Raw genomic sequence first — 57,120 nt, 5'->3', positions numbered from 1 at the left:
GACGGACAGCTCGACATACAGGTCGTCCAGATAGACCTGGGAGCCGTCCAGCATCCGGGTCTCGGCCTGGCTGCTCACCTGGTCGGTCAGCCCGTAGCCGACCTTGGTCCCGTAGCCGCCGCGCACCGCCAGCCGCCCCAGCCCGCCGAAGGCGAGCGCCGACGGCGGCCCCAGGAACGGCCCGCCGATGCCCAGTTGGGTGGTGGACTGGACGTTCGCGCCCCGGCCGGACTGGACGGTGGCGCGGTCCATGGTGTCGACCTTGGCGGGCTTGCCGTAGGTGTCCTCGAACCGCTGCCAGCGGCCGTAGTGGCGGGCGGTGACCTTCAGTATCCGCACCTCCCCCGCCGCGTTGGTGTACGGGAAGGACAGCCCGCCGACCAGCGTCCGGGGCCGCTGCCGCAGGGCCGCGCGCAGCTCGGCCACCGGACCCGTACCGGGCGGTGAGCCCGGCCGCCGCGCCCCCGGCCGCAGCGTCTCGCCGCCGTCCAGCAGCGCCCCCGCCTCGGCGGCGATCAGCTCCGCGCCCCGCAGCGTCACCGCGCTCTGGCCGAACGTGGCGGGCTGGGTGAGCAGTTCGTCCAGCAGCGCGGAGTCGGCTCCGTCCAGCAGCGAGGCCAGGTCGTCGATGTACGCGGGGATGGCCCCGCCGTCGGCGAACCGGGTCCGCCCGCGCCGCGCGGCCGGCGGCCGCACGCCCCGCTCCAGCCGGGGCGGCCGGGTGCCGTCCAGCCGGTTGCGGGTGCCGGTGGTGGAAGGGACCACCGGCTGCGGCGCGGGGGCGGGCGGGGCCGGTGGGGCGGGGGGCGGTACGGGGATGGGCGGTGCGGGCGCGGGGACGGCCGGGGCCGGGAGCGGGGTGCCGGTGCCCGGTCCCGTACCCCCTCCCGTACCACCATCCGTACCGGGCCGGGGTGTACGCGGCTCGGCGCCTCGCGAGGCGGGCGGCGGGGCGTCCGGCGGGGTCGGGGCGGGCCCGTCCCCGACCGTGCGCACCGGCCGGACCGGCCCGGGTGGCGCAGGTGCCGGAAAAGGCCTCGGCGGCCGGGCGCTGTCCGCGTCGAGGTCGCCGATGTGGGCGGCGAGCAGGCTCAGATGACGGCCGCGCAGCCCCGCCTGGGGGAACCCGTCCGGCGCCGGCCGGGTGTAGTCGCCCAGCAGGCTGCCGGGAACGTCCGGCCGGTGGGCGGTGTCCGGCCCGGTGCGGGACTCGTCCCGCAACCCCAGCTGGTGGCCGATCTCATGGGCGTAGTCGATCGGCTCGGCGTCCGCCCACCAGGCCGTCCGGGTCATCGGCTGGTCCCTGCCGACCAGGTCCACGGTGAGCGCGTGCGGCTGGGGCCCGTCTCCGACCGGCTCCACGGTGATGTGCAGCAGCTCGCCGCCCGGGAGCCGGTACCGGGGCGCGTTGTAGTGCTCCTCCACCCCCGCCCGCAGCTTCTCCCAGACCTCGGGCGGCAGTTCCTCCGAACCGCCGGAGACCCGCACCGTGAGGTCGGTGATCGTCTCGCCGCCGTAGGAGACCCGCCGGGCCTCGAACCCGGACCGGACCACGTACTGGGTGGTCTGCCCCGGCCGCGCGGGATCGGCCGGGGTGGACACCGGGTCGACCCAGACATGCTCCCGGGTCACCGGCTCCACGGCCTTCCGCGCCGCCTCCCAGCCCGGGTCACCGGTCAGCGGGGCGGAGGAGGGCGGCGGACCGGGCTCCGGAGTGTCCGCCGCCTCCGAGGCGGAGTCCGCAGCGGTATCCGCGCCGTCGGTGCCGTCGCCGGTGCCGTCGCCGGTGCCGGATGCGGCGGGGGTACGTACCCGGGTGCCGTCCTCCCCGCCGGCGGACCCGGCGGTGGGCCCGGCGCCCCCGGTCGCGGACCCGGTGGGCCCGGTCGTGGATCCGGTACCGGCGGGCCCTCCACGGGGGGTGCCGTAGTCCGGCGTGCCCCGGTCCGCACCCGTCTCGGCCGCCCCGGGCTCACCCTCCGGGAGGAAGGCATCGGCGGGGTCGTCCCCGGCACCGGGCCTCAGACCGGTCGGACCGACGGGACCCGCAAGGCCGGTGACGCCGCCGGGCAGGGGGCGGCCACCGCCCGGGGTGAGAGAGGGCGTGGTGGTGCCGGGAGCCGGGGCCTCGTCGCCGGTGGACGGGGTGGCGCCGGAGTCCAGGGTTCCGGCACCGCGTGGACCGCTCGGCCTTCCGCCGTACTCGCCGAGGAGACCGTCCACATCCGGCCGCACCACCGGGGCAGACGGGGACGGCAGCACCCGCGGCGGGGCGAGCGCCCCGGACGGCGTCACACGGGGCGGGTCGAGAGCCCCGGGGGCGGTCAGTGGTCCGGTGCCTCCGGCCTCGAAACCGCCGGAACGGGACGGCGTCTCCGTCCTGCCGGACACCCCCGGGTCATCGTCAGCCCCCTCGGGGCCCGGATGCGACCCGACGGGGCGTGGGACGGTCCCTCCACCGCTCGGCAGGACGGGAGGCGGTCCCCCGGCCGACCTGGTGGGCAGCGGCACCGGGGACGGGTCGCCGAACCGGGCCGTGTCCCCGCCGGAGGTCGTCGTGGACAGCGGAGGCGGCGGTACGAAGGGCGCCGGGCCGGTCGGTGCGGGCGCGTGACGAGTCGGCGCTCCGTCCACGCCGCCCGCACCACGGCCTCCCGGTCCGCCACCGGCCGGGCCGACCCGGTTGACCTCCGGGAACGCCCGCGTATCGGTCAGCCACTTGTTGAGCCAGAGTCCCCCGCCCCCGCCTCCGACGTCGGTCACCACCTGGAACATCGAGCTGGTCCCCGACCCGACGAAGGTCTCCCACTTGAACTCCCAGACCCCATCGAAGAGGCCCTGGACCAGCACCTCCGCCGCACTCTCGCTCACCGCGCCGACCACGAACGCCTCGGGCAGGTCGTTCAGCACATCCAGCGTCTTCACCGTGAACGGATTCCGCTTCACCCACGAGTCGAAGCCGTCCACGTTCTTCTTCAGATAGTTCTTGAAGAAGTTCCCGAACAGGTCGAAGGCTCCTCCGAGCCAGCCGGAGAACAGGCCGGCCAGCGCCCCGAACGCCGCCCCCTTCCCGACCTCCTTCCAGTCGATACCGTCCGGCTTACGCGGCCCCTCGTTCAACGCGATCTGCGCCAACTGCACCGCCAACACCTGCAACGCCTCGGTCAACGCCCCCGTCAGCGCCGGACCCAGCCCCGACATCCGCAGCAGCCGCTGCACGATCAGCAGCACCGCCAGCCGACTGCGCGCCCGCGCCAGGAACATCTGCGTCACCGACGTCCCCCCGGTGAACGCCGCCAGCGCCGCCAGGATCGCCAACTCCGCGATCAACGAGATGATCTCGGCGATGATCTCCCACTTCGCCCCCTGGATCTTGATCGAATGATCGACCTGACCCGCGGAGATCTCGTCCAACTGGTCGACCATCTGGTCGATATGGCTGATCCCGGCGTCATCCACCAACACCGACAGGGCGCTGATGTAGGGGTCGGCGACCTCCTTCGGGAGCGCGGTCGCCGCCTCCGCGATCGACGCGCGGATCTCCTCCTGGAGCGACTTCAGACCACGGCCGTAGCGGTGGTAGAGCTCACGGCTCTCATAGGCGAGGTTCTCCCTGGCCTCCAACGGCATCTCACCGATGAGGATCCAGAGCATCTTCCGGACATCCTCCGGAAAGTTGATCTCCTGCACCCAGAACTCCGCTCACCGTGGCCGCGTTCGACGCGTGGGCATCGTAGGGAGGCGAAGGGGGCCGATCAGCACCGTTCCGCGCAACCTTGCGGCGGTTTGCAACGGTTGGGGATGACGAGTCTTCCGGAACGCTTCCCCGGCGGTTCACCTCCGCGCCGCCACCGCTCCCCCGCCCGGCCGAAAAGGGCGCCCGCGCACACCCCGAAGCCCTTCGCCCAAAATATTCGCTGCATAGGGAAACTGAAACGTTTCATCGCCCTATAACGGACACACTCCGAGGAATTCCCCCCAGAACTGATCACCCGTCACACGCGTTCCCCATACCGCCGCACTCCCCTTCCGTCACGATATCGACGCGCGGCTCCGCTCACGCCTTATCGCGGAATGCCGATGCACTGTCGACACGGGCTCATGGGGTATGCGATAGTCATTTTCGTCAGACCTGCCCAACAGCGGCAGGCATTGTCGCGGGACACGGCTTCGCGAACACATGTACGCCCGAGGAGTCGAACACACCCGCTGGCACCAAGGAGCACGAGTTGCCGGTTTTCAGGCGCTTGATCTCGCCCGAGGGACGTATCTGGGAGTCAGACGACATCGTGGCCCGCGTATTCGGTGCCACCGAACTTCTTGCCCGGCGCGGTATCGGACCCGGTTCGCGGGTGATGATGAGCGGCGCCAATTCCCCGGAATGGGTCGTCGCACTGCTCGCGCTCATTCATCTCGACGCCTCGGTGGTCCTGGCCGATCACCGAGCGACCCCGGCACAGCGCTCGCGAATCCGCGCCCAGGCGCGCGTGATGCTCGACATCGGCGACGGCGGTACGGGCGGGTACGCGGCGGCCCGGCCGGGCTCCCACCCGGTGGACGGGCCCGAGGTCTCGGCCTGGTCCCGGCGCCGGGACGCCGCCATCTCGTGGTCGTCGGGGACGACCGGCAGCCCCAAGGGCATCGTCCGCTCCGGCCGCTCCATCCTGGAGAACCTCGCACTCAGCGCGGAACGCATGGGGTACCGGTCCGACGACGTCTTCCTGCCCGTCCTGCCCTACTCCCACCAGTACGGCCTGTCGCTGGTGCTGTGCTGGTGGCTGGGCGGGGGGACGCTGGTGGTGTACGGGCCGACCACCCGCCTGGACCGCGCGCTCGCGGTGGGCGTGGAGCACAGCCTCTCCATCGTGGACGCGGCCCCGTCCACGTACTACAGCCTGCTCAACCTGCTCGACCGCCGTCCGGCCCTGGTGGACGCGCTGGAGGGGGTGAGGGCCTGGTGCGTGGGCGGCGCGCCGCTGGGGCGCGACCTGGCGACCCGGTTCCGCGCCCGTACGGGCCGGCCTCTGCTGGACGGCTACGGAGCGACCGAGGTGGGGAACATCGCGCTGGCGACCGCCTCCGATCCGGTCGGGTGCGGCACCCCGCTGCCCGGCGTGGCCGTCGAGGTCCACGACGACCAGGGCAGACCGCTTCCGCCCGGCCGGCTCGGTGAACTCGTCGTGCGCAGCGAGGGGCTGATGACCGGTCGGCTGGCCGACGACGGGGAGATCGTCCCGGTGCCGGATCCGGTGCACCGCACCGGTGACATCGGCCTGCTCGACGACGCCGGGCGGGTCTTCCCGATCGGGCGCAAGCGCGCCGTGCACCGGGACGGCCACACCCTCTACCCCGACCACCTCGCCGAACGGGCCGCGTCCGCCGGCGCCCGGACGGTGGTGGTCGCCCTCCCCGACGAGCGTCTGGGCTCCCGTCTGGTCTTCGTGATCGCGGACCCGGAGGGCCGGGCGCCCGCACACTGGAAGCGGGAGCTGCGCCCCGTGTTCGCCCGCTACGAGCAGCCCGACCACATCGTGGTGCTCGCCGACTTTCCCCTCTCGAACACGGGAAAGCCCGACCTGGCCGTTCTGGAGAAGACCGCCATGACCTCGCTGCCCACCCCGCAGAATCCGGCATCCGGCGCGACCGCGCCCGGTTCGACCGCCGGTACACCCTCCCCCGCCACCGAATACCACGTCCCCTTCGCCGACCGGCTGGAGGCACTGCGCGCGGTGCGCCGCCATGTGGCCGGCAACGAGGACGCGGTGCGGGAAATCCTGACCGACATCTCCCCGTACCGCACCGCCGATTCGGAGATTCGCTCGTTCCTCGCCACCCTCGACGGGGCGGAGGAGGAGATGCGGCGGGTCCGGCCCGGCCGTGTACCGCTGGCCGCCGTCTTCATGCCTTCCAACATCCCGCTGTATTCCTATGCGCTCCATCTGCTCGTGGCGTCCCTTTACTGCGAGAGAATCGTCTTTCGGCCGTCCTCCCAGATCGGCGGCCAGATCCGGCGATTACACGAGCTGCTGGCACCGGTGCACGGACTGCCCATCGAGCTGGTGGACCTCAGCCAGCGCAAGTTCGTGACCGGCCCGGTGCGCGAGGCGGACCTCATCGTCTTCACCGGCGACTACGCCAACGCCGAGACGGTCTGCGAAGGGCTGGCGGAGGACCAGCTCCTCCTCTTCTTCGGCCATGGCGTCAACCCGTTCGTGATCGCCCCCGACGCCGATCTCCCCCGCGCCGTGCGGGACCTCGTCAGGATCCGGCTCCACAACTCGGGCCAGGACTGCTTCGGCCCCGACGTGGTGTTCGCACCCCAGCGCCGCACCGAGGAGTTCACCGGCCTGCTGTCCGCCACCCTGGCGTCGCTGCGCTTCGGGCGGAACGACGACCCGGGCGCCGACTACGGTCCGATCTACTACGACTCGGCGCTGGTGAACTGCTCCGACTACCTGGTGCGCCACGCACGCCACATCCGGCACGGCGGGCGCATCGATCTGCCGTCCCGCCGGGTCGAACCGACCGTGCTGCTGTGGGACTTCGAGGACAAGCTGCCGCTGGAGGAGATGTTCGCCCCGGTGTTCAACGTGGTGGCCTACCCCAGTGCGCGGCGGCTGCGCGAGCGGCTGGCCGGGCCCCCGTTCAGCGAACGCGCGCTGGGGGCGATGGTCTACGGCAACGACCCGGAGACGGTGCGGGTGCTGGCCAAGCGCCATCAGACCTGTGTCGAGCACACCCTGCTCGACGCCGAGGACGGCAACCGCCCGTTCGGCGGCTTCGGGCTGACGGCGAACTACATCTCGTACGGCGGTGAGCGGCACGCCGAGCCCCTGCTGATGTCGCAGGCGGTGGCGCGGAATCTTCCGGCGGCCGGCCCCGTCGCGGTGGGTGGGAGGTGACCGGGATGGGCAAGCGGTACGCCGACGCGTGGTCCGCGGTGGTCGACCTGCTGGTGGCGAACGGGGTGGACACCTGCTTCGGGCTGCCCGGCGACGATCTGGAGCTGTTGCGCGCCCTCGACGCGGCCGGGCTGGAGCTCGTACCGTGCCGGGACCAGCGCAACGCGATGTACATGGCGACCGGTTACGCGCTGCAGTCCGGCCGGCTCGCGGTCTGCGCCCTGGGCAAGGGGCCGGCCGTCACCCATGCGGCCACCGGGCTGCTGGAGGCGCGGGAGTCCGGTGCGCCGGTGCTGGTGCTGGCCGCCGGCGCGCCCGAACGCCGCCGGGGCAGCGGCGGTTTCCAGGAGCTGGACCAGGTCGCGGTGGCGGCGCCGCTGGTGCGGTGGGCGCACCGGGTGGGCCATCCCGACCGGTTGGTCCCCGCGACGGTGACGGCGCTGACCCGGGCCATGGGTCCGCCGGCCGGACCGGTGTATCTGGAGGTGCCCGACGACGTCCGTACGGCGGAGATCCTGGTCACGGCGGAGCGGCCGACCCTGCCCGCACCGCTGGCCGTCGAGCCCGTACCGGGGGCACCGGGACCGGCGCTGGCGGCGCTGCGCGCGAGCCGCCGCCCGGTGGTGCTGGTGGGCGGTGGCATGCGGCACCGCAACGACGGCGGGGTGGTCGAGCGCTTCGCCGAACGGCTCGGCGCGGCGCTGTTCACCACCGCCTCCGGCCGTGGCGCGGTGGACGAGCGCCATCCGCTGTTCTGCGGCTTGGCGGGCCTCTACGCCGCCGCCCCGGCCCGTGAACTGTGGTCCTCCTGCGATCTGGTGGTGTCGCTCGCCGGGCGGCTGGAGGAGACGGCCGTCGAGGGCGGAACGCCCTGGCCCCCGGTCACGGTGGTGCAGGTCAACACCGATCCGGGCGGGCTGTCGGCCGAGTTCCCGGGCCCTCGGGTGCTCGGGGACGCCCGGCACGCGGTGCTCGGCTGGTCCCGGGCGCTGGAGGAGGGCGGCGGGGACGCGGCCGAGGGATGGGTGAAGCGGGTCGCCGACGCCCGCGAGGCCATGTCGCGGGAGGTGGAAGGGGAGTTGGCCCGGGCGGCGGCGCTGCCGGAGATCCGGATCGCCGAACTGCTCGCCGCGCTCGACGCCACCGCCGCCGAACCCCGCGTACTGGTCCAGGAGAACGGCCTGCAGGACATGTGGTCCTACTGCTTCCCCTTCCACGCCGGCGGCGGGTCGATCGTGCCCTCGGAGCAGACCCCGCTGGGCTTCGGGGCGGCCGCGGCCATCGGGGTGAAGCGGGCCGCCCCGGACCACGAGGTCACCGCGTTCGTCGGGGACGGGGCGTTCCTGGCGGCCCGCGCGGACATCGCCGTCACCGCCGCCTCCCATGGCGGGGTGCTGTACGTGGTGCTGTGCAACGGCGGCTACGGCTGGCTGGACGCCCAGCGGGCCCGCCTCGGCCTGGACGCCGATCGCCACTCTTTCGCCCGTCCCGGCGCGCCGCCGCCCGCGGTGGACGAGGGACCGGGCCTCCACTGCCGGGTGCTGCGCGACAAGGCCGCGCTGACCGAGGAGGTCCGTGCCGCGCGGCAGTTCTGCTCGGGGGGCGGGACGGCCGTGCTGATGGTGCCGGTCGCCCCCGACGACATCGCCCCGCCCATCCGCGACGCCGAGGTGGTCCCCCAGTGACGGGCACCGGGAGGAGGCGCCGGGTGGTGGTCACCGGGTACGGGGCGGTGACGCCGCTGGGCCACAGTGTGGAGGAGACCTGGGCGGCGATGCTGGCCGGGCGCAGCGGCATCGACACGGTGGACGCCATCGATGTGACCGGGCTTGAGGTGCGGATCGGCGGTCAGGTCCGCGGGTTCACCCCCGGCCGTTACATGCCCCGGACGGTCAGCCGCCGGGCCGACCCGTGCGCGCAGTACGCGCTGGCCGCGGCGCTGGAGGCCTGCGCGCACGCCGGACTGGTGGTGGACGAGCGGCTGGCGCCGAGGGTCGCCGTGGTCATCGGCAGCGGCTACGGCCCGGTCGGGTCGATCTACCGCGCCGCCGACACCCTGCGCGACCGGGGGCCGCGGGCCATCAGCCCGTTCGCCCAGGTCACCACGGCCATGGACAGCGCCGCCGGGGAGATCAGCATGCGGCTGGGCGCCCAGGGGCCCAGCCGGGCGCAGAGCACGGCGTGCGCCAGTGGCGCCGACGCGCTGGGCGCGGCGATGCGCATGATCGCGTACGGGGAGGCCGATGTCGTCCTCGCCGGGGGCGCCGACGCCTGTGTCACCGCCGTGGACCTCGCGGGCAGCGGCAACGCCCGTGCGCTGTCCCGGCGCAACGACGACCCCACCGGGGCGTGCCGGCCGTTCGACGCCCGGCGCGACGGGTTCGTGATGAGCGAGGGAGCCGCCGTACTGGTGCTGGAGGCCGCCGAGACGGCCGAGGGGCGGGGGGCGGCGGCCCTGGCCGAGCTCGTCGGCTACGGGGCGAGTTCCGACGCCCACCACTGGACCGCCCCGCATCCGGAGGGCCGGGGCGCCCGGCTGGCCGTCGAGGCGGCGCTGCGGGACGCCGGGATCACCGGGGCGGAGGTGGACTACGTCAACGCACACGGCACCGGGACGCTGCTCAACGACGCCACCGAGACGGCGGTGCTGCGCACGGTGCTGGGCGACCGGGTGACCCGGATCCCGGTCAGCTCCACCAAGTCGATGACCGGGCACATGATCGGTGCCGCCGGGGCGGTCGAGCTGGTGGCGTCGATCCTGGCCCTCCGTACCGGGGACGTCCCGCCGACGATCAACTGCGAGGAGCCGATCGACCCGGACATCAACTTCGTCCCGCACCGGGCGCAGCGCCATGAGCGGCTGCGGACCGCGCTCAGCAACTCGTTCGGGTTCGGCGGGCACAACGCCGCCCTCGTGGTCCGGGCGGTGTGAGGTGCCGGGCGTGAACCACCTCCCGAAGCAGAGCACCGCCCCCGCACCGCGCGGCAGGCCGCTGGACTGGGTCCAGCAGTGGCACTGGTACGAGCGGACCATCCCGGGACCCCGGCGGGTGAACCCGACACCGCTCGCCGACCACTGCCACATCCCGCCCCCGGCGACCGTCGCCGACGTCCACGCGGCGCTGGCGGCGCTCACCGCCCGCCATGAGGAGCTGCGCACCACCGTCGATCCGCTGCGCCCGGTCCAGTACGTGCACCGGGCGGACTGGGCCCCGCTGCCGATCGACCAGCTCGACGTCCCCGTCGCCGACACCGCCACCCTGGAGGCCGCCACGGCGGCGCTGGCCGCCCTCCCGATCGACCCCGAGCGCGAGCCGCCCTGGCGCGCCCGGGTGCTGCTGGAGGCGGGCACCCCGCGCGCGGTCCTGCTGACCGCCCACCATGTGGTGATCGACGGCTGGGGGCTGGCGGCGCTGCTCAGCCAGCTGCACGACCGGCTGCGCGGCGAGGAGGTGCCGGCGGGGTCCTCCGTACGTCCGCTGGACATGGCCACCGCCCGGCCCTCGGAGCGGGCCCGCGCGGCGGAGCGCGAGTGGCTCACCCGGCTCGCGGCCAACCCGGCCGGGGTGCTGGCCCCGTTCGGCGGCCGTGCGGACGGCGCCGGGCGCCACCGCCTCCAGTACCGCTCGACGGAGGCGTACGGGGACCTGGACCGCGTCGCCCGGCGGCACCGGGTCAGCGCGGAGACCGCGGTGCTCGCGGCGCTGGCGCACGAGGTCGCCACCCGCACCGGTGAACACCGGTTCCTGGCCTCGGTGGTGGTGGCCAACCGGGCCCGGGCCGCCCTGCGCGGCAGCCTCGGCGTCCGCGCCCTGACCGTTCCGGTGCAGATCGAGCTGCGCCCGGGCGCGGCGTTCGGCGAGGTGGCCGCCTCGGTCGCGGCCGCCTGCGCCACGGCCTACCGGCACGGGCGCTACCACCCCGCCGAACTGGTCGCCGCGCAGGCCCGGATGGACCGCCGGCGCGGTGTGGTGGCCGTCCCCACCATCGAGTACAACTGCTACTCCTGGCCGCGGGGGTATCTGCCGCCGGAGCAGTACACCCCTCCGGAGGGGCCCGCCGGCTGGATCCGCAGCGCGCCCGACGAGCCCTGCGACACGCTCTATGCCGATCTCGCCCTGGACGCCGGGGTGTTCACCCTCGATGTCACCGTCGGGGACCAGCTGCTGGACGCCGGGCAGGCCGCGGCGCTGCCCCTCCGGCTGTGCGCTCTGCTGCGGGCGCTCGCCGACGGGGCCGACCGTCCGGTCCCGGTGCGTCCGCTCGCACCGGCCGCTCCCGGCTGGTGGCGCGCCCCGCGCGGATGGGTGCGCCTGTCCGCGGTCGAGGAGGTGCTGCGGGGCCATCCCGGGGTGCTGGAGGCGACGGTGGCGCCCGAGAGGGGGACCACGGGGGCGGGTGGCGGGCGGCGGCTCGTCGCGTACGCCCGTACCGCCCCCGGCACCAGCGCCGAGGACCTGCACCGCCACCTCCTGGACCACCTCGGCGAGGTGCCCGACCTGATGACCCCGGACCGTTACGTCCTGACCCCGGAAGGCGGCGAAGGCCCCAGGGCCACCGACGCGGGAAGCACACGGGCCCCGTCCCGCCCGCCCGCGACGGACTCCGAACGGGCCCTGGCCGCCGCCGTGGCCGCCGTACGAACCCCCGACGGCCCCGGTCCCGGCGCCGTGGACATGGACCGCTGCCTCGCCGACCACGGCGTCACCCTGGTGGCCGTCCCCCGTCTGCTGGCGCTGCTCCACCACCGCGGCCTCACCGGGATCGCCTCGGACGAACTGGCCGGCACGGCCTCGCTCGGCCATCTGGCCGCGGCCCTGGAGCCCTTACCGACCCGCGCCCCTCGTGGAGGAGACACCCCGCCATGACCGTGTCCCAGACCCCCGTACCGTCCGCGGACCGACTGGCCCCCTGGGCCTTCGCCGCCTTCGTCGAGGCCAACACCCATGACACCGCGTACCGCCCGCCGGTGGTGGACGGCCCGGTCGGGCCGACCATCGTCCGCGGCGGCCGTGAGCTGGTGAACTTCGCCAGCATCAGCTTCCTGGACCTGGAGCGCCATGTCCCGGTGCGGCGGCACTTCGCCGAGGGGGCGCTCGCGCACGGGCTGAGCACCAGCGGCTCCCGGATGACCCAGGGGATCTGCCGGCCGCACCAGGAGCTGGAGGAGACGATCGCCCGCCGCACCGGCAAGGAGCGGGCCATCAGCTTCGCCACCGGACTGCTGGCCAACATCGGGTTCGTCAACGCCATGAGCAGTTCCGCGCACTTCGACACCGGGATCGAGGTGCGCAACCACGACACCGTGTTCGTGGTGGACCGCGATGTCCACTGGAGCGTCTGGAAGGGCCTGGAGGGCCTCGGCTACGGCCGCAACGTCCACGCCTTCCGGCACAATGACGTCGCCGACCTGGCGCGGATCCTGGGCCGGGTCCGGGCCGGCAAGACCGTGGTAATCGCCGAGAGCATCTACTCGGCCGACGGCACCATGGGGCCCATCGTGGAGATCCTGGACGAGTGCGACCGCCACGGCGCCATCAGCATGATCGACGACGCCAACGGCTTCATGGTCTACGGGCCGGAGCACCGCCCGTACGCCCGGGAGGCGGCCGCGATCCGGGAACGGGCCGACTTCGTCATGGTGTCCCTGTCCAAGGCCATCGGCCTGGAGGGCGGCGCGATCGCCGGGCCGGCGGCGGCCGTCGACGCCTTCGAACTGCTCTCCGGAACCTCGATGTTCACGGCCGCCATCCAGCCGCCCACCGCCCACGCCGCCACCCGCACGATCGAGGCCCTGGCCGCCGATCCGGCCATCGTGGACGACTACCTGGCGCACGCCGCGCGGCTCCGCCGGCAGATGCACGAGGCCGGTACGGCGACGACGCCCACCGAGTCGTACATGCTCTCGGTGCCGATCGGGAGCGACGCCGCCGCCCTGCAGATGCGGGAGTGGTTCGTGGCGGACGGCTACCTCGTCCCGGTCTTCTCCTACCCGGCCGTCTCCCGCAACCAGGCGATGCTGCGCCTCTTCCCGCACGCCGGCCACACCGAGGAGCAGCTGGACGGCTTCCTGCGCACCCTCACCACCTACCGGCGGCGCCTCGGAGTCTGACCCGGGCCCCACCCACACAAGGAGGAACCCATGCCCCACGCCACCGACATCCTGTCCGCCGTCACCGAGATCGTCGAGGAGGTCACCGGCCTCGACCCCGCCGAGGTCACCGCCGAGAAGTCCTTCACCGAGGACCTGGACATCGACTCCCTGTCGATGGTGGAGATCACCGTGGCGATCGAGGACAGGTTCGGGGTGCGGATCCCCGACGACCGGGTCCCGGAGTTGCGGACGGTCGGCGATCTGGTGGACCACCTCGCCGACCACCGCGGCGCCGGCCGGCCGTGAGCGTCCTCGACCGCTTCCGGCTCGACGGCCGGGTGGCCGTGGTCACCGGCGCCTCCTCCGGGCTGGGCACCGCCTTCGCCCATGCGCTGGCCGAGGCCGGCGCGGACGTGGTGCTCGGCGCGCGGCGCGCCGAGCGGCTGGAGGCGGTGCGCGCGGCCGTCGAACGGCTGGGCCGCCGGGCCGTCGCGGTACGCACCGACGTGTCCCGTCCGGAGGACTGCCGCGCGCTGGTGGGCGCGGCCATGGAGGCCTTCGGGCGGGTGGACATCCTGGTCAACAACGCCGGGATCGGCGGTGAGCGGCCCGCGGCGGAGGAGACTCCCGAGCAGTTCCGCGAGGTCATCGACACCAACCTCCACGGCTGCTACTGGATGGCCCAGGCCGCGGGCGCGGTGATGCTGCCCGGCAGTGCCATCGTCAATGTCTCCAGCGTCCTCGCCCTGGTCACGGGCGGTCTGCCGCAGGCCGCCTACACGGCGTCGAAGGCCGGGCTCCTCGGGCTCACCCGGGACCTCGCCCAGCAGTGGACCCCCGGCAGGGGCATCCGCGTCAACGCGCTGGCGCCGGGCCTCTTCACCTCCGCGATGACCGACGGCTACCCCGAGGGCTACCTCGACACGGTGATGGAGCGGGTGCTCTCGGGGCGCGTCGGGCGGCCCGAAGAGCTGGCCGCCGCCCTGGTGTTCCTGGTCTCCGACGCGGCCTCCTATGTCACCGGCACCACCCTGCCGGTCGACGGGGGCACCCACATCGCCTGACGGCCCTCGCTCCCCCTCCACGAACTCCTCCTCCTCAGCCGACCAGGGTGGTATCCCGCTCTTGTACCGTTCGTGCATGTTCGTCAGCACCCGTCCGGGCGCGGCCCCGGACCTCCGCCCGGGGAGCCGGCCATGACCACGGAGCCGACCGACGCTCCCGCTCCGCCCGGCCCGGGCGGCGAGCGCCAGGTGCGCCGCCTGGTCGTGGGGGAAGGGCTGGCCGCCACCGTCGACGCGCTGTTCCTGGTCTGGCTCACCCTCTTCGTCCTCGACCTGTCCGAGCCCGGACTCGCCACCGGCTTCGTCCTGGTGGCCGTGGCGCTGCCGCGGGCGGCCCTGCTGCTTCCCGCGGGGGTGCTGGTCGACCGCCTCGGCGCCGCCCGGGTCACGGCCGTCGCCTGCTGGCTGCGGGTCGCCGTCCTGCTCGCGCTCGTCGCCGTGGTCACCTTCGGCTCACCGTCGCTGACGACCGTCGCCCTGCTCGCCGCGCTGCTCGGCGTGGCCGACGCCGCGTACTTCCCGGCCGCCCTGGCGCTCATTCCCGCCGTGGTGCCGACCGGGAAGCTCTCCCGGGTCAACGCTCTGGTGCAGGGCGCGGAGTCGGGGGGCGACCTGGTCGGCCCGGCGGTGGCCGCCGGGGTCATCGCCGCGGTCGGCTTCGACGCGACGCTCGGCGGGATCGCGGCGCTCGCCGCGCTGGCCGCCGTAGCGCTGAGCACCCTGCTCCGCGCGGCACGACGCGGCGAGGGCACCGATCCGGGCACCGCCGATCCGGACGGCGCGGACGGTGAGGAGCTCAGCAGCCCGCGTGCCCTCGGCGCGGGCCTGGCGTACGCCTGGAACGAGCCGCTGGTACGGGCGATGCTGGCGGCCGTCGCCCTGATCAACATCGCGGTCGTGGGCCCGGTACTGGTGGGCGGCGCGGTGCTCGCCGAGCAACGCCTGGGTGGCGCGGGCTCCTTCGGCATCGTGCTCTCCGGCTTCGGCGCCGGTTCGCTGGCCGGTTCGCTGCTGGCCGGCTGGTGGCCGCCCACCCGGCGCGGCTGGACCGTGGTCGGCGGGGTGGCGGCGATCGGCGCGGGCATGGCCGGGCTGGCCGCCACCACCCAGGTCGCCGCCGCCACGGCCGTCGTCGGGCTGATCGGCCTGGGGTCGGCGTTCCTCGGGGTGGTCATCGTGGCCACGCTGCAGGAGCGGGTGCCCTCCCGGCTGCTGGGCCGGGTGACCAGCCTGGTGGTGCTGGCCACGGTGGCGTTCGACCCGCTGTCCTACGTGGTCGCCGGCGTGCTGCTGCCGTACGGCACGACAGCGCTGTTCCTGGTCTGCGGCGGCGCGGTACTGGCCTGCGCCGCCCTGGTCGCCGCGAGCCCGGCGATCCGCTCCCTGCGCTGAGCGTGCGGACGCCGGAAGGGGGTACCAGGGGTGGCGTAAGACCGCACGAGCACAACACCCAGGAGGGTTCTCATGGGCAAGCTGGGCGACATGGCGAACAAGGCCAAGGAGATGGCCAAGGGCCATCCGGACCAGGCCGACCAGGGCGTGGAGCGCGCCGAGAGGCTGGTGGACGAGCGCACCGGCGACAAGTACGACGCGCAGACCGACAAGGCCGCCGATGCCGCACGCCGCTCCTACGGCGGCGGACAGCGGGACCAGTAGCGCTCCCCCCGGTCCACACGGCCCCCGCCCCCTCCGGGCGGGGGCCGTTCGCTGTGCCCGGGCCGAGGCGCGGCGGCGCCGGTCGGCCTGGCAGGCCCCGGCGGACACGCGGCTTCGGCACAGTTGGCCGGGAGTTCTGTTAATTCTTCGGCGGCCCGAACGTCTTGCCATCCGATGCGCGTGTGATCGAAGGTGCAGACGAGTCGTCAGCGTTGCAGGTATGTGAAGTGGTCCAGCAGCAAGTTCGCGAACGACCACACATCGGACATCCACGCTTGGCATGCCCATGCAGTGCTGGCTAATCTCCTGCCACCTCCGGGGCGAATCGTCCCGGCCGGCGGGCGCCACCCACGCCCGCCAACCCCCCACTGACGCACTGGAGCAGACGTGTCATCCTCCCTACCGATATCCCGCAAGCGCTTCGCCCTGGCCGGCGGAGCCGCCACCGTGGCGGTGGCCCTGCTGGCGGTCGGCGGCGCGAACTCCGCCGACGCGCTGGCCCCCGCGGGAGCCCCGGACACCTCGCTCGCGGGCACGGCCGCCGCCCTCGGGCTGAACGCCCAGGAGAAGCTGGTCGTCCGCGATGTCGTACGGGACGCCGACGGCACCGTCCACACCCGCTACGACCGCACCTACGGCGGCCTGCCCGTCCTCGGCGGGGACCTCGTCGTCCACCGCGCGAAGGACGGCGCGCTCAGAGGCGTCACCAAGGCCACCGAACGCTCCGTCGCGGTCGGCTCCCTGACGCCGAAGCTCGCCCCGGGCCGCGCCGCGTCGGCCGCCGTCGAGGCGGCGGTGGCCGCCGACGTGGAGAAGCCCACCACCGCGGGCAAGGACCAGGCCCCGCGCAAGGTGATCTGGGCGGCGGGCGGGGCCCCCGTCCTCGCGTACGAGACGGTGGTGGGCGGAGTGCAGGAGGGCGGCACGCCCAGCCGTCTGCACGTCATCACCGACGCCACCACCGGCAAGAAGCTGTACGAGTACCAGGCGATCGACAACGTCGCCGACGACACCAGCCAGTACAGCGGCACCGTGGACCTCGTCGACACCCGCGGCGGCAGCGGCTACCAACTCGTGGACAGCACCCGCGGCGGACACCGCACGGTGGACCTGGGCGGCCGCACCAGTGGCTCGGGCACCCTGTTCACCGACGCCGACGGCGTCTGGGGCGACGGCAAGCCGACCAACCGCCAGACCGCCGCCGTCGACGCCGCGCACGGCTTCGCCAAGACGCACGACTTCTACAAGAGCGTCCTGGGCCGCGACGGCATCCGGAACAACGGCACGGCGCCCACCTCGCACGTCCACTACGGCGTCAAGCACGCCAACGCCTACTACGACGACCCCACCTACTCGATCTACTACGGTGACGGCCGCGACGGGAAGAGCCCGCTGACCCAGCTCGACGTGGCGGGGCACGAGTTCAGCCACGGCGTCACCGCCGCGACCGCGCGCCTCGTCTACAGCGGCGAGTCGGGCGGCCTGAACGAGGCCACCTCGGACATCCTCGGCACCGCGATCGAGTTCCACGCCGGCAACACCGCCGACAAGGGCGACTACTTCCTCGGCGAGAAGATCAACTACTTCGGCGACGGCAAGCCGCTGCGCTACATGGACACCCCCAGCCGGGACGGCGAGTCGGCCGACTACTGGGACAGCGGGACCCGGAACCTCGACGTCCACCACTCCTCCGGCGTGGCCAACCACTTCTTCTACCTGCTCTCCGAGGGCAGCGGGTCGAAGGTCATCAACGGCGTCCGCCACGAGAGCCGCAGCAAGGACGGATCCACCGTCACCGGCATCGGCCGGGACAAGGCGGTGAAGATCTGGTACAAGGCGCTGACCTCGTACTTCACCTCCACCACCACCTACGCCGGCGCCCGCCAGGGGACGCTTCAGGCGGCCGTGAGCCTCTACGGCGCGGGCAGCGCCGAGGTCGCCGCCGTGGGCAAGGCCTGGACGGCCGTCAACGTCAAGTGACGCCCTCCCGGTACGCGCGGGAGGCCCCTCCCCCGGCTGCCGTGACGGCGCGGCGGTGCTCCCCCTGACGCCGCCGCCGCGCGCCTGACCCCCGGGTGGCCGGGGACCGCCGGCCGCCACCCGGCCCGGCCGTCCCCGCCGCCCTCGCACTCACCCCCACCCCCCCGGAACCGGGCCTGATCCGGCCACCGCGGCTCGGCCCGCTTCCCCCACCGCACATGGAGACCCCATGACGACCCCCACCACCACGCGGACCACCCCCGCGCTCGCCATAGCCGCCGGTCTGCTGGCCACCCTGCTCGTACCCGCCGCCCAGGCGGTCCCGGCCGACGCCGGCACCGCGGCCGCCGCCGTCGCGCCGGACATCCCGGTGGCCAACGTCAAGGCGCACCTCAACCAGTTCTCCACCATCGCCGCGAACAACGGCGGCAACCGCGCCCACGGCCGCCCCGGCTACAAGGCGTCCATCGACTACGTCAAGGGCAAGCTGGACGCCGCCGGATTCACCACCAGCGTCCAGCAGTTCACCTCCAACGGGGCCACCGGCTACAACCTGATCGCCGACTGGCCCGGCGGCGACCCGAACCGGGTGGTGTTCGCCGGGGCCCACCTGGACTCCGTCACCTCCGGCGCCGGGATCAACGACAACGGCTCCGGCTCCGCCGGCATCCTGGAGACCGCGCTCGCCGTCTCCCGCGCCCAGTACAAGCCGGCCAAGCACCTGCGCTTCGCCTGGTGGGGCGCCGAGGAGCTGGGCATCGTCGGCTCCAAGCACTATGTCGCCAACCTGCCGCGCACCGAGCGTTCCAAGATCGCCGGCTATCTCAACTTCGACATGATCGGCTCGCCCAACCCCGGCTATTTCGTCTACGACGACGACCCCACCATCGAGAAGACCTTCAAGGACTACTTCGCCGGCCTCGGCGTCCCGACCGAGATCGAGACGGAGGGCGACGGCCGCTCCGACCACGCCTCCTTCAAGAACGCGGGCATCCCCGTCGGCGGCCTCTTCACCGGAGCGAGCACCAGGAAGACGGCGGCCCAGGCGCGCAAGTGGGGCGGCACCTCCGGGCAGGCCTTCGACCGCTGCTACCACTCCTCCTGCGACACCACGGCGAACATCAACGAGACCGCGCTGAACCGCAACAGCGACGCGGCCGCGTACGCCGTGTGGGCGCTGTCCTCCTGACCCGCCGCCAGGCCGCGCCGCCGCTCCCTCGCGAGCCGCGGCGCGGCCGTCGCGGGGGCGCCGTCCCCCTCACCCGCGGCGCGTCTCCTCGGCCAGGCGCGCCAGCAGTGCGGCGACGCCGTCCTGTCGGGCCATCGCCCGGGAGACGGCCTCGGTTCTGCGCCGGTAGCGGTCGTCCCGCAGCAGGGACTCCAGTGCGCGCACCAGGCCGGCGGTGGTGAGGCGGCGCGCGGGGAGGGCCCCGGGGGCGAGGCCCAGGCGCACGACCTGGCGCGCCCAGTAGGGCTGGTCCAGGGCGACCGGGACGGGCAGCGTGGGGACGGCCGCGGCCAGCGAGGCGTGGACGGTGCCGGGACCGGCGTGGTGGACCGCGGCGCGGACCCGGGGGAACAGCCAGTCGTGCGGGCACTCCCCGATGGTGAGGACGCGGTCCGATGCCGCGGACAGCCGCGCCGCGCCGGACTGGACCAGCGCGCGCACCCCGAGCGCGGCGGCGGCCTCGGCGATCATCCGGCCGAGCCGGGCGGCGTCGAGGGTGCGCATGCTGCCGAAGCCGAAGAAGACCGGGGGCGGCCCGCCGTCCAGGAAGTCCCGCAGGACCGGGTCCGGCCGCCAGTCGGGGGGCCGGGACGGAGTCCAGTGCCCGAGTGCGCTGTGCGGCGAGGGCAGCGGGGAGCGGGCCGGGAGGAGCGCGCCGCTGATGCCGTAGTAGGCCCGGTGGCGGCGCGTGAGGTGGGAGAGGAGCGCCCGGGGCCGGTCGGGCAGGCCGAGCGTGCGGCACAGCCGGCGCAGCGCGGGCGCGTGCATCGGGGCGAGGAGGAGCCGGGTGCCGAGGTCGGCGAGGGCGTGGCCGCGCCAGGGGGCGAGCGCCGCGAGCCGGGGCAGCACCATGGCGTGGCCGACGGTGTAGAGCCCGGTGCACGCGGTCCCCAGCCCCTCCGCGACCACCGCGCACAGCGGGTGCAGCAGAGGGTGGGCGAGGATGAGGTCGGTGCCCTCGGCGGCGGCGTCCAGCAGGGTGCCGGAGGCGGTACGGGCGATGTCCCGGCCGTTGCGGACCCGCGCCGTCACCGGCTTGGACCGGCCCATCAGCTCCTCCTGGTCGTCCAGGTGCATGGCGCGTACCGGGAGTCCGAGGGCGGTGAAGCGCGGGGCGTGCCGGGCGGAGGTGACGACGGTGACCTGGTGGCCGGCGGCGCTCAGTCCGGCGGCGACGCCGGTGTAGGGGGCGATGTCGCCCATGGTGCCCCAGGTGGCGAGCAGGACGCGCAGGGCGGGCGCGGGTACGGAGTGCACGGCGGCCTCCCCGGTGTGGTGGCGGTGGGCGGTCAGGGGCGGGTGACGAGGGTGCCGGGGGTGGTGAGCGGCCGCCGGTGCAGGAAGCGGCTGATGAGGTCGGCGAAGTCGGCGTCGCGTTCCATGTGCAGCAGGTGGTCGGCGTCCCGCATGACCGCCAGGGTGGCGTGCTCGATGGTCGCGGCGACCGCCCGGTTGTCCTCGACGGTGGTGACGCTGTCGTGCGCGCCGACCCCGACCAGGGTGCGGACACCGGTGACGCCCCCGGCGGGCAGCGGGTCGTCCAGCAGCAGCTGGCCGCGGTCGGCGACATAGCGTGCCAGCGGGTCCTGCGGTGAGGCGGTGAGCTGGTTGCGCAGCATCCGGGCGGCCGCGCGGATCATCAACAGGTCCGCTCCGGCCCGGGGGTTGGTCAGCAGGTCGACGAGGCGTCCGGCGGCCTCCCGGTGCGGGCCCGGGCCGGGGGCGGCCTCCCGGGCCAGGCCCTCGTGGATGAGGGTGCGCAGCCGCGGTCCGGGGCGGGGGGCGGCGCCGAAGAGCAGCAGGTGGGTGAGGCGTTCGGGGTGGCGCTGGGCGAGGCGGTAGGCGACCGGGTAGCCGGAGGAGACGCCCAGTACGGCGAAGGGGCCCGGGCCGGTCTGGTCGGCGGCGTGCAGGGCGGCGTCGGTGAGGTCGTCCCAGCCGAGGTGGTCCCGACGGGGGCGGTCCCCGGCGCGGCCGGGGGTGCGGGCGGGCGGGAGGTCGGGGATGACCAGGGGGTGCCGGTGGCCGAGTCGGCGCTCCAGACGGGCCCAGGATCGGCGGTCCTGCAGGCCGCCGCCGAGGACCAGCAGCGGTACGGACGCGGGGGCGGCGCGGGGGCGGAGCACCCGGCACGGGAAGTCGCGGTTCCGCCAGGCGACGGGCCGGTCGTCCGTGGTGAACGGCGTGTCCGCGAAGGCGGGCGCGGTCGCGAGGGCCGCCGGGGCGGCCGTCACGCGGCAGCCGCCCGGTGGCTCTCGATGTAGGCGGCCAGTTCGGCGACGGTGGACTGGCCGGACAGCACGGTCTCGGTGAAGACCAGGCCGTGGTCCTCCTCCAGCACCATCGCGAGCACCGCGACCGCCATGGAGTCCACCCCGGCCTCCGTCAGCGTGGCCGTGGGCGTGACCGGGCCCGCGGGCAGCGCGGCCTGCCGGGTCAGGATGTCGATGACGGTGCTGAGCATGGGGGCGGCCATGGCCGGTGTCTCCTTGTCGGAAGAGCTATGACGAGAGGTGAGAGGTGTACGGGGTGAAGGCGGGCGGGCGGGTCACACCAGGGCGGTGAGGTCCTCGGGCCAGACGCCGGTGGTCGCGGCCCAGGACAGGCCGCTGCCGAAGGACACCAGCCCGACGCGCCGGCCGCCCTTGAGCGTGCCGTCCGCGGCGCTCTGGGCGAGCAGCAGCGGGACGGAGGCGGCGGCCGTGTTGCCGACGGTGGCGATGTTGGACGGCATCCGTGCGGCCGGGTAGTCGAGTGCGGCGGCGACGGCGTGGGTGATGGCGGCGTTCGCCTGGTGGGCGAGGAGCAGTTCCACCTCGTCCAGGGTCCAGCCGGCCGCCGCCACCGCCTCCCGTACCGCTCCGGTCATCCGGCGGACCGCCTGCCGCAGGACCTCGCTGCCCCGGATGCCCAAGTACAGGTCGCGGACGCCGTTTTCGGGATGCCGCTGCCGGGTGCCGCCGGCCGGGATGGCGATGATGTCGGCCAGCTCGCCGTCGCTGCCCCAGACCGTCGGCCCGAAGGTGGCCGGCTCCCCCTCCTCGGCGGCCCGCAGCACCACGGCGCCGGCGCCGTCCCCGAACAGCGGGGCGGTGTTGGGGTCGTCGGGGTGGACCATCGCCGACGCGTTCTCCGCGGCGACCACCAGGACGGTGGCCGCGGCCCCGGTGCCGATCAGGCCCCGGGCCACCTCGCAGGCGCAGAGGAAGCCCGAGCAGCCGGCGCTCAGGTCGAAGGCCGGGATGCCGGTCATGCCGAGACGGCTGGCCGCCTCGGGCGCCCCGGCCGGGCAGAGCCGGTCGGGGGTGGTGGTGGCCAGCACGAGTGCGTCCACTCGCCGGAGGCCTGCCGAGTCCAGGGCGCGCCGGCCGGCCTCGGTGGCGAGTTCCACGGTGGCCGTGCCCGGCGCGACCCGGTGCCGCCGGGCGATGCCGATCCGGCGCCGGACGAACGCGGCCGTCTCGGCGGCCATGATGTCCTCGTTCTCCACCACGTCCGGCGGCAGCCAGCCGCCCAGTCCGCACAGGACTGCCTGTCGCACGGGAACTCTTCTCTCTCTTGGGGGCCGGTCGGAGGGGGCGGTCAGCGGACGGCGTCCGCCGTCACCGCCGGGCGGCCGCCGCCGGGCCCGGCCAGATAGGGCAGGCCGTCGAACGGACGGCCGGTGAAGTGGCGCATCACCAGGTCCCCGGCCTCCTCGCGGCGCTGGAGGAACAGCCAGTGGTCCGCCTCGCCGATGGCCGCGAAGCGGCTGCCGTCGATGGTGGCGGCGAACGCGTGCTGCTCGGCCGCGCTGCTGATGGTGTCGTGCTCCCCGCAGAAGACGAGGGTGGGCACCCCGGTGAGACCGCCGACCGGGTCGAGGTTCTCCAGGACCGACCGCTCCATGGTGCGCAGCCCGTACGCGGTGTCGGTCACGGTCCGCAGGGTCATGCGCCGCACCAGCCGGCGGACGATGTCCCGGTTGCGGACCGTCGCCTCGCCCGCCGGGCAGAGGAACATCTCCATCAGGGTGTCGACCAGGGCGCCCGGGTCGCCGGACGCCATCCGCTCGGCACCCCGGTGCCACAGCCCGGTCAGCTTGTCGCTGATGCGGACCGGCACCCCGCCGAGGGCGAGCCGGGCGATCCGCTCCGGCCGGCGCTGGGCGCACCGGTAGGCGACGGCGGAACCGAAGGAGTAGCCGAGGAGGTTGACCCGCTCGGCGCCGAGGTCGTCCAGCACCGCGTCGAGCACCCGGCACATGGTGTCCATGTCCTGCTCGGCGCGGAGCGGGGTGGAGTCGCCCGCGCCGGGCAGGTCCACGGTGACCAGGTCGGCGTACGGCAGGACGTGCCGGTGCAGGATGGACCAGCTCCGCATGGACTGCAGCACCCCGCCCACCACGAGCACCGGCTCGACGGTCCGGGTCTCCCCGGGGACGCGCTGGTAGGAGAAGCGCAGGCCGTCGTGGTGCAGCTCCCGTGTGCTGGTCCCGCCCACGCGGTCCTCCCCCTCCGTCCGGTACACCATCCGCGCCGCCCCTCCCCCGGCCCTCAGTCGCGGGCCGTCGCCGTGGAGGCCGTCCGCCCGCCGCCGGCCCGCCGGAGTCCCTCGTGCACCAGCTCGGCCGTCTGCCGCAGGGTGAGCTGGTCGGAGGCGTGCGAGTCGTCCAGCTCGACGCCGTAGTGGTCGGACAGGCTGACGAACAGCTCGACCTGGGCGATCGAGTCGAGGGCGAGGCTGGAGAAGGTGGCCTCGGGCCGGGCCTGGTGCGCGGGCACCTGGAAGTCGCGCTGGAGGTAGCGGGTGATGAAGTCCAGCGGGTCCTCGCCGGGGGTGTCCACGGGGGCGGTGTCCATGTCCGGGTTCCTCACGTCAGATGGTGGGTGGGATGTCGGGCCAGGTCAGCGCGGCGGCACCCCATACGGCGCCGCCGCCGAAAGCGGTGAGCAAGGTCCGGGCGCCGGCGGGGACGGCCTTGTCGCGCACCGCCTCGTCCATGACCAGGGGGATGGACGCCGAGGAGGTGTTGCCCACGGTGCGGATGTTGCCCAGGCAGGCGGCGGCGGGTACGCCGACCAGTTCGGCGACCTTGTCGAGGATGCGCTGGTTGGCCTGGTGCCCGATGAACGCCTCGACGTCCCCGGCGGGCCAGCCGACGCCCTCCAGGAGGCCCCGGGAGACCTCGGTCATCCGGCGCACCGCGTGCGAGAACATCTGCGGGCCCCGCATGCGCAGGCACCGCTCGCCCCGCTCGTCGGGCCGCTCTGGTACGGGCCGCCGGGACCCGCCGGCCGCGATGACCGCCAGGTCCACCTGGGTGCCGTCGCTGCCGAGCCGGGTGGCCAGCACCGCGCCGGGCTCGTCGGCCTCCCCGGCCCGCAGGACGACCGCCCCGGCGCCGTCGGCGAAGACCACGGCGGTGCCCCGGTCGTCCGGGTCGGTGATGGTGGACAGTGTCTCCGCCCCGATCAGCAGCACCGTGCGGGCCATACCGGCGGTGATCCAGGCCCGGCCGGCCGCGAGGGCGTAGGTGAAGCCCGAGCAGGCCGCCGCCAGGTCGAAGGCCGGGACCGGCCCCAGCCCCAGTCGCGCAGCGACCCAGGGCGCGGTGGCCGGGGAGTGGTGGTCGGGCGTGGTGGTGCAGACCACCACGAGGTCCACCGACTCGGCGGCGGCGCTGCGCAGTGCCGCGGCACCGGCCCGCACCGCCAGGTCCCCGGTGCTCGTCCCCTCCTCCACCCAGCGCCGGGACTCGATCCCGGTACGGCTGCGGATCCACTCGTCACTGGTGTCCAGCCGGGCGAAGGGCTCGTCCGTGTTGCGCACAACCCGCTCCGGCAGGCACGAGCCCACGCCGGTCAGGACCGCGACGGGCGGTAACGCCATGACACCTCCCAGGTGGCCGTCCGCCGTGATCAGGCGGCTGCGCGCCACCGTAGGGGCAATTTTCCGGAGGTGCCCCGGCCCTGACGATCAGTGACCCGGAGGGAGTACGAGTCGAACACGCGTCCCCATTCGGCGGACAGGACACCGGCCGCTTCAGGGTTCCTGACGGCCCCCACCCCGCCGCCGAGCGATGAGCTCCTGCTCGATGCGCCGGAGTGTGGCGTTGACGGTCTCGATGGCAGCGGGGTCGTCGACGATGCCGTGGAGGGTCCGGTCCCAGTTCTCGCGGAGGTACCGCAGATTCCGGTGGGCCTTCTCCGTGGGGTACAGGCACACGCCCCGCGCGTTGCCGCTGTCCACCACGCGGTCCACCAGCCCCCTCTGCTCCAGGCCGCGCAGCACCCGGCTGAAGTTGCTCGAAGGGAGCAGGGTCGCCTCCGCCGCGGCGCGCGCGGAGGTGCCGGGGTGGTGGTGGATGTACCGCATGACGCTGATCTCGATCGGCGTGCACGGCTCGAACGCGGGATCGGTCGGGGGGCGCAGTTGCCGCCCCACGGCGAAGATCAGGTCGGCCAGCTCATGGAGGCCCGAGGCTTCGACATCGCCCTCGCCCATACCGTCACGACGCCTTTCCTATTGCGTGATAGCTATCGCGTGATAGCGTGAACGTCGAGTGTACCGAACGATCCGACGCCACAACCATCACATCTTCCGGGAAGCCCGGGTCCACGAAGTCCGGGAAGCCCCCGGTCCGCGACGTCCGGGAAGTCCCGGCCCCCAGAGGAGGAACCGTTCATGGACATCAACGGAGCCGTCGTGCTCGTGACCGGAGCATCATCGGGCATCGGAGCGGCCACCGCGCGCGCCGCCGCCCGGGCCGGGGCACGGGTGGTGCTCGTCGCGCGCCGTGAGGAGCGCATCATCCGCCTCGCCGAGGAACTCGGCCAGGACGTGGCCCTGGCCGTCCCCTGCGATGTGACGGACCGGCGTCAGGTCGAGGCGGCCGTAGGTGCCGCGGTCGACCGGTTCGGGCGCGTCGACGTCCTGGTCAACAACGCGGGCCAGGGGTTGCAGGCCACCGTCGACGCCATCGACCCCGACGACTTCCGGGCCCTCCTTGAGCTCAATCTCATCGCCCCCCTGGTGCTGACGCAGGCGGTCCTTCCGCGGATGCGCGAACAGGCAGGCGGAGCCATCGTCAACGTGAGCTCCGGCATCACCTGGTCCACACTGCCCGGGTCCGGTGCGTACGCCGCCTCCAAGGCAGCTCTGCAGAAGCTTTCGGCCATCGCCCGCGCCGAGGTCGCCGACGCCGGCATCACCGTGTCACTGATGTTCCCGTCGATCACCGAGACCGAGTTCGTCGGGACGGTCCGCGGCAGCGTCGAGGACGCCCGGCGGATGGAGGCCTCCAGCGGACTGCGGCCCCAGTCCCCCGAGGGCGTCGCCTCCGCGATCCTCGACCTGGTCAGGAGCGGCGACGAGCAGGCCGACCTGGTCCCGGAGGAGTTCGGCGGCACCCTCAGGAGCTGACCGGTCCACCCGGGGGCACGCACACCGCCCACTCACCCAGTGCGCACCGCGCGCCGTCACCGGGCGCCTCGTACGCGCATGGCGTCCTTCTTGGCCCGGTTGCCGCAGGTCGCCATGGAGCACCAGCGGCGGAAGCCGCCGCGGGTGGCGTCGAGGAAGACCGCCACACAGCCGGTCCCGGCGCAGACCTTGACGGTGCCGACTCGGACGCCGCCGAGCGTGTCGACCGCGTCCTGGGCCAGGACCGCCAGAGCGGACCGCGCCGCCGACGCACGAGGGAAGCGCCAGCTGACACCGGCACCGTCAAGCACCCGGAACGCGTCGCCCCGCCCGGCCCATTCGTTGACGCGGTCCCGGTCGGCCGGGGCCATCTCCCGCGCGTCCGCGACGGCCCGAGCCGCACGGTAGATCGACTCCCGCAGCTCGCGCGCCTCGCGCAGCAACTCCTCGTCCACCCGCGGTGGTTGCCCGCCCAGCCCTGCGGCGACGAACCATTCCGCGAGGTCGGACGGCCGGAGCAGGAATTCCCTCGGCTCGGCCGAGTCCCGAAGCGTCAGTGTCTTCGTGAAACGCAGACACAGGGGCTGCGTCTCGGTGTCCGAGCGCCCGCCGCGTTCCCTCGATGCCCTATCTTCTCCGACCGCCACAGGAACCACACTATCCGGTTCGCGCACACCCCTGCTACCGTGCGAACCACTTGAAGCGGTTCAACCTCTTGGGGAACACCATGACGCTTGTCCCAGCAGAGCCGGTGACCGGATTCGGCACCGTGACGGCGGTGCCCGACCTGCCGGCCGGATTCGCCGAACGGTTCCGGAGCAATCGATACGACCTGGGCGACATCTCCCTGCACGCCGTCACGGGCGGTTCGGGGCCCGCGCTGCTGCTGGTGGGCGGCTGGCCCCAGTTCTGGTGGCAGTGGCGCAAGGTGATGCTCCCGCTCTCCGAGCACTTCACCGTGATCGCAGTCGACCCCCGCGGAGTCGGACGCTCCGACAGGCCGGAAACGGGCTACGACAGCGTCACCGCGGCACAGGACCTCGCCAGGCTCATGACCGGCCTGGGCCACGAGGAGTTCCGGCTGGTGGGCCACGACGTCGGCATGATGCTCGCCTACGCCCTGGCCGGCGACCACCCCTCGCGCGTCATCCAGCTGGTGCTGGCCGAGGCCGCCCTCCCCGGTATCTCCGACGACCCGAGCGCCCTGCCGCCAGCCACCCGCGCGGTCCAGGCCACCTGGCACTTCATGTTCAACCGGCTGCCCTCGGTCAACGAGAAGCTCGTCGAGGGGCGCGAGGACCTCTACTTCGGCGACCAGTTCGCCACGAAGGGCGCCACCCCCGACGCCATGCCCTCGGAGGCCGTCGACGTCTACGTCGAGGCACTACGCCGGCCCGGCGCCCTGCATGCCAGCTTCCAGCCCTACCGGGCCCTGGACGCGACGATCGCCCAGAACAAGGTGCGGATGCGCACCCCCCTGACGATGCCCGTACTGGCCGTCGGGGGTGCGGCCTTCCGAGGCGCCGGCGTGGCGAGCGACGTGCGGCGCGTCGCCACCGACGTGGAGGAGCTCGTGATCGAGGGTTGCGGGCACTATGTGCCCGAGGAGGCGCCCGGCGCCCTCGTCTCGGCGCTCCTGACCTTCTTCGCGCCCACCGGTTCCGCACCGGCCTGACACCCGAAACCCGCCACCCCCTCGCTGCCAGTAGGCGAGGGGTGCCGCGCCCGCCCCCCTTCACCCCCGGGCGCGTCCCTTCACTCACTCCGCCGCCTTGACCAGAAGCGCATGCAGCGCCTCCAGTTCGTCTTCCGTCAGCCGCCCCAGCGACGCGCCCAGCACGCCGTCCATGACCGCCGAACCGCGAAGGTAGGCCGTCTCACCCTCACCGGTGAGGCGGTGGCGCACCACGCGCCCAGGCCCTTCCTGCCGGAGGATCAGGCCGCGGTCGGTCATACGCCTGGCCAGCTCCCCCATGGACTGGTCGGTCTGGAAGGTGAGCTGGGCCAGTTCATGCAGCGAGGCGTCGGGACGGCCGCGCAGGTGGCGCAGCACGTCCCACTGGACGAGCGAAAGCCCCGCCTCCGCGCTCAGGCCCCTGTTGCTTTCGCGGTGATGGCGCCATTGGAGGCGCTTCACGGCCAGCCCCACATCCTGCAGCGATGGTGTCATGACCCCACCCTAGCAAGGCTCCTTATATAAGGACCCTTGCCATCCCTCGGACACCGTTCTAAGGTTCCTTACATGGCCGCTCGCCCAGAGCCGCCCACCTCCCCGCCCGCTCCCGTGCCGTGCCGTGCCGTGCCGTGCCGCAGAATCGGAGTCCGACCGTGACCACCTCCCTCACCGTCCACGACGTGCCCCTCACCCTGAACGACCAGGGGACGGGGCGGCCCGTCCTCCTGCTGCACGGCGGTGGCGGGCCCGCCACCGTCCAGCCGTGGGCGGACCGCCTGGCCGCCTCGCACGACGTCCGGGTCCTCACCCCCGTCCACCCCGGCTTCGCCGGCACCCCACGCCCGGCGCCGCTGACCTCGATCCGCGACCTGGCAGCCCTGTACACCGCCCTCCTGGAGCAGCTCGACCTGCGGGAGGTGACGGTCGTCGGCAACTCCCTGGGTGGCTGGACAGCCGCCGAGATGGCCCTGCTCGCCTCCGAGCGCTGCACCGGCCACGTCATCGTCGACGGGGTCGGGATCGAGGTCCCCGGCCACCCGATCGCCGACTTCTTCTCCCTCACCCCCGCCGAGGTGGCCGCGCGATCCTTCGCCGACCCCGCGACCTACTTCGTCGACCCCGCTTCCCTACCGCAGAGCGTGCGGGACACCCTCCCCGGAAACCGCGCCGCGCTCGCCCTCTACGGGGGCCCCTCCATGAGTGACGCCACCCTGCTGGACCGGCTCTCCGACGCCAGGAGCCAGGTCCTGGTGGTGTGGGGAGAAGCCGACCGGATCTGCCATCCCGACTACGGGCGCGCCTACGCCGACGCCATCCCCGGCGCCGCCTTCTCACTCATCCCCGAGGCGGGACACCTGCCCCAGATCGAACGACCCGAGCACCTCACGACCCTCGTCCGGGACTTCCTCGCCCGCCCCCAGGCACGAACGGCGTGACCGCGGGCGTGCGCACACGAGCGGAGAACGGCCCGTACGCTCAGGCCTGGGAATCCGAACGCGCCGGCCGCCCAACTATCAAGGCCCCGGACAAAGATCAAGGGTGCGAATCCACTTGCGCATGGCATACCCGGCCGTGAATGCTTGACGGGGTCCGGCCAACAACCGGGAGGGGAACCACGTGAGAGCGTCACTCGACTCGATCGCAGACTTACCCGAAGCCGCGAGACTGCGGTTGAGCTTCGATCCCGACAAGCTACAGCGCGACGTGGATCGGCTCAGTAAACGTACCTGGGGTGCTCAGCGCTCAGTGGTGGACAGGGGTGAGTTGACCCCCTCCACGGGAATCGACTGGCGTTGCCTCCCACTGCGCAGTCCCGGCGGGGACCCCGATCGAACCGATCCGGGTGGTCCCGGCACCGAGGGTTTCGCGGACACCCCATGGATCAGGCACGCACCATACCTGGCCGAGGTCCTGGCGTCATTGCCCGCCGAACTGCGCAGTGTTCGCCTGATGTCGCTGGCACCAGGCGTCCGGGTGCCGGAACACCGCGACACCCCGACCGGGCTGCCGTATGGATTCCTACGCGTGCACGTGCCGGTTCGCACGAACCCCGGCGCGGTCCTGTCGATCGACAAGGTGGAACACCGCTGGCAGCCGGGCACGTTGTGGTACGGGGACTTCAGCCGACCGCACAGTGTGATCAACACTGGCGACCAGGTGCGGATACACCTCGTCATCGACTGCTCGATCAGTCCGGGACTGCTCTCCCTCTTTCCAGAGGACTTCCAGAGCCGTGTCCCGATGAGCGAGGTGGCGTACAACCGTCCCGAAGTCCCTCTGCGAGCCTTCGAACTCGCGGATTTCCGCTGTGAGGTGCCGGTTCCTCCATGCGTGCTGCGACTCGATGATCAGGTCGGTGAATCGGCAGAACCGGATCTGCCCGCGCAGGTGATCGACCACGAGGGCACTCTCGTACTCAAGGTCAGTGGCGGCCCCAGCATCGCCCTGGTCCACGTCGGAGGCGGAGACTTCCGCTTCCAGGGGTGGATCGAGGAGCGCGGGCTCCACCTGGACCTCTTCGGCGACTCCCCCCGCGCGGTCTTCTACACCCGCCGTGGACGCAGACGCCGCCAGATCACGCGCACCGCTGCGCTTCCGCAGGCCTGACCCGCTGGTCGTCCGGCTCGTCTCCCGGTGCGCCCGCAGGATCCGCCGGCACACCCTCTGATCGCGTGGGAGACCCGTGCTGTTCTGACGGGACGGCCCGCGCCCGCACTCCCACCGCCGCTCCCAAGCGGCCCGGCACGAGGAGGTTCACCATGCGCTACCTGCACTGATCATCCCGCCGGCCGTACCGGAACCCTGAGACAAGGGGAGGCATCATGCGCTACCTCCACTGATCCACCAGCAGACAGCGGGTGCCCCGCCGGAATGCGGTGGGGCACCCGCTGCCCGCGCACGGCCCTCGTACGAGGGCTCATCCCGACCGGCTCCCCAGGCAAGCCGCCCGTCATGCACGGCAGAAAGGCACGTCATGGAACTCTTCCGGCCGCTGGACGACGCCACCATCCGTGATCCGCACCCCATGTACCACCACCTGCGCTCCGCTGATCCGGTCCACTGGTACGAGCCGCTCAACGCCTGGGTCATCAGCGGATACGAGGACTGCCTGCTCGCACTGCACCGTACCGAGATATTCTCCTCCGATCTGCGGGCGGCCGGCATCGACGTCCCGGACAACCTGCTCAGCATCCAGACTCTGGACCCGCCGGAACACGGCAGCGTTCACCGCGTCCTCATGGACGCCTACCGCCGCCAGGACTTCTCGGCGATCCGAGCCAGGCTGGAGGACCGGGCCGATCAGCTGGTGCGCGGGCTGTCAGGGCGGAGCAGATGCGAACTGGTCACGGACTTCACCGCGCCGCTGGCCTTCGCGGCCGTGGCCGACCTCTTCGGCGTTCCGGACGCCGACGAGAAGAACATCGTGGCCTGGTCGGAGGCCATCGTCGCGGCCATGGACTCGGGCCTCACCCCGGCGGCCGCCGCTCCGGGCACCCTGGCCCGTGACCACCTCAGCGCCGTGATCTCCGGCTGGCTCGATCGGAAGCCGCAGAACGGGCTGCTGGGAGATCTCCTCCGCGCGGAATCAGCCTCGGCGATCTCCCGGGACATGGTCCTGAACACCTTGCGTGCCACGCTTCACGCCGGTTACGCCCCCACCAGCAGGTTTGTCGCAGCCTCCGTCCTCGCCCTGTTGCGGTCCCCGGACAGGTGGCAGGAACTCCTCACCGCGGGGGTGAGCGAGACGGCGATCAGGGAACTGCTGCGCCATTCCGGCCCTGTGCAGGCAGTTGCCCGTGTATGCGCCTCCGACTACGAACTCGGCGGCCGGCTGCTCCGCCGTGGGAGCGACGTCATCGTGCTGGTCGCCGCGGCCAATCGGGATCCCCGGCAGTTTTCGAACCCCGACGAGCTGGACCTCAGGCGGACCCCGAACCACAACCTGGGGTTCGGGTGGGGCGCACACGCCTGCGCCGGTGCGTCGCTGGCCCGGCTCACCTGTGCCGTGGCGCTGACCGCGCTGCTTCGGCACGCTCCCGACCTGCAACTGGCCGGCGAGCCCGTCCACTGGCGACACGCCACCTTGCGCGGGCTCCAGGAGCTTCCGGTGAGCGGAATGCCGGTATGAGTCCCGTGGGACAAGGCTCCGCGTCCGACGGAGGCCCCGTTGCTCCGGACGGAAGCCCCGTCGGCCTCTACAGGGCCTTCCCGGCAGGCCGCGAACCGGAGATCATCCACGGGGCGGTGCCTCCCGCCGCGCCCATTCTCGAACTCGGATGCGGTGCGGGAAGGATCACTCACGAGTTGACCGCACTCGGCCATCATGTGGTCGCAGTCGATCAGAGTGCCGAGATGCTGGCCCACGTGCACACCGGAACACGAGTCCACGCGGACATCGAAGCGCTCGCACTGACCGAACGCTTTCCCGCCGTGGTGCTCGCCAGCTATCTGGTGAACACGATCGTCCCCGGCCAGAGGGACGCCTTTCTCAAGACGTGCCACCGCCACGTCGCGGACGGTGGGATTGTCCTCGTCCAGCGCACCTCGCCCGCCTGGGCCACTGGCCTGAAGGTGGGGCACACCGTGCGCTCCGACCGGATGGTTCTGACCGTAACCGAGGCCCGCCTCGAATCCGGAGTGCTGTACGCGGCGCAGGAATGCCGCCACGGCGACACCACGTGGACCCATGCGTGGACCGACGTCGTCTACACCGATCGGGAGTTCGAGGAAGTGGTCGAGGCAGCCGGTTTCGCCCTGACGCGATGGCTCGACGAAGACCGGGAATGGGCTGCGCTCCAGCCGCTGCCCCGCTGACCATCCCGACGCCGGTACAGCGCAGGCAGAACCGGGGCATGGCCGGACATGCCCTCCCAGCGAGCCCCGCCTCTGCCTACGCTGCCTGATCCGCCACCGGCGGCCGGGTCGCCTGCCGGTCCTTGCGAGGGCGCATCGACACCCCGCACCACGCCAGGGTCAGCAGGCCGAGGGAGCCCACGATCACGATCACGACGGGGGGCGGCAGGAACTCCGCGACCGCGCCGGCGGCGGCGAACCCCAGTCCCTGGGTGATCATCAGTCCCGCCAGCATGATGGTCAGCGCCCGTCCGCGCAGTTCCTCGGGGGTCGCGTCAAGGACCCGCTGGTCCAGCCCCATGGCGTAGGTGAAGCCGAGGCCGCACACCGTCAGCAGGGCCACCGATGCCCACAGGCCGGGGCGGAACGCGAACCCGAGCAGCGGGAGGAACATCAGCAGGGCGGTCGGCAGCACCATCCGGACCCGGGTTCGCGCGGTGAGCAAGGTGCCGGCCAGCAACTCGCCGACCACCGAGCCCGCCGGTGCGGCGCACAGCAGCAGCCCCACGGCAGCCGGACCGCCACCAAGCTCGTCCGCGTACGGAGCGGCCAGAGCCTCAGGGGCGACGGCGAAGGCCGGCGGCAGCCAGGTCAGCAACAGCAGCGGACGGAGCCCGGGGACGGCCAGCACCTGCCGTACGCCCGACAGGGACGCACGGGCCACCGAACCCTGGGTACCGCCTTCCGGCTCGCGGGACGCCCGGCGGCGGGTCCCGAACCGGAGGAGCAGGGCCGCCAGACCGAATCCCGCCGCCGCCGCGAGCAGGGCCTGCGAGGAGGTCACCACGAGGAGCAGCAGCCCGCCGACCGCGAACCCGATGATCTGGGTGCTCTGCGAGACGAGCCGCAGCAGGGACCGGCCAAGCGCGTACCCCGAGCCGGACAGCAGGTCCGGCAGGCTCGCCGCACGAGCCCCCTGGAACACCGGGGCGACGGTGCCGAGCACCAGCAGCAGGACGAGCAGGACGGGAATGGGCATCCCGGGAACGGCCATGGTGCCGACCACCGCGCAACTGACCGCCTGGCAGGCCACCATGACGTCACGGGCGGGATACCGGTCGGCCACGGCCGACAGCAGGGTCGCCCCCAGGACATACGGGGCGAAGCCCAGCGCGAACGTCAGCGAGGACAGCAGCGGTGACTGCGTCCGCTGGTACACCATGATCGAGAGCGTGATCTGTGCGACGACGTTGCCCAGAGTCGCGATGACCTGCGCGAGGAAGATCATGCGGAACTCGCGTACCGCCAGGACCGCACGGTACGTCGCGGGCGCGGTGGAGGCGGAAGAGGCGGCGGAGTCGTTCTGCCGCGGCACGCGGGAGCTGCGCTGAGACATGGAACGCAGCATCCAGACCACCCCGGCCGCGGTTCAATGGATTCGGAAATAGCCGAATCCACCGGCCTGTTGCGGCCATGAGGGACAGGGTGCGCGGTCATGGCGGTGCAGTTGCTCATGGAGACGGCGGACCTGCTGAAATGCCGCTTCGCGGTCTCCCCCCTGTGGGAGACCGTCGCCGCCGTACGGACCCTCGCTGATCCCCGTCGCCAGGCCTACCACCTGCCCTGGCTGAGGAAACTCCGTCCCGAGCTCGACGAGGGACAACTCTCCCCGCTCCTGGTCCTCCTCCCCCGTACCGGGTACACACCGGACTTCCTCACCCCGCCCCCGACCGGCCCGCTCTCGGAGGTCGAGGACGAACTGGCCCGGGTCGCGGATACTCCCCTCGCCCAGGTGAGGGAGGAACTCCACCGCTGCCTCCACGGGCCCGAACGGAAGACGCCTCCGCTCTCCGAAGTCGCCGACCGTCTCCTCGCCGACCCCGCCCGCACCCTCGCTCAGCTCGTCACCCTGATCCGTACCTGCTGGAACTGGCTCATCGCCCCGCGATGGACCCAGCTCCGGGACGTGCTCGATGCCGATATCGCCGTCAGGTCCCGTCAGTCGGCCGAGGGCGGTCTCCATCGCATGCTCACCGAGTTGCACCCCGCCGTCACCTGGCACGAACTCGGCGCACTCCACATCGCGGCTCCTCACCGGACTCGGCACCCCCTCAACGGGCAAGGGCTCCTGCTCCTGCCGAGCGCCTTCGTATGGCCGGCGCTCACCGTGGTGGTCGAAGCACCCTGGCAGCCGACCCTGATCTACCCCGCGCGCGGAGTCGGCGGCCTCTGGCGGTCCTCACCCCACCCGTCAGCCCCGCAGAGCCTCCAGCGCCTCATCGGACGTACCCGCGCCAGGGTGCTGACCAGTCTGTACCCGCCTGTCTCGACCAGCACCCTGGCCCGAAACCTCAGCCTGAGCCCCGCCACCGTCTCCGGGCACCTCACCGCGCTCCGCGACGCGGATCTGGTCACTCGCTACCGCGTGGGCCGCACCGTCTACTACGCGCCCACCGCCCTGGGCACGGCACTGACCAGGACCCCGCCCACGGAACCGGCACCGCAGGAGGACGGCAGCTGACGCACCCGTCGAGGGCCCGAGGAGCGGCGGGGAGAGCGCCCGGCGGTCCGCGTCGATGAGCTGATCCCCACTGGCCCCCGGAAACGATCAGGGCCGGTTTCGGATTGCTCCGAAACCGGCCCTGATCTACGACCGTCTCCAGTCGGGACGACAGGATTTGAACCTGCGACCCCTTGACCCCCAGTCAAGTGCGCTACCAAGCTGCGCCACGTCCCGATGCGCGCCGACCGGCTGTCCGCCGTGGTGAGCGCGCACGCCAACACTACCTCACCCGTCGAGGTGGTTCACGCAGGGCGGCGGTCCGGGGCGGGGGCGGCGGACAATGGGCGGGTGGACAGGACCAGCAGGGACCGGGATGCGGAGGGGCGGGCCCGCAGCGCCCGGCCCCGGGACGGGCTCGGGCGGCCGCTGCCGTACGGCGCCCGTGGGGTGGAGCGGCAGCCCGAGGGGGTGGAGCGCACCCCGGAGGAGACGGTGCGGGAGGCGCAGCGGCTGCTGGACGCGGGGGCGCCGTTCCACGCGCACGAGGTGTTCGAGGACGCCTGGAAGGGGTGTGCGGAGCGGCGGCCCGGGGAGCGGGAGTTGTGGCGCGGGCTGGCCCAGCTGGCGGTGGGGCTGACGCACGGGGCCCGGGGCAACCTGGCGGGCGGCGCCCGGCTGCTGCGGCGCGGCGCCGACCGGATCGTCCCGTACCCCTCGCCGTACGGGATCGATGTGCCCGGGCTGGTGGAGTGGGCGGGCGCGCTGGCGGAGCGGCTGGACGGCGGCCCGGCGGGCGGGGTGGTGGACCCGGGGGCGGAGGCGCCCTCGCTGACCGGATAGCGCCGCCGCACCACGGGCGGCCGGCTCAGGCGCCGCCGAGCCCCAGGGCCGGGAGGAGCACCGCCTCCACGAAGGCGGGCAGCGCGTCCCGGTCGGCGAAGCGGTCCTCGAAGAGCCGCTCGACTCGCAGGACGCCCAGGAACGCGGGGGCGACAAAGGCGGCGGCCGGGTTGCCGGCGGCGATCTCGCCCCGTTCGACGCCTCGGCCCAGCATGGCGTCCAGGGCGGCGACCTCCGGGTTGATCACCGTTTCCCGGAGGGCCTGGCGCAGGTCGGGGTGGTGCAGGTAGGCGTGGCCGACCGCTTCCATCAGGGCGGTGTCCCGGCCCCGCCCGTCGCTCGCGGCGCGCGCCGCGGCGCGCAGGTCACCGGCGAGGGAGCCGGTGTCGACGCCGGTGAACAGGGGGCAGCGGTTGGTGTCCAGCGCGGCGGTGACCAGCTGGGACTTGGTCTTCCACTGGCGGTAGAGGGTGGCCTTGCCGCACTTGGTCCGCGCGGCGACGCCCTCCATGGTGACGGCGTCGTACCCGCGCTCGCGCAGCAGGTCGAGGACCGCGTCGAAGAGCTCCCGCTCCCGCTGGGGGGTGATCTTGCTGCGGCGGGCGGCGGGAGCGACGGGGGACGGGGTGGTGTCGGTGGCCGTCTGCGTGGACATCGGTCGTCTCCCGTGGGTGCCGCGCCGGGGTGCGTGAGGGGCCCGTCCGGTCCGGACCCGCTCGGACGAGGGTAGGCCGCGCTCAATCGAGACGCAACCGTTCCGATACGCTTGCGTCTCGATAAGAACGGATCTACGCTTCCGTGGTCCACCCGACCGGTGGACCTCACCCGGCCCGCCGAGGCCGGGCGACCGCACGTCGAAGGGCCGCAGATGGCTGCCGGGTCACCCCTCGGAGGGATCGGAGGGATCGAAGGGATACGCCGGACGGAGGCGGCTCCCGCGCCCCGTGCCCGTACCGCCACCACTCCCGCCCGCCCCGGACCGGCGAAGACCGGCCGGCCCCCGCTGGTGCGCGAGCTGCTGCTGGTCACCGCGCTGTTCGCGGTCTACAAGCTGGGGCGGCTGCTGGCGAACGGGCACCCCGGACCGGCCTTCCGCAACGCCGAGGGCGTCTGGCACCTGGAGCGCGCCCTCCACCTGCCCGGCGAGGGCCTGGTCCAGGGGGTGCTGCTGCGCGACGAGACCGCGGTGCACCTGGCCAACACGTACTACGCGGCCGTCCACTTCCCCGCTACCCTGGCCTTCCTGGTCTGGCTCTACTGGCGGCGGCCGGACCACTACCTCTGGGCTCGTCGGGCGCTGGCCCTGCTGACCGCGGGCGCGCTGGCGCTCCATCTGCTGCTGCCGCTGGCCCCGCCCCGGCTGCTGGCCTCCACCGGACTGGTGGACACCGCGCTGCGCTACGGCCCCTCGGTGTACGGCGCCGCGCCCAGGACCGACTCGCTGGCCAACCAGTTCGCGGCGATGCCCTCGCTCCATGTGGGCTGGGCGCTGATGGTGGCGGTCGGTGTCATCGCGGCCACCCGCGGCCGGCTGCGGTGGCTGTGGCTACTGCACCCGCTGCTCACCCTGCTGGTGGTGGTCGGCACGGCCAACCACTACTGGCTGGACGCGCTGGCCGCCGCGGTGCTCCTCGGCGGCGCGCTGCTGGTGCTCCGCGCGGCCGGGGCCCGGGCGGTCCCGGCACCGAGGGCGGTGCCGGCATGAGGGCGCTGGTGTTCGCGGTGGTGCTGTCGCTGGCCTCGGCCGCGGGGTACGCGCTGGGCGCGGTGGTCCAGTCCCGGCTCGCCGCCGTACGGGCCGCCGGGGATCCGGCCGGGCACGGGCTGCTCCGGCAGCCGCTGTGGTGGTGGGCGGTGGGCCTCAACGGCCTGGGCGCGCTGCTGCATGTGGCGGCGCTGCACTACGGCCCGCTCACCCTGGTCCAGCCGCTCGGCGCGCTGACCCTGGTCGCGGCCCTGCCGCTCGGGGCCGCCTACGAGCGGCGGCGGGTGGGCCGGGCGGAGTGGCGGGGCGCGCTCTGGACGCTGGGCGGGCTGCTGGCCCTGGTGTCCGTGGTGGGCCCGGCCGCGCCCGGTGAGGCGCTGTCGACGGCCGAGGCGCTGCTCGTCGGGGCGGCGACCGCGCTGCTCATCGCGGCGCTGCTGCGGGGCCGTCCGGCCGGGCGGGGACGGCTGCGGTACGCCGGTGCCGCCGGGGTCGCCTCCGGGGTGGCCTCCGCGCTGACGCCCACCGTGACGGTCGCGCTGACCCGCGCCCTGCCCGGCGGACCGGTGCCCTGGTGGCAGACGGCGGCGGTGGCCGGCCTGGTGGCGGTCTTCGCGACCGGGGGCATGCTGCTGTCCCAGATGGCGTTCCGGGACGGACTCGCCGCCCCGCTGGCCGTGGTCAACCTCGCCAATCCGGCCGCCGCGGCGGTCATCGGCATCGCGCTGCTGGGCGAGACCTTCCGGGCGGGCCCGGTCGGCTGGCTGGTGGCGGTGGCCGCCGCGGTCGCGGCCGGGCGCGGGGTGCTGCTGCTGGCCGCGGGCCGCGGCGGTACGGGTACGGGGACGGAGACGGCGGCCGAGTCGGAGGCGGGCGCGGCCGGCCCGGCCCCGGGGCACCCCGACGCGGACGGCGAACCGGCCGCCGTCTGAGGGGAGCGGCGGCCGGCGGTCGCATGAGCCGTCAGGCGCGCTGCCAGAGGGCCGGGCTGGCCGAGGGGCCCCGGCCGGACTGGGCCTGGTGCGGCTGGAGGCAGCGGTAGGAGGCGCCGTCGTAGGTGACCTGGTCACCGGTGTCGTACACCTTGCCCGCCGCCCAGGTGCCCGCCTTGCCGGTCTCACCGGCGTCCGGGGCGCTGGTCTTCAGGGTGAGCCCGAACTCCTTGAGGATCGGGTTGACCGGCTGGTGGTACGTGGTGCCGCCGGAGACGCAGTCCCCGGAGCCGCCCGAGGTGACCCCCTGGGCCTGCGCCCCGGAGATGTAGGAGCCGCCCGAGTCGCCGGGCTCCGCGCACACCGTGGTGCGGGTCAGCCCGCGCACGGTGCCCTCCAGGTAGGAGACGCTGGTGTCGTGCTGCTCGACGGTGCCGCAGTGCCAGCCGGTGGTGGAGCCCGAGCGGCAGACCGAGGCCCCCACCAGGGCCTCGGTGGAGCCGCTGACCTCGACGTTCGCCCCGCCCTGGCCCTTGACGTACGGGGTGGCGGTCCAGTCGGCGTTCGCCTCGACCCAGGCCATGTCCTTGCCCGGGAAGGTGGAGGCCTGGAAGCTGCCCTGGGCGGCCTTGTTGAACCCGGTCGTGGCGTCGCCCGCGCTGCCGCAGTGCCCGGCGGTGACAAAGCCCTGGCGGCTGCCGGCGACCACGGAGAAGCCGATCGAGCAGCGCCCGCCGCCGATGTGGAAGGCGTCCCCGCCGCGCAGGTCGTACAGGGCGCGCGGGCGCTCCTTGACGGCCACGGTCCGCACCAGGCTCCGGTCCACCCCGGCGGCGTCGAGCAGCACCTCGGCGGCGGCCGGCCGGGTGGCCTCCACGGTGACGGTGTTGGTGCGCGGGTCCACGTACCAGACGGGCGCCTCGGCGGTCCTCATCCGCGCCGACTGCCGGTCCAGCCGGGCCTTGGCGGACTCCAGCGCGGCCAGCCCGTGGCGCACCACCCTGGTCTCGGCGCCGGCCGCCTTGATGGTGGTGGAGTCGGTGGCGTCGGTGGTGGCGACGGTCAGCGTGGCCGCGGTCTGCCCGCTCACCCACGCTCCGGCATAGCGGCTGCCCAGCGCGTTGCGCAACCGGCCCGCGCGGGCGCCGGCCTCGGCCTCGTTGCGCAGTCGGGCGCGGGCCTGCTCGTCGGTCAGCCCCAGATCGCGCCGCAGGGCGTCCAGCACTCCGGGGGCGGCCCCGTCGCTGTCGGCGAGGCCGCTCACGGCAGGGGCCGAGGCCGGGACGGTCACGGCGGGCGGGTCGGCCGGTGCGGCGCCGGCCGGCTGGGCCAGCGCGAACGCGCCGACCGCCGACAGGGCGGCACACGCGGCCACGGCGTGTCTGTGGAGCATCGGGTGATCACCTCGGTTCGGATGGGGACTGCGAACCTGAGGTGTTTCCGCCGGTACGTCCCGCGATGTGCGTTCACCGGTTCTTCGGCTCTACGGAGGCGCGGGCACCGGCCATGCGGCGTAACAACGCCCCGCGCCGCGACACCCGATCCGGCGATGGACATGCCTGGACATGCCTTGGACATGCCTTCGAAGGCGGAGCACCCAACACCCCCGGGCGGGGTCGGGCGTTACCCCGGCGGACGGTCGCCATCATCACCCGTCCGCCGGGTACACGGGGCACACCAGCCCGATCGTCGCGAAGGAGGCCCGTCCGTGGGTGACATCCTGCTTGCCCTCTCGATCCCGCTCATCGTGTGCGCCTCCGGGTTGTACGCCCTCGCGGAGACCTGGTGGCTGCGGCGCCACCAGCCGGCCGGAGCCGACGACGGCCGGCACCGGACACCGGTGGTGGTACGGGAGGCGGAGGCCGTGGTCGCCGAGGCGTACGAGCGTCTGGGCACCCTGTACGAGGCCCGCACGGTCCACCCCGCCGGAAGCTGACCCGGGGGCCGGTTCCGGGGCCCCGGCGGCGTCCGCACCGCCCGCCCGCCGTACGCTCGGCCACGGATCCAGCCCCGCGAGAAAGGGCCACCGCAGGGAAGGGCCGCCGCAGGGAAGGGCCACCGCAGGGAAGTCCGTTGCCCTGCCCGACGTCCGCCACCGGGAAAGGCCTCAGCATGATCGTCTCCGCCGGTGAAGCCCTGATCGACCTGGTGCCGGAGGGACCGGTCGCGGACGGGCTGCCCGCACTGCTGCCCAAGCGCGGCGGCGGCCCGTACAACACCGCGATCGCCCTGGCCCGGCTCGGCTCACCGGCCGCCTTCTGCTCGCGGATCTCCACCGACCAGTTCGGCGAGGCGCTGCTGGCCGGGCTGGCCGCCGACGGCGTGGACACCTCCCTCGTCCAGCGCGGGCCGGAGCCGACCACCCTCGCGGTCACCGAGATCGCCGCCTCGGGCGCGGCCGCGTACCGCTTCCACGCCGAGGGCACCGCGGACCGGCTGTTCACCCTGCCCGGCGCGCTGCCCGCCGAGGCCCGGGCGATCCTCTTCGGCACCTGCTCCCTGGTGCTGGAGCCGGGGGCGAGCGCCTACGAGGAGCTGCTGCACCGGGAGGCGCGGCGGGGGCTGTTCACCGCGCTGGACCCCAATGTGCGGCCGGGGCTGATCCCCGACGCGGACGCCTACCGGGCCCGCTTCCGCTCCTGGCTGCCGTCGGTGACCCTGCTCAAGCTCTCCGACCAGGACGCCGCCTGGCTGGCCGGGCCCGAGGACGTGGACACCGCCGTCGAGGGGTGGCTGGCGGCCGGTCCGTACGCGGTGGTGGTCACCCGCGGCGCCGACGGGCTGACCGTGCTGGACCGCGCCGGCGGGCGGTTCGACGTCCCCGGTCAGCGGGTGCCCGTGGTGGACACCATCGGCGCGGGCGACACGGTGAACGCCGCCCTGCTGCACCGGCTCGACCGCCATGGCGCGCTCCGGCCCGATCCGGCGCTGGACCGGGAACGGTGGCTGGACGTCCTCCGGTACGCGGCCCGAGCGGCCGCCGTCACCTGCACCCGGGCCGGCGCGGAGCCGCCGTACGCCTCCGAGCTGGCCGCCGACGCCGACGTCAGCTAGCGGCGGCGGGCGGGGCCCGTAGCAGCTCCGCGTCATGGTCCAGCACGCTCAGCCACTGCTGGAGGTCCACCAGCTCCGGGACCGCGCGGACCAGTGCGACGCGGTGCGGGGGTACGGGGACCCCGTCCGGGTTCGCGGCACCGGCGGCGACCGCCGCCTCGGCGGTCAGCGTCCCCGCCAGCCCCGCCGCCTGCGCTGACACCCGCGCTCGGTCCTGCTCGGCGAGGGCGTCCGGCCGCGGGGCGTCGTACAGCGGCAGCCAGTAGCCGCCGTTCAGGGCGTGCTGGCCCACCATGAGCGCCGCGTGCCAGTCGACCGGATCCCCGCGGCGGCCGGCCGAGGGCTCGGTGAGGTACTGGGCGTACGCCCGCTGGGCCAGCTCGGCCGCGTGCGCCGCGGCCTCCCCCCGCTCCCCCACCCCCGAGCCGCGGCCGCGGACCAGCAACGTGGTGACCGAAGTGACCAACGATCCGCTCTCCCGCAGCAACCGGGCGATGGCGCCGCCCAGTTCACGGCGAGCGCCACGCGGCCAGGCGAGCAGCCCGCAGACCAGCCCGACCACGCTCCCGGTGAGCACATCCAGCGCCCGGACCTCGTCCAGCTGCCAGGTCGCCGGGGCGAGCTGGGCGAAGACCACCGACACCAGCAGGGTGAACAGGCCCTGCGCCCAGGCCGGCCCCAGCAGCGGGCCGAGGGTGAAGGCCAGCAGCATCAGCGGCGGGAGGATCGCAGCGTACGCGGCGGTCGCCGGCCCGAGCACGGTCAGCAGCGCCGCCGCGACCAGTGCCCCGGCCAGGGTGCCGGCCAGGGCCTGGGCCACCGCCCGGAAGGTCTGCACCGCCGTGGTGCGCAGCAGGGTGAGCACCGCGAGCAGCACCCAGAACCCGTGGGCCAGGTCGAACGCCCCGGCCACCAGCCGGGCGGCGGCCAGTCCGACGGCCACCCGCACGGCGTTCTGGAGGAGGACGGAGCGCGGGGTGAGGTGGCCGAGCACGCGCCGGGCCCAGAGCCGGGGCGCGGGCGTCCCCGCGTACCAGAACAGCGCCCGGGGCTCCACCGGCTCCGGCAGCCGGCCGGCCAGCGCCACCCGTACGGCGACCTGGAGGTTGCGCGCCGACTCGGCCGCCGCCAGCACCGCCGCCCGTACCTGGGCGTCCTCGCTGCGCCCGGCCGGCGGCCCCTCCCCCCGCCGTACCTCCTGGAACCGCCGGATGGCCGGGTGCAACCGGTCCGGCTCCGGATCCCGCCCCTCCCCCAGGGCCGCCGCGGTCTCCTCGCAGGCCTCCGCCACCCGGCCGAGGAGCTCGCCCGAGAGCGGGTCGGCCCCGGCGCGCCCGGCCACCGCGGGCGCCGGCCGCCCCAGCTGGTGCAGCAGCGTCCGGGCGGAGGCCCCGGCATGGGCGTAGGCCCGGTCCGCCCGGGAGGGCGAGGCGGGCCGCTCCCCCGCCGGCAGCAGATCCGGCCGCAACCCGTCCGCAGCAGCCCGGACCTCGGCCGAGGACGGGGCGGGACCGCGGACAGCACCACTTCGGCCGTCGGCCGGGGACGGGGCGGGACCAGACGTGCCCTCGGCCGGGCGCGCGTCAGACGCGAAGCCGTCCGGGCCCTCGGCCAACCCGGTGGCGAGGCGCGCGGCCGTACGGGCGGCATGCGCCAGCCGGGCCGGGTAACCAGGCTCCCTGTCCTCCTCCGACAGCCAGCGCTCCGCACAGGCGAGCAGCACCATGCCAAGGGTGAGCCCGGCAAGGCGGTCGGCGAGCTGCCCCGGCGCGAAGGGCGGGAAGCAGGCCAGGATGTAGCAGAGTTGCAGACCCGGGGCCGGTCCGGAGGCCCGCGGACCGGCGACGGCGCCGAAGAAGGTGAGCGCGAAGCCGACGGCCAGCATCCCCACCACCGCCGACCAGGTACGGGCGGCGAGCAGAGTGCCCAGCGCGGTCAGCAGCAGACCGACCGGCAGGGCCGCCAGCACCGTGGCGGCCCGCACCCGCCCCGAACCGGCCACCCGGGAGAGCGCACCGAGGGCGATCGCCCCGAAGAGCGCGTAGACCGCCATGACCGGCCGATCCAGCCCGTAGCGGCACAGATAGAACCCTGCCGACACGGCCAGGGTGATCCGCACCGCCTTCCGCACGGCCGCCCCCCGGGCGGCGCGGTCAGGCGAGGGGACGGGCCGCATGGGACACACCGGACGTGCCCGGCGTCACCCGATCTCGCTCCACGGCCATGCCCCTGCCACCTCCGACCCGGCGGTCACGGCGACTCCTCGGCCGCCCCCGTCCGTCCCGTCCAGCGTAGGCCCGACCCAGGAGGCACGGCAGCCGGGGCGGGGGCGGGGGTGCGTGGGCCGGGGCCGGTACGCGCCAGGCGGGGTGCCCGGACGCGGGGCGGTGTGCGCGGGGCGCGGGGTGCTCCGGGCGGGGGCGGCATGCGCGGGGCGGTGTGCGCGGGGGCGGGGCGGTGCGCTTGGACGCGGCCCGCCCGGACGCGGGGTGCGCGGACGCAGGGCGGCAGGCCGGGGCGCGGGGTGCGCGGACGCGGGGCGGTACGCCTGGACGCGGGCGCCCCGGGGCGGTGTGCGCGGGACGCGGTGCCCGGACGCAGGGCAGTACCTGGATTCGGGGTGCCTGGACGCGGGGCGGTGTACGCGGGGGCGGTGCCCGGACGCGGGGCGGTACGTCAGTAGGGCAACCCCTGACACCGGGCGGCACGTCCGGACACGGGGCGAGGCACACCGGCGAGGCGACGCACTACATGGCCGCAGCCGACCCGGGCATCGCCCCCATTCCCCCGTATGGCGCCAGTGGCAAGCGGGCGCCGGTGTGCCCGCGCCAGACGTGCAACGACCCGTCGGGCGCCGTAGGCCCGGCGGGGGACGCGGCAGCCGGAGCAGGGCCGGGCGGCACGAGCGGGGGGACGCACCATGCGGGGCGCGGGCGGCTTGGGGACCGCACCGCGTCACCCCGTACGACGGGCGGTCAGTCGCGAGCCGCGTCCTTGGCGGCGCGCTTCTCCTTGAGCTCCTTGAGGCGGACGGCCTCCTTACGGACCTCCGCCTGGGTGGCGCGCTCCTTGGCGAGCCACTCGGGGTCCTCCTGCTTCAGCGCCTCGATCTGCTCGGTGGTGAGGGGTTCGGTGACCCCGCCGCGGGCCAGACCGGCGATGGAGATTCCCAGCTTCGCCGCGACCACCGGGCGCGGGTGCGGTCCGTCGCGCCGCAGATCGCGCAGCCAGGCGGGCGGATCGGCCTGCAGGGCGTTGAACTGCTCGCGCGAGACGGTGCCCTCGCGGAACTCGGCGGGGGTGGCCTCCAGGTACACACCCAGCTTCTTCGCCGCGGTCGCGGGCTTCATGGTCTGGGTGGTCTTGCTTGACGTCATGGGCTCCAGGCTACCCGGGTGACCGCGCGGGTCCGTCCGCCGCCCGGGTAGCCTGGCCCGGTGACAGGCTCGGAAGCTTCCCCCTCGTTCCGTCTCGCCTACGTTCCCGGCGTGACACCCGCCAAGTGGGTACGGATCTGGCGGGAGCGGCAGCCGGACGTCCCGCTGGAACTGGTGCAGAGCGCCAACGCGGAGACGCCGGACCTGCTGCGCCGGGCGGAGGCCGACGCCGGACTGCTGCGGCTGCCCTGCGACCGGGACGGGCTGAGCGCCATCCCGCTCTACACCGAGACGACCGTGGTCGTGGTGCCCAAGGACCACCTGGTGGCGGCGGTCGAGGAGGTCTCGCTGGCCGATCTCGCCGACGAGGTGCTGTTCCACCCGCTGGACGACGTCTTCGACTGGGAGCAGCCCCCCGGCCGCCCGGCGATCGAACGGCCCGCCACCACGGCGGACGCGATCGAGCTGGTGGCCGCCGGGGTGGGGCTGCTCGTGGTGCCCCAGTCACTGGCCCGGCTGCACCACCGCAAAGACCTCACCTACCGGCCGGTGGTGGACGCCCCGCAGTCACGGGTTGCCCTGTCCTGGCCGGAGGAGCGGACCACCGACCTGGTCGAGGACTTCATCGGCATCGTGCGCGGCCGGACCGTCAACAGCAGCCGGGGCCGCCGCCCGGAGCCGGCCGCCGGACGACGGGACGGCGCGCAGTCCGGCGGCAAGGGCCAGGACAAGCCGCGAGGCGGACGGGGCGGGTCGGCCACCGGGGGCTCGCGCGGCGCCAAGGGCTCGGGCCGCAGCTCCGGTGGGGCGAAGGGCACCGGCGGCGGACGCCGGGGAACGGCCGGCCGGCCCGGTGGCGGCGGACGCGGCAAGCCCCGAGGCCGCGGCTAGCCGCCAGGACGGAGGGGCGTCTGATGCCGCGGGCCGTACGGGGTGTCCCGCACGTGCCCGAGCCTCCGCCCGGCCCGGGCCGCGGCGGCCGCGCGCCCGGCCGACCCGACCCGCGGCCCGCCGACATCGCGCGTCACCCGCTGGAGTACGCTGCCCTCTGCCCTGTCGACCGTTACCCGCGCGCCCAACCCGTGCCGAGTGGAGTAGTCATGACCGACGTCCGCCTTTCGACGACGATGGGTGACATCGTCCTTTCCCTTGACGAGGCCAAGGCTCCGAAGTCGGTTGCGAACTTCCTCACGTACCTCAACAGCGGCCACTACGCGGGCACCGTGTTCCACCGTGTGATCAGCGGCTTCATGATCCAGGGCGGCGGCATCGACACCAACATGCGCCAGAAGCCCGCTCCGCACCGGGTGGAGAACGAGGCCCGCAACGGCCTGAAGAACCTCAAGTACACCGTGGCCATGGCCCGTACCTCGGACCCGCACTCGGCGAGCTCGCAGTTCTTCATCAACACCGTCGACAACGCCTTCCTCGACTACCCGGGCCAGGACGGCTGGGGCTACGCCGTCTTCGGCCAGGTCATCGAGGGCCATGACGTCGTGGACCGGATCGCCAAGGTCCCGACGGGTGCTCAGGACGTGCCGCGCGAGCAGATCGTCATCACCGCCGCCGAGGTCGTCCCCGCGGCCTGACCGGCCCCCGGTCCCCGGTCCCGGTTCATCGCCCCACCGTCGAACGGCCCGGGGCGGGTGCGTCACGCACCCGCCCCGGGCCGTTCGGTCGTCCGCGCCACCGGCGACCGCCTTCCGGTCTCGACCAGTCCGTGGCCGTGCTGGGCGGGCCGGTCCATCCGGGCAGGTGCGCGGCGGTATCGCCGGGTGAGGGGCGACCTTGAGGGTCTAGAGTCTGCACGATCAAGGGGAGGGGATCCGCAGGTGAGGAACGCACGAAGAACGACGGCCGCGGCAGTGGTCGGTACCGCACTGCTCGTGGTGGCGGGGTGTGCGCCGAGGGCTCAGGATGCCGGCGCGCCTCTGCCGCGACCCTACGCGGGTTTCGAGGAGCTGCCCGAGAAGCTGGCGGCGGACGGCACGACGATCATGGTGGGCGACCCGGCCGCGGCGATGACGGTCCGGCTGTACGAGGACCCGCGCTGCCCGGTGGTCGACGAATTCGAGAAGACCGGCGCCCTGGCGTTGCGCGAGACGATGCTGCGGCGCGAAGCCAGGACCGAGTACACCTTCGCCTCGTTCAGAGACGAGCGCATGGGCGGCGACGGGTCGCAGAGGGCGGTCAACGCTCTGCGCGCGGCGCTGGACGAAGGCAAGTTCACCGAGTACCACGCGGTGGTGTTCGCGAACATGGACAAGAGTGAGCAGGCGGGCGGCTACACCACGGCCTCCCTGCTGGAACTGGCCAACCAGGTAGCGGGGTTGCGGGGTGAGTCCTTCGACTCCGCCGTGACGACGATGAAGTACCGCGACTTCGTCACCGCCTCGGAGAAGGCCTACGAGGCAGCCGACGGTGAAGACCCGCGCGGACCGGGCACTCCCACCGTCGTCATCAACGGCCGGCGGGTCACGGAAGACCAGTCCAGCTCGCTGTTCGACCAGGAGTGGTTCGACCACCTCCTCGCCTCAGCCGGCGACCGGCCACGGATCCGGTAGCACGCCGACGGCACCGCCCCCACCGGACCACCCCCGCCCGCACCGACGGCCCGGGGGCACGGGGGCGGACAGTGCCGGCGCTCAACGCGGCCTGCGCCGGCTTCGGTAGGCCGCGACGCTGGCCCGGTGTGCGCAGGTTCGGGTGCAGTACTGCTTCGAGCCGTTGCGCGAGAGGTCCACGAAAGTGGCCCGGCAGGTCGGCCCGGCACATACGCCGAGACGGGCGGGACCGAGCACGGCGATCACGGAGGCCAGTGCGCTGAGCGTCGCCGCAGCCAGGTGAGCCGAGCAGCGATCGCTGTCAGAGGTCACCTCGGTCCACCAGCGGTCGCCTTCGTGGCGCAGTACCAGGGTGGCGCGGCTGCGACGCAGACCGTCGTTGATCAGGGCCGCGGCTTCGGCCGCGTCCGCGTTCGCCCCTTCGAGCACCTTGCGTACCGTCTCGCGCACCGCGCGGACTTCCGCGAGGTCGGCACGGGTGAGATGCCGCGGACCGGTCCCCTGGTCCGCGGGCGAACTCGGAGGCCCATCCGCGGGATGGGCGTCAAGGAAGTCGCGGAGCTGCTCCACGCTCTCGAGGTCGTCCTCCCCCTTGATCGGCCTCAAGGTGTTGGCCAGGTCGACGGCCGTCTGGACCACCCATGGACTGTAATACGCATCCTGCATTTGACGTGTCTCCTCACTGGCTCGTAACGTTACACGCAAGGGAGGGTTAGCATGTCACAACGTACTCGGCAGGGGACGGCGCCGCAGACGCTCCCGTCCGGAAAGGCCCCGGCACCGGAGCGAAGCGACGCCCCGGACGGGCGTCGACTGGGACTGACGCTGGGAATGCTGGTGCTGCCGATGTACGTGGCGCTGGGAGCGCCGTCGGTGGCCCTGCCGGCCATCGGCCGCGCACTCGCGGTGCCGTTCGGGGCCACCGCATGGATTCTCGCCGCGTGGTCGCTGACCTCCGCGCTCGCGATGCCGGTCGCGGGTCGGCTGCTGGTCCGCTGGAACCCCTTCCAGGTCCTTGTCGCCGGGGTCGTGGCGCTCGCCGCGGGCTCCGTGCTCGCCGGTGCCGCGCCGACCCTGTCCCTCGTGATCGTCGGCCGACTGATCGGCGGCGCCGGGGCGGGCGCGACCGTGATCGCCGTCTTTGCCGCGGCCGCCGCCCTGCCCGGACGGCAGCGGATCCGCACCCTGGGAATCATCGCGGCCGCCAGCGCGACGGCGTCGGGGTGCGGGACGCTGTTGGGCGGGGCGGTGACCACATGGCTCGGGTGGCGTGCCGTGCTCGCGATCCCGGTCCTCGCGCTGCCCCTGCTGCTGGCCGCATGGCCGAGTAGGCATGCGCTGACGCAGAGCGGTAGCGGTGAGCGAAGCGGCTCGACCGGGCGACTCGACATCGTCGGCGCGGCCGTGCTGTCGGTGCTCGCCGGCTCCTTGATCACATTGCTTCAGGCACACTCGGTCGGCCTGCCCGCTTCGGTCACGCTCGTCGTGGCTGCCGCGGGGGTGCTCGCCGCCGTGGGGCTGCGGTGGCGCGTGCGAAGCAGGCCCGACGGGTTCGTGCCGCGGCGGGTGATCGCATCCCGCGGCTTCCTGACGGCCGGGCTCATCGGCGGGACCGTCTTCGCCGGCTACTACGGGGTGCTGTTCCGCGCCCCGTCCCTGATCCAGCAGGCCACGGGCGGCGGCCCTCTGGAAGCCGGCGTGCTCCTGGTGCCGGCCGCCGCCTGCTCGGTGTTGGCCGGGCGGCTGGTCGGCACCCTGACCGACCGGTTCAGCGGCTGGCGGGTGTCGGCCGGGCTTGCGGCACTCACCGTGGTCGGCGTGCTCGTGGTCGCGGTCTCCACCGGGCCACTCCTGATCGTCGTCGGCACGGCGTTGACCGTGTGCGGGTTCGCCGGCGCCCAAGCCGTACTGGTGAACCTCGCGCCGGACCTGGTCGCCGCGGACGACCGCGACACCGCGCAGGGCCTGCTCAACTTCATGAACGCCCTGGGTGGCGGGATCGGTCCGGCGGCTGTCGCGGGTCTGTCCGGCATCGTGCCGGTGCCGGTGGCCCTCGCCGTGCTCGCGGCACTCCCCCTGGCCGGACTCGTCCTCGGCCTGACCCAGCGCCCTACCGCCGACCGCCGCTCCACACCCGACGCCACCTGTGGAAACCCGCGATGACGGTCCACGTGCGTCTGATCCGATAACGCCGCGACCAGTAAGGAGCCCTGCCATGTCCGCCAGGCCATTCGAGGTCAGCATCACCGAAGCCGAGATCGCGGACCTGCGTGAACGACTGCGACGGACACGGTGGCCCGAGCGCGAGCCGGTGGACGACTGGTCACAGGGCCTGCCACTGGCGTACGCGCAGGAGCTGTGCCGCAGTTGGTCCGAGGACTACGACTTCGGGTTCGCCGAACGACTGAACGCGTTTCCGCAGTACCGCGACACGATCGACGGGCTGGGCATCCACTTCCTGCACGTCCGCTCACCGGAGCCGGACGCGTTCCCGCTCGTGCTCACGCACGGGTGGCCGGGTTCGGTGCTCGAGTTCCTGAAGGTCCTCGGCCCGCTGACCGACCCGCGCGCGCACGGCGGTGACCCGGCGGACGCGTTCCACGTGGTCGCACCGTCGTTGTCCGGGTACGGCTGGAGTGACAAGCCGTCCACGACCGGGTGGGGCATCACGCGCACCGCGCACGCCTGGGACACGCTGATGGTCTCGCTCGGATACCAGCGGTACGGCGCGCAGGGCGGCGACTGGGGTTCAGCGGTGTCCGGGGCGCTGGGCGAGGTGGCGCCCGAGCGGGTCGCCGGCGTGCACCTGAACCTGGGCTCCGTCGCGGCGGGCACCTTCGACGACCCGACACCCGCGGAGCTGGCGAACATCGAGGCCGAGAAGGAGATGCAGCGCACCGGCCGGGGGTATTCGGCGATCCAGGCGACCCGGCCGCAGACGCTCGGCTACGGCCTCACCGACTCCCCGGCGGGGCAGGCCGCCTGGATCGCCGAGAGGTTCTGGGCGTGGACGGACAACGACGGCCATCCTGAGGACGCGTTGTCGCGGCAGACGATCCTTGACGAGATCTCGGTCTACTGGTTCACCGCCTCGGCCACGTCGTCGGCGCGCCTGTACTGGGAGAGCTTCGCCGACTTCCGTGACAAGGTGACCGCACCCTCCGGGCTGTCGGTCTACCCGCGCGACATCACCCGCCCGTCGAGGCGGGAGGCCGAGCTGCGGTTCACCGACCTGCGCTGGTTCGAGGAGCTGCCGCACGGTGGCCATTTCGCCGCGCTGGAGCAGCCGGAGTCGCTGGTCGAGCAGGTGCGCGGCTTCTTCCGCCTGTTCCGCTGACTGTCCGTGCCATCCCCCGGGAAGTGCGACACCGGTTGAGAACCGCCGGCCCCCGACTGGTCCCCGGACAACGACCGAGGGGTGGTTTCGGATTCCTCCGAAACCACCCCTCACGTGCGACTCCACAGAGTCGGGACGACAGGATTTGAACCTGCGACCCCTTGACCCCCAGTCAAGTGCGCTACCAAGCTGCGCCACGTCCCGTTGCCCGTCTGACCTGCGGTTTCCCTGGGCCCTGCGTGCAGGGAAACCATACCCCACTCCAGCCGGTGATCACGAACCGCTTTGCCCCGGGCCCCACCGGCACGGACGGCGTCCGTGGTGGCCATGGACCGCCAGGGGGCGCGCCGCGCGGGGTGGGCGGGCGCCGTGTGCGCCGTCGGGCACCACCACGCGCCCGAGGCGGGGGCGGCCCCGGGCCGGGAGGGGGCATATGCCGGGCGTCCGATGGCGCCGTACCGCCGCGCCCTGACCGGAATCCGGCCGGAATCCGGCGCGGCGCGGGCCGGCGGTTCCGGGGTGGCGGAGCGGGTCCGGGCGGGCGGATCGGTGGGGCGGGTGGGGCGGCTGGGAGCCGATGGGCGGCCGGGGCGGCACCCGGGCCAAAGAGGCGTCAACGCGATGCCGTTGGCATGTGGCAGAAAGAAGCGCGAAGGGAAAGGCTTGCGGTGAAGAACGGACAGCCCCATCCACGCGCTCCCTCATTCCGGTCATTCGGAGGCCTCGTACGGGCGCGTGGGCGGGCACCGGCACGGGAGCACGCCGACGCGCCACTGCACCGGCCGGGCCACCAGCAGGCGTTCCGCGAGGAGGCGCGCGCATGGACGGGTACTTCACCAGTCGACTCCACCATGAGCTCCGCAGCACGGTGAGGGAGTTCGCCGAGAGCGAGGTGAGACCGCTGATACCGGCGATGGAGTCGGCCCGGTCGGTCCACCATGAGCTGTCCCGCCGGATCGCACGGCAGGGCTGGCTGGGGGCGACCATCGGCCGGGCGTACGGCGGGATGGGCGTCGGGCACCTCGGCAAGACCATCATCATCGAGGAGCTGTCCCGGGTCAGCGCCGCGATGGGGGCGATGGTGCAGGCCTCCCAGTTGGGGGCGGCCAAGATCGTGCACTTCGGCAGCGAGGAGCAGCGCAAGACCTGGCTGCCGGCGGTGGCGGCGGGCGAGTGCCTGCCGACCATCGCGGTGACCGAGCCGGAGTCCGGCGGGCATGTGCTGGGCATGGCCGCGACGGCCGTGCGGGACGGCGGCGACTATGTGCTCAACGGCCGCAAGGTGTACGTCGGGAACAGCCATGTGGGGGATCTGCACGGGGTGGTGGTGCGCACCGGGCCGGGCTCCCGGGGGCTGACGGCCTTCCTGGTGGAGGCGGGCCGGCCCGGGTTACGGGTGGCGGAGCAGCGGGAGGCGATGGGGCTGCACGGCTTCAGCTTCGGCGAGCTGGCCTTCGAGGACTGCCGGGTCCCGGCGGGCAACCGGCTGGGCGAGGAGGGCGACGGGCTGGCGGTCGCGTACTCCTCCAGTGTGCTGTACGGGCGGGCCAATCTGACCGCCGTGTCGCTCGGCATCCACCAGGCGGTCCTGGAGGAGACCACCGGCTTCTGCGCGGAGCGGGTGCGCTACGGCAAGCCGCTGCACGAACTGCCCTCGGTGCGGCTGAAGCTGGGCCGGATGCAGTCCCGGCTGATGACCTCCCGGCTGGCCGCCTACCACGCGGTGCACCTGCTCGACGCGGGGCTGCCGTGCGACGCGGAGCTGATGAACGCCAAGCTGGTCAATGTGGAGTCGGCGCTGGACTCGGCACGTGACGCGATGGAGATCCACGCGGCGGCCGGGCTGTTCACCGACCGCCCCGTCGAGCGCCATCTGCGGGACGCGCACCATATCTTCGCCCCCGCGGGCACCTCCGACGTCCAGCTGCTGCGGCTGGGGGAGGTGGCGCTCGGCACCGCGAAGGGCCAGTGGTCGCAGCGGCTCTCGGAGCTGGTACGGGCCGAGCCGGTGCTGTGAGGCCGCCGCTCCACGACGCCTCACGTATGCCGCCCGGCCTCAGGAGACCCGGGGCCGGGCGGAGGGGGACAGCGGGTCGGGCGCGGCTACCGGGTGCCGTCCTCCCTGCGGTGGATCTGCTCGACCAGTTCGGCCGCAAGGGACTTGATCGTCTCCAGTCCGGCCCGGCCCCAGGGGCGGGGCTCGGTGTCGACCACGCAGATGGTGCCGAGCGCGGTGCCGGTGCGGTCGATCAGCGGCGCGCCCAGATAGGAGCGGATGCCGATCTCGTCCACCACGGGGTTGCCGGCGAACCGCGGGTAGTCGCAGACGTCCTCCAGCACCAGCGCCTTGCGGCGTACCACCACATGCGGGCAGTAGCCGTGGTCGCGGTCCATGAACCGGCCCACCGCCCCGCTCGCGGCGGTCGTGGCGTCCAGGTCACCGGCGGTGCGCAGCCCGGTCGGGGTGTGCAGCCCGGCGAAGAACTGGCGGTTCTCGTCGATGAAGTTGACCATGGAGTACGGCGCCCCGGTCACCTGCGCCAGCCGCTCGGCGAAGGCGTCGAAGGCCGGGTCGGGGCGGTCGCCCAGGCCCAGTTCACGCAGCCGGCGCACACGCTGCGGGGCCTCCGGGTCGGCGGGGGTGAGCAGCAGATGGCCGGTCGGGTCGTATGTCATGTCGGTGCTCCGTAGGTCGGCGCCGGGGCGGGAGCCGGATTGGTGTCCAGCAGGTGCTGGACGAGGGTGACCAGGGTCTGGACCCCGGAACTGGCGATCCGGGCGTCGCACAGCACCACCGGCACCTCGGGCCGGAGGTCGATCGCGTCGCGTACCTCTTCGGGGTCGTAGTGGTAGGAGCCGTCGAACTCGTTGACCGCCACGACGAACCGGATGCCGCGCCGTTCGAAGAAGTCCACCGCCGAGAAGGAGGCCTCCAGCCGGCGGGTGTCGGCGAGCACCACGGCGCCGAGCGCGCCCTCGGACAGCTCGTCCCACATGAACCAGAAGCGCTCCTGGCCGGGGGTGCCGAAGAGGTACAGGATGTGGCGGTCGTCGAGGCCGATGCGGCCGAAGTCGAGGGCGACGGTGGTGGTCGTCTTGCGTTCGACGCCCTCCAGGCTGTCGGTGGCGGCGCTCACCGTGGTGAGCACCTCCTCGGTGCTCAGCGGCTCGATCTCGCTCACCGCGCCGACGAAGGTGGTCTTCCCGACGCCGAACCCTCCGGCGACCAGGATCTTCAGGGCGTGGGGAAAGGGGTCGGCCTCCGCCCCGGGCGGTGCGTCCGGGGCCCGGCCGAAGCCACCGTCAAGGCCCTCGTCAAGACCGTCGCCGAGGGTGCGGTCGGTGGCGTTGTCCGCGGTGTCGTCAAAGGCGTCGTCGTAGGCCATCGAGCACTGCCTCCAGCAGGGAGCGGTCGGTGAGACCGTCGTGGCACCGGGGGGCGCGGGCGGCCAGCGCCCCGCAGTCCACGAGGTCGGAGAGCAGCACCTTGGTGACGACCGCCGGGAGCCGTAAGTGCGCGGCGACCTCGGCCACCGAGGTGGGTCCGGCGCACAGCCCGAGGGCCATGCAGTGCTCGGGGCCGAGGTGCGGCTGCGGGGCCGACCCGGTGGCGATGACCTGGGAGAGCAGGTCGAGGGCCGCCGTGGGCCGGGTGCGGCCGCCGCTGACCGTGTAGGGCCGGATCAGCCGGCCCGCCGCGTCGTCGAGCCAGGGCGCGTCGTGTCGGCGTCGCACGGTCAGCGCCTCGCGCCGCCGGGTGCCGCCGCCGGGTGTCTGGCCGGGGTGACCAGATAGGGCCGGACGCTCTTGACCAGCATGGTCATCTCGTAGCCGAGGACCGCGGCGTCGGCCTCCCGGCCGGCGAGTACGGCCAGACAGGTGCCGGAGCCGGCGGTGGAGACGAACAGCAGGGTGGTGTCGAGCTCCACCACCACCTGGCGGACCTCGTCGCCGTCACCGAACCGGACGCCGGCGCTCCGGCCGAGCGAGTACAGCCCGGAGGCGAGGGCGGCCATATGGTCAGCGCGGTCGACGTCCAGCCCGTGCACCGCCTTCACCAGTCCGTCGGAGGAGAGCAGCACGGCGCTCCGGGTGTGCGGCACGCGCTGGATGAGGCCGCTGAGCAGCCAATCCAGATCCGGTGAGTGGCCGTTCGGCGCATCGCTCGCCATGGTGCATCTACTCCTTGTGGGCGTCGTGGGGCTGGGGCGGGTGGGGGCCGGGGTGCGGGGCGGCGACGCCGTACGGCGGGGTGCCGTGGGCCGGGAGGTCGTACGGCGCCGTCCCGGGCGGGGCGGCCGGGGCCTCCCGTACCCCGGGCATGGACTCGGCCAGTCCGATGCCGCGCCGGAAGGCGGCCATCAGTTCGGGGTCGTGCAGGGCCTGTTCGTCCTGGGCGTGGCCGCGGGGGGCGGGGGCGTCCCTGAGCTCCGGGACCAGGTGCTCCTGGGCCCGGCGGCGGGGCAGCCGGGGGCGCTCCGCGGTGTCCGCGAGGCCGTTCTCGTAGCGGCCCTCGTAGCGGTTCTCGTAACCGTGCCCGTCGGTGGACCGCCCCGGCGGAGCCGACCGGGGGCCGGAAGGCGGCGGTACGGGACCGGCGGACGGCGGTACGGGCAGGGGTGCCGGTTCGTGGTCGGTGCCGGCCGCCACCGCCGGGTAGGGCAGGGACATGGCACCGCCGCCCGGTCCGGCCGGGTAGGGCACGGGTACGGCGGGCGGACGGCCGGGCGGTTCGGCGGCGGGACCGTCGGCCGGGGGCGCCGGGGCCTGGCTGCCCGGCACGGGGGCCGGCACCGCCACCGGCGCCTGGGTGGGCGCGGGCACCGGGGGGCGGAGGGTCTCGGCGGAGGCGGCCGCCTGGTCGTAGCCGAGGGCGGCCCGCTCGTAGCCGTCGGCCGTGTCGCCCGCTTCCGCCAGGGCCGGCTGCCGGTCGTCGGCGTCCTCGGCCGGTTCGTCGCCGAGGAGTTCCTGCGGCAGGACCAGGACGGCCTGGACGCCGCCGTAGATGTTGGACTGGAGCCGGACCGCGATGCCGTGCCGGCGGGCCAGCGCCGAGACCACGTACAGCCCGATCCGGCCGTCCTGCAGCAGATGGCCGACGTTGACCTGGTCGGGGTCGGTGAGCAGGGCGTTCATCCGGTGCTGCTCGATCGGCGGCATGCCCAGGCCGCGGTCCTCCACCTCGACGGCGAGCCCGGCGGTGACATGGGTGGCGCGCAGCAGCACCGGGGTGCCGGGCGCGGAGAACACCGTGGCGTTCTCGACCAGTTCGGCGAGCAGGTGGATGACGTCGGCGACGGCGTGGCCGCGTAGGGTGCCGTCGATCGGCGGGACCAGCTTGACCCGGGGGTAGTGCTCGACCTCGGCGATGGAGGAGCGCAGCACCTCGGTCATGGTGACCGGGTTGGACCACTGGCGGCGGGAGATGGCACCGCCGAGCACCGCGAGGTTCTCGGCGTGGCGGCGGATCCGGGTGGCCAGGTGGTCGATGTGGAACAGGCCCTTGAGCAGCTCGGGGTCCTCGACCTCGTTCTCCAGCTCGTCCAGGAGCTGGATCTCGCGGTGGACGAGGGATTGGAGGCGCCGGGCGAGGTTGACGAAGACCTCGACCTTCTGCTCGTTGCCCACGCTGCTGGAGAGCCGGGAGGCCTGCACGACGGCGGTGGCGGCCGCCTCATGGGCCCGGGTCAGCTCGAACGCCAGCATGCCGAACTCGTCCGACTGGGCCGTTGGCTGGGTGGCGGGCCGGCGGGCGGGGGGCTTCTCGCCGCGCCGCAGCTGCTCCACCAGGGAGCGCAGGTCGTTCTGCGCGCGGCCGGTGGCGAGCCGCAGGTCGTCGCAGCGGTCGCGGACGGACGCGGCGGCCCGGTTGGCGGCGAGGACGGCGAGGCCGACGGCGCCGACGGTGAGCGCCGCGAAGCCGACGAGCAGGGCCCAGAGCCCGGCGGACGGGTGGGCCCCGGTGGTGCGGAGGGTGACCAGCACCACGGCGGTGGCGCCCAGGGCGACCG

General features: G+C 73.7%; 50 protein-coding genes, 2 tRNA genes and 1 pseudogene (2 of these 53 cut by a window edge). 29 read left to right on the top strand and 24 right to left on the bottom strand.

What is annotated here, in order from left to right; translation table 11 throughout:
- Window positions 1–3,654: the 5' end (the start) of a hypothetical protein gene (locus tag M1O15_RS12230; protein ID WP_248633762.1), read on the bottom strand. The gene continues 6,774 nt to the left of window position 1, outside the view; the window shows 3,654 of its 10,428 coding nt (coding positions 1–3,654); it begins with the start codon at window positions 3,652–3,654; the stop codon falls past the left edge of the window.
- 635 nt (window positions 3,655–4,289) lie between these two features.
- Between M1O15_RS12230 and M1O15_RS12225 the strand changes: the two genes are divergently transcribed.
- The 11 genes and pseudogenes from M1O15_RS12225 to M1O15_RS12175 all read left to right on the top strand — a co-directional run.
- Entirely contained in the window at window positions 4,290–6,902 is a 2,613-nt protein-coding gene (locus M1O15_RS12225) for an aldehyde dehydrogenase family protein (protein ID WP_308282287.1), read from the top strand.
- A gap of 5 nt (window positions 6,903–6,907) precedes the next feature.
- On the top strand, window positions 6,908–8,587 hold the full coding sequence (locus M1O15_RS12220; protein WP_248633734.1) for a thiamine pyrophosphate-binding protein: 1,680 nt from the start codon (window positions 6,908–6,910) through the stop codon (window positions 8,585–8,587).
- Between the two features lie 23 nt (window positions 8,588–8,610).
- Window positions 8,611–9,834 carry a beta-ketoacyl-ACP synthase II gene (gene fabF / locus M1O15_RS12215; protein WP_248633733.1) on the top strand — a complete coding sequence of 408 codons (1,224 nt, stop codon included), beginning with the start codon at window positions 8,611–8,613 and terminating at the stop codon, window positions 9,832–9,834.
- Window positions 9,835–9,844: 10 nt separating this feature from the next.
- On the top strand, window positions 9,845–11,770 hold the full coding sequence (locus M1O15_RS12210; RefSeq protein ID WP_248633732.1) for a condensation domain-containing protein: 1,926 nt from the start codon (window positions 9,845–9,847) through the stop codon (window positions 11,768–11,770).
- Window positions 11,767–13,014 carry an aminotransferase class I/II-fold pyridoxal phosphate-dependent enzyme gene (locus M1O15_RS12205; RefSeq protein WP_248633731.1) on the top strand — a complete coding sequence of 416 codons (1,248 nt, stop codon included), beginning with the start codon at window positions 11,767–11,769 and terminating at the stop codon, window positions 13,012–13,014. Before M1O15_RS12210 ends, M1O15_RS12205 begins: the two co-directional genes overlap by 4 nt.
- A gap of 30 nt (window positions 13,015–13,044) precedes the next feature.
- On the top strand, window positions 13,045–13,302 hold the full coding sequence (locus M1O15_RS12200) for an acyl carrier protein (RefSeq protein ID WP_248633730.1): 258 nt from the start codon (window positions 13,045–13,047) through the stop codon (window positions 13,300–13,302).
- Window positions 13,299–14,060, top strand: a complete 762-nt coding sequence (locus M1O15_RS12195; RefSeq protein ID WP_248633729.1) for an SDR family NAD(P)-dependent oxidoreductase — start codon at window positions 13,299–13,301, stop codon at window positions 14,058–14,060. The genes M1O15_RS12200 and M1O15_RS12195 overlap by 4 nt, the downstream gene beginning before the upstream one ends.
- A 132-nt stretch (window positions 14,061–14,192) precedes the next feature.
- A complete protein-coding gene (locus M1O15_RS12190) occupies window positions 14,193–15,452 on the top strand; it encodes an MFS transporter (RefSeq protein ID WP_248633728.1) in 1,260 nt (419 codons plus the stop codon).
- Between the two features lie 72 nt (window positions 15,453–15,524).
- Complete coding sequence (locus M1O15_RS12185; protein ID WP_248633727.1) at window positions 15,525–15,716, top strand: antitoxin; 192 nt, start codon at window positions 15,525–15,527, stop codon at window positions 15,714–15,716.
- 387 nt (window positions 15,717–16,103) lie between these two features.
- On the top strand, window positions 16,104–17,696 hold the full coding sequence (locus M1O15_RS12180) for a M4 family metallopeptidase (RefSeq protein ID WP_372499460.1): 1,593 nt from the start codon (window positions 16,104–16,106) through the stop codon (window positions 17,694–17,696).
- A 229-nt stretch (window positions 17,697–17,925) separates the two neighbouring features.
- Window positions 17,926–18,882, top strand: a pseudogene (locus tag M1O15_RS12175) (M28 family metallopeptidase); the annotation flags it as partial.
- Window positions 18,883–18,954: 72 nt separating this feature from the next.
- On the opposite strand, the gene M1O15_RS31630 reads toward M1O15_RS12175, so the two are convergent.
- The 8 genes from M1O15_RS31630 to M1O15_RS12135 all read right to left on the bottom strand — a co-directional run bounded on the left by M1O15_RS31630 (window position 18,955) and on the right by M1O15_RS12135 (window position 25,410).
- Window positions 18,955–20,181, bottom strand: coding sequence for a glycosyltransferase (locus M1O15_RS31630; RefSeq protein ID WP_248633726.1), 1,227 nt, complete (start codon window positions 20,179–20,181; stop codon window positions 18,955–18,957).
- 32 nt (window positions 20,182–20,213) lie between these two features.
- Window positions 20,214–21,158, bottom strand: a complete 945-nt coding sequence (locus M1O15_RS12165) for an alpha/beta fold hydrolase (protein ID WP_248633725.1) — start codon at window positions 21,156–21,158, stop codon at window positions 20,214–20,216.
- Complete coding sequence (locus M1O15_RS12160) at window positions 21,155–21,400, bottom strand: acyl carrier protein (protein ID WP_248633724.1); 246 nt, start codon at window positions 21,398–21,400, stop codon at window positions 21,155–21,157. Before M1O15_RS12160 ends, M1O15_RS12165 begins: the two co-directional genes overlap by 4 nt.
- Before the next feature lie 72 nt (window positions 21,401–21,472).
- On the bottom strand, window positions 21,473–22,465 hold the full coding sequence (locus M1O15_RS12155) for a ketoacyl-ACP synthase III (protein ID WP_248633723.1): 993 nt from the start codon (window positions 22,463–22,465) through the stop codon (window positions 21,473–21,475).
- 41 nt (window positions 22,466–22,506) lie between these two features.
- Window positions 22,507–23,406 carry an alpha/beta fold hydrolase gene (locus M1O15_RS12150; RefSeq protein ID WP_248633722.1) on the bottom strand — a complete coding sequence of 300 codons (900 nt, stop codon included), beginning with the start codon at window positions 23,404–23,406 and terminating at the stop codon, window positions 22,507–22,509.
- Window positions 23,407–23,459: 53 nt separating this feature from the next.
- Complete coding sequence (locus M1O15_RS12145; protein ID WP_248633721.1) at window positions 23,460–23,765, bottom strand: acyl carrier protein; 306 nt, start codon at window positions 23,763–23,765, stop codon at window positions 23,460–23,462.
- Window positions 23,766–23,781: 16 nt separating this feature from the next.
- Window positions 23,782–24,795, bottom strand: a complete 1,014-nt coding sequence (locus M1O15_RS12140; protein WP_248633720.1) for a beta-ketoacyl-ACP synthase 3 — start codon at window positions 24,793–24,795, stop codon at window positions 23,782–23,784.
- 153 nt (window positions 24,796–24,948) lie between these two features.
- Entirely contained in the window at window positions 24,949–25,410 is a 462-nt protein-coding gene (locus tag M1O15_RS12135; RefSeq protein WP_248633719.1) for a MarR family winged helix-turn-helix transcriptional regulator, read from the bottom strand.
- A gap of 180 nt (window positions 25,411–25,590) precedes the next feature.
- Here M1O15_RS12135 and M1O15_RS12130 point away from each other — a divergent pair, with 180 nt between their 5' ends.
- Window positions 25,591–26,328: an SDR family oxidoreductase gene (locus M1O15_RS12130; RefSeq protein ID WP_248633718.1), complete on the top strand. Its 738-nt coding sequence runs from the start codon at window positions 25,591–25,593 to the stop codon at window positions 26,326–26,328.
- Window positions 26,329–26,384: 56 nt separating this feature from the next.
- Here M1O15_RS12130 and M1O15_RS12125 read toward each other — a convergent pair whose 3' ends face one another.
- Complete coding sequence (locus M1O15_RS12125; RefSeq protein ID WP_248633717.1) at window positions 26,385–26,975, bottom strand: CGNR zinc finger domain-containing protein; 591 nt, start codon at window positions 26,973–26,975, stop codon at window positions 26,385–26,387.
- An 80-nt stretch (window positions 26,976–27,055) separates the two neighbouring features.
- On the opposite strand from M1O15_RS12125, the gene M1O15_RS12120 reads away from it, so the two are divergent.
- Window positions 27,056–28,003 (top strand): alpha/beta fold hydrolase, encoded by a 948-nt coding sequence (locus tag M1O15_RS12120; RefSeq protein WP_248633716.1) that lies wholly within the window; start codon window positions 27,056–27,058, stop codon window positions 28,001–28,003.
- 84 nt (window positions 28,004–28,087) lie between these two features.
- Here the strand turns inward: M1O15_RS12120 and M1O15_RS12115 are convergent, their stop codons facing one another.
- The gene (locus M1O15_RS12115) at window positions 28,088–28,498 is read right to left on the bottom strand and encodes a MarR family winged helix-turn-helix transcriptional regulator (RefSeq protein ID WP_248633715.1); all 411 of its coding nucleotides are present in this window, start codon (window positions 28,496–28,498) and stop codon (window positions 28,088–28,090) included.
- A gap of 158 nt (window positions 28,499–28,656) precedes the next feature.
- Between M1O15_RS12115 and M1O15_RS12110 the strand changes: the two genes are divergently transcribed.
- The 4 genes from M1O15_RS12110 (at window position 28,657) to M1O15_RS12095 (ending at window position 32,818) form a co-directional block, all read left to right on the top strand.
- Window positions 28,657–29,439, top strand: coding sequence for an alpha/beta fold hydrolase (locus M1O15_RS12110; protein WP_248633714.1), 783 nt, complete (start codon window positions 28,657–28,659; stop codon window positions 29,437–29,439).
- Between the two features lie 181 nt (window positions 29,440–29,620).
- Window positions 29,621–30,610, top strand: coding sequence for an aspartyl/asparaginyl beta-hydroxylase domain-containing protein (locus tag M1O15_RS12105; protein WP_308282286.1), 990 nt, complete (start codon window positions 29,621–29,623; stop codon window positions 30,608–30,610).
- 367 nt (window positions 30,611–30,977) lie between these two features.
- Window positions 30,978–32,132: a cytochrome P450 gene (locus tag M1O15_RS12100; RefSeq protein ID WP_248633713.1), complete on the top strand. Its 1,155-nt coding sequence runs from the start codon at window positions 30,978–30,980 to the stop codon at window positions 32,130–32,132.
- A complete protein-coding gene (locus M1O15_RS12095) occupies window positions 32,129–32,818 on the top strand; it encodes a class I SAM-dependent methyltransferase (RefSeq protein ID WP_282576632.1) in 690 nt (229 codons plus the stop codon). Before M1O15_RS12100 ends, M1O15_RS12095 begins: the two co-directional genes overlap by 4 nt.
- Before the next feature lie 76 nt (window positions 32,819–32,894).
- On the opposite strand, the gene M1O15_RS12090 is transcribed toward M1O15_RS12095, so the two are convergent.
- The gene (locus tag M1O15_RS12090; protein WP_248633711.1) at window positions 32,895–34,193 is read right to left on the bottom strand and encodes an MFS transporter; all 1,299 of its coding nucleotides are present in this window, start codon (window positions 34,191–34,193) and stop codon (window positions 32,895–32,897) included.
- Window positions 34,194–34,292: 99 nt separating this feature from the next.
- On the opposite strand from M1O15_RS12090, the gene M1O15_RS12085 reads away from it, so the two are divergent.
- Window positions 34,293–35,318 carry an ArsR/SmtB family transcription factor gene (locus M1O15_RS12085; protein ID WP_248633710.1) on the top strand — a complete coding sequence of 342 codons (1,026 nt, stop codon included), beginning with the start codon at window positions 34,293–34,295 and terminating at the stop codon, window positions 35,316–35,318.
- Window positions 35,319–35,460: 142 nt separating this feature from the next.
- Here M1O15_RS12085 and M1O15_RS12080 read toward each other — a convergent pair.
- Window positions 35,461–35,534 (bottom strand) — tRNA-Pro (locus M1O15_RS12080).
- A gap of 114 nt (window positions 35,535–35,648) precedes the next feature.
- Between M1O15_RS12080 and M1O15_RS12075 the strand changes: the two genes are divergently transcribed.
- On the top strand, window positions 35,649–36,140 hold the full coding sequence (locus M1O15_RS12075) for a DUF309 domain-containing protein (protein ID WP_248633709.1): 492 nt from the start codon (window positions 35,649–35,651) through the stop codon (window positions 36,138–36,140).
- Between the two features lie 25 nt (window positions 36,141–36,165).
- On the opposite strand, the gene M1O15_RS12070 is transcribed toward M1O15_RS12075, so the two are convergent.
- The gene (locus M1O15_RS12070; protein WP_248633708.1) at window positions 36,166–36,795 is read right to left on the bottom strand and encodes a TetR/AcrR family transcriptional regulator; all 630 of its coding nucleotides are present in this window, start codon (window positions 36,793–36,795) and stop codon (window positions 36,166–36,168) included.
- Window positions 36,796–37,008: 213 nt separating this feature from the next.
- Here M1O15_RS12070 and M1O15_RS12065 point away from each other — a divergent pair, with 213 nt between their 5' ends.
- Complete coding sequence (locus M1O15_RS12065) at window positions 37,009–37,845, top strand: phosphatase PAP2 family protein (protein WP_248633707.1); 837 nt, start codon at window positions 37,009–37,011, stop codon at window positions 37,843–37,845.
- Entirely contained in the window at window positions 37,842–38,777 is a 936-nt protein-coding gene (locus M1O15_RS12060; protein ID WP_248633706.1) for a DMT family transporter, read from the top strand. The genes M1O15_RS12065 and M1O15_RS12060 overlap by 4 nt, the downstream gene beginning before the upstream one ends.
- A 31-nt stretch (window positions 38,778–38,808) precedes the next feature.
- Here M1O15_RS12060 and M1O15_RS12055 read toward each other — a convergent pair whose 3' ends face one another.
- Window positions 38,809–40,170, bottom strand: coding sequence for an alpha-lytic protease prodomain-containing protein (locus tag M1O15_RS12055; protein WP_248633704.1), 1,362 nt, complete (start codon window positions 40,168–40,170; stop codon window positions 38,809–38,811).
- Window positions 40,171–40,485: 315 nt separating this feature from the next.
- Here M1O15_RS12055 and M1O15_RS12050 point away from each other — a divergent pair, with 315 nt between their 5' ends.
- On the top strand, window positions 40,486–40,713 hold the full coding sequence (locus M1O15_RS12050; protein WP_248633697.1) for a hypothetical protein: 228 nt from the start codon (window positions 40,486–40,488) through the stop codon (window positions 40,711–40,713).
- Window positions 40,714–40,889: 176 nt separating this feature from the next.
- Window positions 40,890–41,831 (top strand): carbohydrate kinase family protein, encoded by a 942-nt coding sequence (locus M1O15_RS12045; RefSeq protein ID WP_248633695.1) that lies wholly within the window; start codon window positions 40,890–40,892, stop codon window positions 41,829–41,831.
- Here the strand turns inward: M1O15_RS12045 and M1O15_RS12040 are convergent.
- Complete coding sequence (locus M1O15_RS12040) at window positions 41,824–44,007, bottom strand: FUSC family protein (protein ID WP_248633693.1); 2,184 nt, start codon at window positions 44,005–44,007, stop codon at window positions 41,824–41,826. The genes M1O15_RS12045 and M1O15_RS12040 overlap by 8 nt on opposite strands.
- 799 nt (window positions 44,008–44,806) lie before the next feature.
- A complete protein-coding gene (locus M1O15_RS12030) occupies window positions 44,807–45,208 on the bottom strand; it encodes a DUF5997 family protein (protein WP_248633691.1) in 402 nt (133 codons plus the stop codon).
- 60 nt (window positions 45,209–45,268) lie between these two features.
- Here M1O15_RS12030 and M1O15_RS12025 point away from each other — a divergent pair, with 60 nt between their 5' ends.
- From M1O15_RS12025 to M1O15_RS12015, 3 genes are all read left to right on the top strand, one after another.
- Window positions 45,269–46,099 (top strand): LysR family transcriptional regulator substrate-binding protein, encoded by an 831-nt coding sequence (locus M1O15_RS12025; RefSeq protein WP_248633689.1) that lies wholly within the window; start codon window positions 45,269–45,271, stop codon window positions 46,097–46,099.
- A 209-nt stretch (window positions 46,100–46,308) separates the two neighbouring features.
- Window positions 46,309–46,797: a peptidylprolyl isomerase gene (locus tag M1O15_RS12020; RefSeq protein WP_248633687.1), complete on the top strand. Its 489-nt coding sequence runs from the start codon at window positions 46,309–46,311 to the stop codon at window positions 46,795–46,797.
- 243 nt (window positions 46,798–47,040) lie between these two features.
- Window positions 47,041–47,772, top strand: coding sequence for a DsbA family protein (locus M1O15_RS12015; protein WP_248633685.1), 732 nt, complete (start codon window positions 47,041–47,043; stop codon window positions 47,770–47,772).
- Between the two features lie 81 nt (window positions 47,773–47,853).
- On the opposite strand, the gene M1O15_RS12010 is transcribed toward M1O15_RS12015, so the two are convergent.
- Window positions 47,854–48,411 (bottom strand): CGNR zinc finger domain-containing protein, encoded by a 558-nt coding sequence (locus M1O15_RS12010; RefSeq protein ID WP_248633683.1) that lies wholly within the window; start codon window positions 48,409–48,411, stop codon window positions 47,854–47,856.
- Window positions 48,412–48,603: 192 nt separating this feature from the next.
- On the opposite strand from M1O15_RS12010, the gene M1O15_RS12005 reads away from it, so the two are divergent.
- Together M1O15_RS12005 and M1O15_RS12000 are read left to right on the top strand one after the other, a co-directional pair.
- Window positions 48,604–49,935 (top strand): MFS transporter, encoded by a 1,332-nt coding sequence (locus M1O15_RS12005; RefSeq protein WP_248633681.1) that lies wholly within the window; start codon window positions 48,604–48,606, stop codon window positions 49,933–49,935.
- A 52-nt stretch (window positions 49,936–49,987) separates the two neighbouring features.
- Window positions 49,988–51,109, top strand: a complete 1,122-nt coding sequence (locus tag M1O15_RS12000; protein WP_248633680.1) for an epoxide hydrolase family protein — start codon at window positions 49,988–49,990, stop codon at window positions 51,107–51,109.
- A 130-nt stretch (window positions 51,110–51,239) separates the two neighbouring features.
- Here M1O15_RS12000 and M1O15_RS11995 read toward each other — a convergent pair.
- A tRNA-Pro gene (locus M1O15_RS11995) sits at window positions 51,240–51,313 on the bottom strand.
- Window positions 51,314–51,929: 616 nt separating this feature from the next.
- Between M1O15_RS11995 and M1O15_RS11990 the strand changes: the two genes are divergently transcribed.
- A complete protein-coding gene (locus tag M1O15_RS11990; protein WP_248633678.1) occupies window positions 51,930–53,126 on the top strand; it encodes an acyl-CoA dehydrogenase family protein in 1,197 nt (398 codons plus the stop codon).
- Window positions 53,127–53,212: 86 nt separating this feature from the next.
- Here M1O15_RS11990 and M1O15_RS11985 read toward each other — a convergent pair whose 3' ends face one another.
- The 5 genes in view from M1O15_RS11985 to M1O15_RS11965 are tightly spaced (at most 7 nt apart) and all read right to left on the bottom strand, a layout consistent with a single transcriptional unit that may run on beyond the window.
- On the bottom strand, window positions 53,213–53,785 hold the full coding sequence (locus M1O15_RS11985; RefSeq protein WP_248633676.1) for a GAF domain-containing protein: 573 nt from the start codon (window positions 53,783–53,785) through the stop codon (window positions 53,213–53,215).
- The gene (locus M1O15_RS11980) at window positions 53,782–54,495 is read right to left on the bottom strand and encodes a GTP-binding protein (protein WP_248633674.1); all 714 of its coding nucleotides are present in this window, start codon (window positions 54,493–54,495) and stop codon (window positions 53,782–53,784) included. The genes M1O15_RS11985 and M1O15_RS11980 overlap by 4 nt, the downstream gene beginning before the upstream one ends.
- Complete coding sequence (locus M1O15_RS11975; RefSeq protein WP_248633672.1) at window positions 54,473–54,844, bottom strand: DUF742 domain-containing protein; 372 nt, start codon at window positions 54,842–54,844, stop codon at window positions 54,473–54,475. Before M1O15_RS11975 ends, M1O15_RS11980 begins: the two co-directional genes overlap by 23 nt.
- Window positions 54,845–54,846: 2 nt before the next feature.
- Entirely contained in the window at window positions 54,847–55,281 is a 435-nt protein-coding gene (locus M1O15_RS11970) for a roadblock/LC7 domain-containing protein (RefSeq protein ID WP_248633670.1), read from the bottom strand.
- Window positions 55,282–55,288: 7 nt separating this feature from the next.
- Window positions 55,289–57,120 carry the 3' portion of a sensor histidine kinase gene (locus M1O15_RS11965; protein ID WP_248633663.1) on the bottom strand. Its footprint extends 172 nt past the window's final position, so 1,832 of the gene's 2,004 nt are visible here — the last part of the coding sequence; its start codon lies off the right edge, out of view; it ends in the stop codon at window positions 55,289–55,291.

Source organism: Streptomyces lichenis, assembly GCF_023218175.1.
GTDB classification, from domain to species: Bacteria; Actinomycetota; Actinomycetes; order Streptomycetales; family Streptomycetaceae; genus Streptomyces; species Streptomyces lichenis.
Note: the sequence above shows the minus strand (reverse complement) of the source record. Positions and strands in the feature narration are given on the sequence as shown.

Excerpts from the sequence above, each read along its gene's own strand:
- M1O15_RS12220 (WP_248633734.1), top strand. The coding sequence starts at position 6,908 with ATGGGCAAGCGGTACGCCGACGCGTGGTCCGCGGTGGTCGACCTGCTG.
- M1O15_RS12205 (WP_248633731.1), top strand. The coding sequence starts at position 11,767 with ATGACCGTGTCCCAGACCCCCGTACCGTCCGCGGACCGACTGGCCCCC.
- M1O15_RS12200 (WP_248633730.1), top strand. The coding sequence starts at position 13,045 with ATGCCCCACGCCACCGACATCCTGTCCGCCGTCACCGAGATCGTCGAG.
- M1O15_RS12190 (WP_248633728.1), top strand. The coding sequence starts at position 14,193 with ATGACCACGGAGCCGACCGACGCTCCCGCTCCGCCCGGCCCGGGCGGC.
- M1O15_RS12185 (WP_248633727.1), top strand. The coding sequence starts at position 15,525 with ATGGGCAAGCTGGGCGACATGGCGAACAAGGCCAAGGAGATGGCCAAG.
- M1O15_RS12160 (WP_248633724.1), bottom strand. The coding sequence starts at position 21,400 with ATGGCCGCCCCCATGCTCAGCACCGTCATCGACATCCTGACCCGGCAG.
- M1O15_RS12145 (WP_248633721.1), bottom strand. The coding sequence starts at position 23,765 with ATGGACACCGCCCCCGTGGACACCCCCGGCGAGGACCCGCTGGACTTC.
- M1O15_RS12140 (WP_248633720.1), bottom strand. The coding sequence starts at position 24,795 with ATGGCGTTACCGCCCGTCGCGGTCCTGACCGGCGTGGGCTCGTGCCTG.
- M1O15_RS12135 (WP_248633719.1), bottom strand. The coding sequence starts at position 25,410 with ATGGGCGAGGGCGATGTCGAAGCCTCGGGCCTCCATGAGCTGGCCGAC.
- M1O15_RS12130 (WP_248633718.1), top strand. The coding sequence starts at position 25,591 with ATGGACATCAACGGAGCCGTCGTGCTCGTGACCGGAGCATCATCGGGC.
- M1O15_RS12120 (WP_248633716.1), top strand. The coding sequence starts at position 27,056 with ATGACGCTTGTCCCAGCAGAGCCGGTGACCGGATTCGGCACCGTGACG.
- M1O15_RS12115 (WP_248633715.1), bottom strand. The coding sequence starts at position 28,498 with ATGACACCATCGCTGCAGGATGTGGGGCTGGCCGTGAAGCGCCTCCAA.
- M1O15_RS12100 (WP_248633713.1), top strand. The coding sequence starts at position 30,978 with ATGGAACTCTTCCGGCCGCTGGACGACGCCACCATCCGTGATCCGCAC.
- M1O15_RS12095 (WP_282576632.1), top strand. The coding sequence starts at position 32,129 with ATGAGTCCCGTGGGACAAGGCTCCGCGTCCGACGGAGGCCCCGTTGCT.
- M1O15_RS12090 (WP_248633711.1), bottom strand. The coding sequence starts at position 34,193 with ATGTCTCAGCGCAGCTCCCGCGTGCCGCGGCAGAACGACTCCGCCGCC.
- M1O15_RS12085 (WP_248633710.1), top strand. The coding sequence starts at position 34,293 with ATGGCGGTGCAGTTGCTCATGGAGACGGCGGACCTGCTGAAATGCCGC.
- M1O15_RS12070 (WP_248633708.1), bottom strand. The coding sequence starts at position 36,795 with ATGTCCACGCAGACGGCCACCGACACCACCCCGTCCCCCGTCGCTCCC.
- M1O15_RS12065 (WP_248633707.1), top strand. The coding sequence starts at position 37,009 with ATGGCTGCCGGGTCACCCCTCGGAGGGATCGGAGGGATCGAAGGGATA.
- M1O15_RS12060 (WP_248633706.1), top strand. The coding sequence starts at position 37,842 with ATGAGGGCGCTGGTGTTCGCGGTGGTGCTGTCGCTGGCCTCGGCCGCG.
- M1O15_RS12055 (WP_248633704.1), bottom strand. The coding sequence starts at position 40,170 with ATGCTCCACAGACACGCCGTGGCCGCGTGTGCCGCCCTGTCGGCGGTC.
- M1O15_RS12045 (WP_248633695.1), top strand. The coding sequence starts at position 40,890 with ATGATCGTCTCCGCCGGTGAAGCCCTGATCGACCTGGTGCCGGAGGGA.
- M1O15_RS12040 (WP_248633693.1), bottom strand. The coding sequence starts at position 44,007 with ATGCGGCCCGTCCCCTCGCCTGACCGCGCCGCCCGGGGGGCGGCCGTG.
- M1O15_RS12030 (WP_248633691.1), bottom strand. The coding sequence starts at position 45,208 with ATGACGTCAAGCAAGACCACCCAGACCATGAAGCCCGCGACCGCGGCG.
- M1O15_RS12020 (WP_248633687.1), top strand. The coding sequence starts at position 46,309 with ATGACCGACGTCCGCCTTTCGACGACGATGGGTGACATCGTCCTTTCC.
- M1O15_RS12005 (WP_248633681.1), top strand. The coding sequence starts at position 48,604 with ATGCTGGTGCTGCCGATGTACGTGGCGCTGGGAGCGCCGTCGGTGGCC.
- M1O15_RS12000 (WP_248633680.1), top strand. The coding sequence starts at position 49,988 with ATGTCCGCCAGGCCATTCGAGGTCAGCATCACCGAAGCCGAGATCGCG.
- M1O15_RS11990 (WP_248633678.1), top strand. The coding sequence starts at position 51,930 with ATGGACGGGTACTTCACCAGTCGACTCCACCATGAGCTCCGCAGCACG.
- M1O15_RS11985 (WP_248633676.1), bottom strand. The coding sequence starts at position 53,785 with ATGACATACGACCCGACCGGCCATCTGCTGCTCACCCCCGCCGACCCG.
- M1O15_RS11980 (WP_248633674.1), bottom strand. The coding sequence starts at position 54,495 with ATGGCCTACGACGACGCCTTTGACGACACCGCGGACAACGCCACCGAC.
- M1O15_RS11970 (WP_248633670.1), bottom strand. The coding sequence starts at position 55,281 with ATGGCGAGCGATGCGCCGAACGGCCACTCACCGGATCTGGATTGGCTG.